Source organism: Brenneria nigrifluens DSM 30175 = ATCC 13028, from assembly GCF_005484965.1.
In the GTDB taxonomy this organism is placed as follows: domain Bacteria; phylum Pseudomonadota; class Gammaproteobacteria; order Enterobacterales; family Enterobacteriaceae; genus Brenneria; species Brenneria nigrifluens.
Genome location: NZ_CP034036.1, coordinates 3,155,299 through 3,212,969 on the forward strand (window position 1 = coordinate 3,155,299; position 57,671 = coordinate 3,212,969).

51 protein-coding genes and 1 pseudogene (2 of these 52 only partly in view) are annotated in these 57,671 nt (G+C 59.2%); 30 read left to right on the forward strand and 22 right to left on the reverse strand.

The window, feature by feature from the left end; translation table 11 throughout:
- A protein-coding gene (locus EH206_RS14705; protein ID WP_009113614.1) for a carboxylesterase family protein crosses the window boundary here: on the reverse strand, positions 1-577 show its start. Its footprint begins 788 nt before the window's first position; only the first 577 of its 1,365 coding nucleotides appear in the window; the start codon lies at positions 575-577; its stop codon lies beyond the left edge, outside the window.
- A gap of 306 nt (positions 578-883) precedes the next feature.
- On the opposite strand from EH206_RS14705, the gene EH206_RS14710 reads away from it, so the two are divergent.
- Together EH206_RS14710 and fhuE are read left to right on the forward strand one after the other, a co-directional pair.
- Positions 884-2,173 carry an O-acetylhomoserine aminocarboxypropyltransferase/cysteine synthase family protein gene (locus EH206_RS14710; protein WP_198008359.1) on the forward strand — a complete coding sequence of 430 codons (1,290 nt, stop codon included), beginning with the start codon at positions 884-886 and terminating at the stop codon, positions 2,171-2,173.
- 452 nt (positions 2,174-2,625) lie between these two features.
- Positions 2,626-4,833 (forward strand): ferric-rhodotorulic acid/ferric-coprogen receptor FhuE, encoded by a 2,208-nt coding sequence (fhuE, locus tag EH206_RS14715; protein WP_009113616.1) that lies wholly within the window; start codon positions 2,626-2,628, stop codon positions 4,831-4,833.
- 48 nt (positions 4,834-4,881) lie between these two features.
- On the opposite strand, the gene EH206_RS14720 is transcribed toward fhuE, so the two are convergent.
- Both EH206_RS14720 and EH206_RS14725 read right to left on the reverse strand, forming a co-directional pair.
- Positions 4,882-6,408: an MFS transporter gene (locus EH206_RS14720; protein ID WP_040343969.1), complete on the reverse strand. Its 1,527-nt coding sequence runs from the start codon at positions 6,406-6,408 to the stop codon at positions 4,882-4,884.
- Between the two features lie 29 nt (positions 6,409-6,437).
- Positions 6,438-7,646 (reverse strand): aspartate transaminase, encoded by a 1,209-nt coding sequence (locus EH206_RS14725; protein WP_009113618.1) that lies wholly within the window; start codon positions 7,644-7,646, stop codon positions 6,438-6,440.
- A 304-nt stretch (positions 7,647-7,950) separates the two neighbouring features.
- On the opposite strand from EH206_RS14725, the gene nac reads away from it, so the two are divergent.
- The 11 genes from nac (at position 7,951) to EH206_RS14780 (ending at position 17,477) form a co-directional block, all read left to right on the forward strand.
- Entirely contained in the window at positions 7,951-8,871 is a 921-nt protein-coding gene (gene nac / locus EH206_RS14730; RefSeq protein ID WP_009113619.1) for a nitrogen assimilation transcriptional regulator NAC, read from the forward strand.
- Between the two features lie 130 nt (positions 8,872-9,001).
- On the forward strand, positions 9,002-9,673 hold the full coding sequence (gene pxpB / locus EH206_RS14735; protein ID WP_009113620.1) for a 5-oxoprolinase subunit PxpB: 672 nt from the start codon (positions 9,002-9,004) through the stop codon (positions 9,671-9,673).
- The gene (locus tag EH206_RS14740) at positions 9,670-10,638 is read left to right on the forward strand and encodes a 5-oxoprolinase subunit C family protein (RefSeq protein ID WP_009113621.1); all 969 of its coding nucleotides are present in this window, start codon (positions 9,670-9,672) and stop codon (positions 10,636-10,638) included. The genes pxpB and EH206_RS14740 overlap by 4 nt, the downstream gene beginning before the upstream one ends.
- A 24-nt stretch (positions 10,639-10,662) precedes the next feature.
- Positions 10,663-11,061, forward strand: coding sequence for an acetyl-CoA carboxylase biotin carboxyl carrier protein (locus EH206_RS14745; protein WP_009113622.1), 399 nt, complete (start codon positions 10,663-10,665; stop codon positions 11,059-11,061).
- Positions 11,062-11,072: 11 nt separating this feature from the next.
- A complete protein-coding gene (locus EH206_RS14750) occupies positions 11,073-11,837 on the forward strand; it encodes a LamB/YcsF family protein (RefSeq protein ID WP_009113623.1) in 765 nt (254 codons plus the stop codon).
- A 141-nt stretch (positions 11,838-11,978) separates the two neighbouring features.
- Positions 11,979-12,731 (forward strand): SDR family oxidoreductase, encoded by a 753-nt coding sequence (locus EH206_RS14755; protein ID WP_009113624.1) that lies wholly within the window; start codon positions 11,979-11,981, stop codon positions 12,729-12,731.
- Positions 12,732-12,764: 33 nt separating this feature from the next.
- Positions 12,765-13,466, forward strand: a complete 702-nt coding sequence (locus tag EH206_RS14760) for an amino acid ABC transporter permease (protein ID WP_009113625.1) — start codon at positions 12,765-12,767, stop codon at positions 13,464-13,466.
- 4 nt (positions 13,467-13,470) lie between these two features.
- Positions 13,471-14,214 (forward strand): amino acid ABC transporter permease, encoded by a 744-nt coding sequence (locus EH206_RS14765; RefSeq protein WP_009113626.1) that lies wholly within the window; start codon positions 13,471-13,473, stop codon positions 14,212-14,214.
- A gap of 18 nt (positions 14,215-14,232) precedes the next feature.
- Positions 14,233-14,970, forward strand: coding sequence for an amino acid ABC transporter ATP-binding protein (locus tag EH206_RS14770; protein ID WP_009113627.1), 738 nt, complete (start codon positions 14,233-14,235; stop codon positions 14,968-14,970).
- A gap of 36 nt (positions 14,971-15,006) precedes the next feature.
- Positions 15,007-15,849, forward strand: coding sequence for an ABC transporter substrate-binding protein (locus tag EH206_RS14775; RefSeq protein ID WP_009113628.1), 843 nt, complete (start codon positions 15,007-15,009; stop codon positions 15,847-15,849).
- 398 nt (positions 15,850-16,247) lie between these two features.
- Positions 16,248-17,477 carry an anaerobic sulfatase maturase gene (locus tag EH206_RS14780; RefSeq protein WP_009113629.1) on the forward strand — a complete coding sequence of 410 codons (1,230 nt, stop codon included), beginning with the start codon at positions 16,248-16,250 and terminating at the stop codon, positions 17,475-17,477.
- 26 nt (positions 17,478-17,503) lie between these two features.
- Here the strand turns inward: EH206_RS14780 and EH206_RS14785 are convergent, their stop codons facing one another.
- From EH206_RS14785 to EH206_RS14800, 4 genes are all read right to left on the reverse strand, one after another.
- On the reverse strand, positions 17,504-18,763 hold the full coding sequence (locus EH206_RS14785; RefSeq protein ID WP_009113630.1) for an OmpP1/FadL family transporter: 1,260 nt from the start codon (positions 18,761-18,763) through the stop codon (positions 17,504-17,506).
- A gap of 132 nt (positions 18,764-18,895) precedes the next feature.
- Positions 18,896-19,732 (reverse strand): ABC transporter permease, encoded by an 837-nt coding sequence (locus tag EH206_RS14790; RefSeq protein WP_009113631.1) that lies wholly within the window; start codon positions 19,730-19,732, stop codon positions 18,896-18,898.
- Positions 19,725-20,615 (reverse strand): quaternary amine ABC transporter ATP-binding protein, encoded by an 891-nt coding sequence (locus EH206_RS14795; protein ID WP_009113632.1) that lies wholly within the window; start codon positions 20,613-20,615, stop codon positions 19,725-19,727. Before EH206_RS14795 ends, EH206_RS14790 begins: the two co-directional genes overlap by 8 nt.
- 141 nt (positions 20,616-20,756) lie before the next feature.
- Complete coding sequence (locus tag EH206_RS14800; protein ID WP_009113633.1) at positions 20,757-21,701, reverse strand: choline sulfate utilization transcriptional regulator; 945 nt, start codon at positions 21,699-21,701, stop codon at positions 20,757-20,759.
- 108 nt (positions 21,702-21,809) lie between these two features.
- On the opposite strand from EH206_RS14800, the gene betC reads away from it, so the two are divergent.
- Both betC and choX read left to right on the forward strand, forming a co-directional pair.
- Positions 21,810-23,345, forward strand: a complete 1,536-nt coding sequence (gene betC, locus EH206_RS14805; protein ID WP_009113634.1) for a choline-sulfatase — start codon at positions 21,810-21,812, stop codon at positions 23,343-23,345.
- Positions 23,346-23,359: 14 nt separating this feature from the next.
- The gene (choX, locus tag EH206_RS14810; RefSeq protein ID WP_009113635.1) at positions 23,360-24,310 is read left to right on the forward strand and encodes a choline ABC transporter substrate-binding protein; all 951 of its coding nucleotides are present in this window, start codon (positions 23,360-23,362) and stop codon (positions 24,308-24,310) included.
- A 78-nt stretch (positions 24,311-24,388) separates the two neighbouring features.
- Here the strand turns inward: choX and EH206_RS14815 are convergent, their stop codons facing one another.
- From EH206_RS14815 to EH206_RS14845, 7 genes are all read right to left on the reverse strand, one after another.
- The gene (locus tag EH206_RS14815) at positions 24,389-25,315 is read right to left on the reverse strand and encodes a thiamine pyrophosphate-dependent enzyme (protein ID WP_009113636.1); all 927 of its coding nucleotides are present in this window, start codon (positions 25,313-25,315) and stop codon (positions 24,389-24,391) included.
- Positions 25,299-26,645 (reverse strand): 2-ketoisovalerate ferredoxin oxidoreductase subunit alpha, encoded by a 1,347-nt coding sequence (gene porA, locus EH206_RS14820; RefSeq protein WP_009113637.1) that lies wholly within the window; start codon positions 26,643-26,645, stop codon positions 25,299-25,301. Before porA ends, EH206_RS14815 begins: the two co-directional genes overlap by 17 nt.
- Positions 26,642-27,094, reverse strand: coding sequence for a 4Fe-4S dicluster-binding protein (locus EH206_RS14825; RefSeq protein WP_009113638.1), 453 nt, complete (start codon positions 27,092-27,094; stop codon positions 26,642-26,644). Before EH206_RS14825 ends, porA begins: the two co-directional genes overlap by 4 nt.
- Positions 27,087-27,731, reverse strand: coding sequence for a 2-oxoacid:acceptor oxidoreductase family protein (locus tag EH206_RS14830; protein ID WP_009113639.1), 645 nt, complete (start codon positions 27,729-27,731; stop codon positions 27,087-27,089). Before EH206_RS14830 ends, EH206_RS14825 begins: the two co-directional genes overlap by 8 nt.
- A 125-nt stretch (positions 27,732-27,856) precedes the next feature.
- On the reverse strand, positions 27,857-29,185 hold the full coding sequence (locus EH206_RS14835; RefSeq protein WP_009113640.1) for a phenylacetate--CoA ligase family protein: 1,329 nt from the start codon (positions 29,183-29,185) through the stop codon (positions 27,857-27,859).
- 10 nt (positions 29,186-29,195) lie between these two features.
- Positions 29,196-29,978, reverse strand: coding sequence for a MetQ/NlpA family ABC transporter substrate-binding protein (locus EH206_RS14840; protein ID WP_050815655.1), 783 nt, complete (start codon positions 29,976-29,978; stop codon positions 29,196-29,198).
- Positions 29,979-30,544: 566 nt separating this feature from the next.
- Positions 30,545-31,447, reverse strand: coding sequence for a creatininase family protein (locus tag EH206_RS14845; protein WP_009113642.1), 903 nt, complete (start codon positions 31,445-31,447; stop codon positions 30,545-30,547).
- A gap of 552 nt (positions 31,448-31,999) precedes the next feature.
- On the opposite strand from EH206_RS14845, the gene EH206_RS14850 reads away from it, so the two are divergent.
- Genes EH206_RS14850 through EH206_RS14870 form a run of 5 tightly spaced genes read left to right on the forward strand, consistent with a single transcriptional unit; the run spans position 32,000 to position 38,485 of the window.
- Positions 32,000-33,682, forward strand: coding sequence for an ABC transporter ATP-binding protein (locus EH206_RS14850; protein WP_009113643.1), 1,683 nt, complete (start codon positions 32,000-32,002; stop codon positions 33,680-33,682).
- A gap of 45 nt (positions 33,683-33,727) precedes the next feature.
- Positions 33,728-35,428, forward strand: coding sequence for an ABC transporter substrate-binding protein (locus EH206_RS14855; protein WP_009113644.1), 1,701 nt, complete (start codon positions 33,728-33,730; stop codon positions 35,426-35,428).
- Positions 35,406-36,434 carry an ABC transporter permease gene (locus EH206_RS14860; RefSeq protein ID WP_211351708.1) on the forward strand — a complete coding sequence of 343 codons (1,029 nt, stop codon included), beginning with the start codon at positions 35,406-35,408 and terminating at the stop codon, positions 36,432-36,434. The genes EH206_RS14855 and EH206_RS14860 overlap by 23 nt, the downstream gene beginning before the upstream one ends.
- A gap of 14 nt (positions 36,435-36,448) precedes the next feature.
- Entirely contained in the window at positions 36,449-37,288 is an 840-nt protein-coding gene (locus EH206_RS14865) for an ABC transporter permease (RefSeq protein WP_009113646.1), read from the forward strand.
- A gap of 24 nt (positions 37,289-37,312) precedes the next feature.
- Positions 37,313-38,485, forward strand: coding sequence for a MalY/PatB family protein (locus EH206_RS14870; protein WP_009113647.1), 1,173 nt, complete (start codon positions 37,313-37,315; stop codon positions 38,483-38,485).
- A 234-nt stretch (positions 38,486-38,719) separates the two neighbouring features.
- Here EH206_RS14870 and EH206_RS14875 read toward each other — a convergent pair whose 3' ends face one another.
- The 8 genes from EH206_RS14875 to nhaA all read right to left on the reverse strand — a co-directional run bounded on the left by EH206_RS14875 (position 38,720) and on the right by nhaA (position 47,945).
- Complete coding sequence (locus tag EH206_RS14875; RefSeq protein ID WP_009113648.1) at positions 38,720-39,661, reverse strand: ATP-binding cassette domain-containing protein; 942 nt, start codon at positions 39,659-39,661, stop codon at positions 38,720-38,722.
- The gene (locus EH206_RS14880; protein ID WP_009113649.1) at positions 39,658-40,662 is read right to left on the reverse strand and encodes an ABC transporter ATP-binding protein; all 1,005 of its coding nucleotides are present in this window, start codon (positions 40,660-40,662) and stop codon (positions 39,658-39,660) included. The genes EH206_RS14875 and EH206_RS14880 overlap by 4 nt, the downstream gene beginning before the upstream one ends.
- A complete protein-coding gene (locus tag EH206_RS14885) occupies positions 40,659-41,522 on the reverse strand; it encodes an ABC transporter permease (protein ID WP_009113650.1) in 864 nt (287 codons plus the stop codon). Before EH206_RS14885 ends, EH206_RS14880 begins: the two co-directional genes overlap by 4 nt.
- Positions 41,519-42,478, reverse strand: a complete 960-nt coding sequence (locus tag EH206_RS14890) for an ABC transporter permease (RefSeq protein ID WP_232216510.1) — start codon at positions 42,476-42,478, stop codon at positions 41,519-41,521. The genes EH206_RS14885 and EH206_RS14890 overlap by 4 nt, the downstream gene beginning before the upstream one ends.
- 9 nt (positions 42,479-42,487) lie before the next feature.
- The gene (locus tag EH206_RS14895) at positions 42,488-44,053 is read right to left on the reverse strand and encodes an ABC transporter substrate-binding protein (RefSeq protein WP_009113652.1); all 1,566 of its coding nucleotides are present in this window, start codon (positions 44,051-44,053) and stop codon (positions 42,488-42,490) included.
- Positions 44,054-44,118: 65 nt separating this feature from the next.
- Positions 44,119-45,336, reverse strand: coding sequence for a M20 family metallopeptidase (locus EH206_RS14900; protein ID WP_009113653.1), 1,218 nt, complete (start codon positions 45,334-45,336; stop codon positions 44,119-44,121).
- A 136-nt stretch (positions 45,337-45,472) separates the two neighbouring features.
- The gene (locus EH206_RS14905) at positions 45,473-46,525 is read right to left on the reverse strand and encodes a serine hydrolase domain-containing protein (RefSeq protein WP_009113654.1); all 1,053 of its coding nucleotides are present in this window, start codon (positions 46,523-46,525) and stop codon (positions 45,473-45,475) included.
- Between the two features lie 58 nt (positions 46,526-46,583).
- The gene (nhaA, locus tag EH206_RS14910) at positions 46,584-47,945 is read right to left on the reverse strand and encodes a Na+/H+ antiporter NhaA (protein ID WP_009113655.1); all 1,362 of its coding nucleotides are present in this window, start codon (positions 47,943-47,945) and stop codon (positions 46,584-46,586) included.
- A 564-nt stretch (positions 47,946-48,509) separates the two neighbouring features.
- Between nhaA and EH206_RS14915 the strand changes: the two genes are divergently transcribed.
- From EH206_RS14915 to EH206_RS14960, 10 genes and pseudogenes are all read left to right on the forward strand, one after another.
- Positions 48,510-49,457 (forward strand): helix-turn-helix domain-containing protein, encoded by a 948-nt coding sequence (locus tag EH206_RS14915; RefSeq protein ID WP_009113656.1) that lies wholly within the window; start codon positions 48,510-48,512, stop codon positions 49,455-49,457.
- A gap of 290 nt (positions 49,458-49,747) precedes the next feature.
- Entirely contained in the window at positions 49,748-50,359 is a 612-nt protein-coding gene (gene nthA / locus EH206_RS14920) for a nitrile hydratase subunit alpha (RefSeq protein WP_009113657.1), read from the forward strand.
- A 21-nt stretch (positions 50,360-50,380) separates the two neighbouring features.
- Positions 50,381-51,039, forward strand: a pseudogene (gene nthB, locus EH206_RS14925) (nitrile hydratase subunit beta).
- A gap of 2 nt (positions 51,040-51,041) precedes the next feature.
- Complete coding sequence (locus EH206_RS14930) at positions 51,042-51,473, forward strand: nitrile hydratase accessory protein (RefSeq protein WP_009113658.1); 432 nt, start codon at positions 51,042-51,044, stop codon at positions 51,471-51,473.
- A 125-nt stretch (positions 51,474-51,598) separates the two neighbouring features.
- A complete protein-coding gene (locus EH206_RS14935) occupies positions 51,599-52,276 on the forward strand; it encodes an energy-coupling factor ABC transporter permease (RefSeq protein WP_009113659.1) in 678 nt (225 codons plus the stop codon).
- A gap of 276 nt (positions 52,277-52,552) precedes the next feature.
- On the forward strand, positions 52,553-53,953 hold the full coding sequence (locus EH206_RS14940; RefSeq protein WP_009113660.1) for an amidase: 1,401 nt from the start codon (positions 52,553-52,555) through the stop codon (positions 53,951-53,953).
- A 512-nt stretch (positions 53,954-54,465) separates the two neighbouring features.
- Positions 54,466-55,146: a GntR family transcriptional regulator gene (locus EH206_RS14945; RefSeq protein ID WP_009113661.1), complete on the forward strand. Its 681-nt coding sequence runs from the start codon at positions 54,466-54,468 to the stop codon at positions 55,144-55,146.
- Between the two features lie 296 nt (positions 55,147-55,442).
- The gene (locus EH206_RS14950; RefSeq protein WP_009113662.1) at positions 55,443-56,351 is read left to right on the forward strand and encodes a transporter substrate-binding domain-containing protein; all 909 of its coding nucleotides are present in this window, start codon (positions 55,443-55,445) and stop codon (positions 56,349-56,351) included.
- A gap of 146 nt (positions 56,352-56,497) precedes the next feature.
- Positions 56,498-57,244, forward strand: a complete 747-nt coding sequence (locus EH206_RS14955) for an amino acid ABC transporter permease (protein WP_009113663.1) — start codon at positions 56,498-56,500, stop codon at positions 57,242-57,244.
- A gap of 7 nt (positions 57,245-57,251) precedes the next feature.
- On the forward strand, positions 57,252-57,671 hold the 5' portion of the coding sequence (locus tag EH206_RS14960; RefSeq protein ID WP_198008363.1) for an amino acid ABC transporter permease. Its footprint extends 270 nt past the window's final position; the window shows 420 of its 690 coding nt (coding positions 1-420); its start codon is at positions 57,252-57,254; its stop codon lies off the right edge, out of view.

The following is a 57,671-nucleotide window of genomic DNA, read 5'->3' on the forward strand; positions in this document are numbered from 1 at the left end:
AATCATCGACGATGGGATTCTCGACCCGGGTCGTCGCCAGCGCCTTGCGGCTGGCGGGAATGACATCGCCGTTGGTCATCGCAACGGCTGCGGACTGAACGACGCTGGCCGCGGCGGTTTTGTAGACAGTGTCATAAGCCGGTATATCGCCCGCATGTCCGGGGCCGCCGCCTCTCTTTCCCGCGCCATTACCACCGGCGGGAGAAGACGCCGGTCCTCCGCCTTGCGCCTGCGCTTTGCCGGCGAGCGGAGCATTTTCATCCTCGGGCGATAGCGTAATGATGGCGAAGCGCCCCTCCGCCGCACGGTCGGCGGGATTAGCCGATGTGCTGGCAAAAACGCCGGTCACCGTCCGTCCCGCAACCTGGAAGCTGGTAGTAAGTAACTCGGCGCTCTTGATGGCGGCGTCGTACTCCACGGCGACCCCCGTCAGCCGGATGCCATCGCCAAAGACCTGCGTGATGGCGGTAGCCGCCGTTGCGCTCCGGGTGCCGCCTGCGGCAAAAACAGGAGCGCCGATCGCCATCAGTGCTCCGCTACAAACGCCCATGACCAGAAATTCCCGCCGTGATGGCATCTCCATTCTCCTCGGTTGTTGCTATCTTTCATTCGTTTCAGTTTATAACAACAGCGGTCGCCGCCGATACGCATCAGTAATTGGAAAGGAAGCCCGCCGAAAGTAGGGATCGTTCTCACCTACCCTGTCGCCAAACGGCATTACCGCGTTGCCGCCATGCTGTGTTGAAAACCACTGGATATCCAATGCCGAAGTAAGTACGAAAATAACAATAAATATTCTTTTTTGTCAGTTAACAAACACCTCTGCCTATGTTGTTCTGATTGCCTCACTCTTCCAGTTAACAGCGAACATTTTATGGCATCCTTGAAATTTGAAACCTTGCAACTTCATGCCGGGCAAGAGCCGGATCCCACTACCGGCGCACGGGCCGTGCCTATCTACCAGACGACGTCATATGCTTTTGAGAACGCCCAGCAGGGCGCGGATCGGTTTGCGCTACGGGAATTCGGCAATATCTATACGCGAATTCAAAATCCCACCACCGACGTTTTTGAAAAGCGCATCGCCGCACTGGAAGGCGGTGTTGCCGCACTGGCGGTGGCCTCCGGGCAGGCCGCGCAATTTATTGCGTTGAACAATATCCTGCAGGCCGGCGATAATTTCGTCACATCGCCTTCATTGTACGGCGGTACCTATGCCCAATTTAATCTATCATTCAAGCGATTAGGCATAGAAGCCCGCTTTGCCAAAGATGACGACGCGGAAAGTTTCGCCAGCCTGATTGATGAAAACACCAAAGCCCTTTACCTGGAAACCATAGGCAATCCGCGTCTGGGCTTTCCTGACTTCGACCAGTTCGCCGAGTTGGCGCAAAAATATGATTTACCTTTGGTGGTTGATAATACCTTTGCCGCCGGGGGGTATCTCTTTCGTCCGCTTGAGCATGGCGCGCACGTGGTGGTGGAATCGGCCACCAAATGGATCGGAGGACATGGCAACAGCATCGGCGGCGTGATCGTCGACGGCGGCAATTATCTCTGGGGTAATGGAAAACACCCGCAATTCTCAACGCCATCAGAGGCTTATCATGGTCTGGTGTATAACGACGCTTTCGGCCCGGCCAGCGAGTTCGGCAATATTCAGTTTATTATCCGCGCCAGGGTCGAGGGCTTGCGCGATTTCGGCCCCAGTCTGTCGCCCTTTAATGCCTTCCTGCTATTGCAAGGGCTGGAAACACTCTCACTGCGGGTAGAGCGCCATGTGGATAACGCACTGGAACTGGCCCGCTGGCTGGAAAAACATCCGGAAGTGGAAAGCGTGAATTATCCGGGATTGCCCTCCAGCCCGGCATACGACATTGCCCATAAATATCTGAAGAAGGGATTTGGCGGCGTACTGTCCTTTGAAATCAGCGGCGGCAAAGAGCGCGCCAGCCGTTTTATCAACAGCCTGCGGCTGATTACCCATCTGGCGAATGTGGGCGACGCCAAGACCTTGATTATCCAGCCTTCGGCCACGACCCATCAACAGTTGAGCGATGCACAGCAAATCTCCGCCGGCGTAACGCCCGCCGGGCTGCGGATCTCCGCTGGCATCGAGCATATCGATGATCTGAAGTCGGACATCGAACAGGCATTCAAGGCGAGCAAATAGCCAGGCCCGCCTGTAACGCGCCATCATTTCCATTCGGCCTCGCCCTTTCCCCTGAAGAACCGTTGGGTTCTCCAGGGAATCGATATCGCTTTTTACACCGGCGGAACGCTTAACGCGGATAAATCCAGTGTGGTATGGGTTTGTCATGCACTAACGGGGAAAACGCGCGGTTTCAACCGGTGCAGAAGCGTTTTACGATGACACAACGTAACGGCGAAGCGATAAAACAACTGGCACCCATCTCCCGCCCCTCCAATCCCCTTTGTGCTTTCAATCTAAAATACGATTTCAACATCACCCGAAACACCGGTTTACAGTCGTAAACTTAATACGTATATTTCTCATTTGTACTTGCAAACTCAATTATAAGTCAGGTAACCAAATCCCATGATTTCACTGTCGGCATCCCATCGGTACTGAAATCTCCCCAAGCTTTTGATAAAGGGTAAATGATGTCTTTCACCAAACGTCTTAAGGACAGGCAACGCCAGCCTGCCGCAGCGCCGTCATTGCCGGCCTCCTGCGTTTTTCTGGCATTACTGCCTGCCACCAGCTTCGCCGCAACCAATAATGCCGATGACACCCTGATTGTTGAAGGGACAACGGATGATGCCGTTGATAGTCAGGAGCAGGATTACAGCGTAAAGACCACCACCACCGGCACCAAGCTACTCTTGGTGCCGCGGGATATCCCGCAGTCGGTCAGCGTGATCAGCCAGCAGCGCATAGCGGATCAGCAACTGAACTCGTTTGGTGAAGTGCTGAGTAATACCACCGGTATTACAACTGCGATACTCGATAGCAATCGCACCAATTTTTACTCGCGCGGTTTCTTTATCAGCAACTACGCCTACGAAGACTTGCCGACGTTCATTGACAACCGATGGAACTTTGGCGATAACGCCTCGGATACGGCTATCTATGACAGTATTGAAGTGGTACGCGGCGCCGCCGGTCTGATGAACGGCACCGGCAACCCTTCCGCCTACGTTAATATGGTGCGTAAGCACGCGGACAGCCGCGAGTTTGTCGGCTCCGCTACCGCGACCTACGGCAGTTGGGACAAGCAACGCTATGTGCTGGATCTGCAATCGCCGTTGACAGCGTCGGGAAATGTCCGTGGCCGGGTGATCGCCGGCTATCAGGATAACGACACCTGGCTGGAGCGTAACCACTACCGCAAAAAATTCATCTACGGTATCGTCGATGCCGATCTGACTGATTCGACCACCTTATCCGTCGGTTACGATTATCAGGAAAGTGAGGAGGACAGCCCGACCTGGGGCGGAATCCCCACCTGGTTTAGCGATGGCACCCGTACCGACTTTAAACGCGAATACAATACCGCCGCCGATTGGGCCTACTCCAATATAGACTCCACCAAAGTCTTCGCGAACTTGGTACATCGCTTTAACAACGGCTGGGAAGCCCGCCTCAATGCCATGCATGCGGAAACCAATTTTGACAGCAAGCTGATGTATCTGGATGGCTATCCCGATAAAACCACCGGCGAATTCTCACAGGCTAATTATCATGGTGCATGGGGCGGCTGGAACCGCGGCGAACGCAAACAGGACTCGGTAGACGCCTTTGTGCGCGGCGGTTACGACCTGTTTGGCCGTCAGCATCAGTTAATGGTCGGCGGCAGCTATAGCCGTCAACGTAATAATTACGATAACTCATTCCCGGTCAACGACTTCTACGGCCTGATGGATGTAGGCAGCCTCTACAACTACGACGGATCATTGGCCGATCCAGAATGGTCGCCGTGGGCGTTGTATAGCCGCGACGTGATTCATCAGAAATCCGCCTACGCCGCTACCCGCATCTCGCTTGCCGATCCGCTGCACTTAATCCTCGGCGCCCGTTTTACCGAGTGGAGTGCCAAATATAACCTTGAGCGCAAACCGCAGGAAATCCGCAACGTCAAATTTGACGATATCACGCCGTATGCCGGTCTGGTGTATGACATTAACGATACGTGGTCCGCTTACGCCAGCTATACCTCCATCTTCTATCCTACCGGCCAGCGCGATAGCAACAGCGAGTTCCTCGATCCGACCACCGGCAAGAGCTATGAGACCGGGGTAAAAGCCGACTGGTTTAATACCCGCCTCACCTCCTCGCTGGCGGTATTCCGCATCGAACAGGACAACGTAGCCGTTTCGACAGGTCAATATATTCCAGACAGTGGTGGGCAGACCGCTTATAAGTCCGTTGACGGCACCGTCAGTAAAGGGATTGAATTTGAGCTGAATGGCGCATTGACCGACAACTGGCAGTTAACCTTCGGCGCCACCCGTTACGTTGCCGACGACGAAGAAAGCAAGGCGGTTAATCCCGATCAGCCTCGAACAACGGTCAAACTGTTCACCCGTTACCAGTTGCCGACGCTGCCCGAGTTGACCGTAGGCGGCGGGGTAAACTGGCAGACCAAAACCTGGCAGGACGTTACCGGTCCCAATAGCGAAGAGCGCCGCATTAAGCAGGGAAGCCGTGCCGTGATCGATCTGTTTAGCCGCTACCAGGTTACCAAGAACTTTGCCGTACAGGCCAACATCAATAACCTATTCGACAAAGAGTATTACAGCTACCTGGGTACCTATGGAGTTTACGGCGAACCGCGTAACTTCTCGCTAAGCGCGTCATATAACTTCTGATTTATCTGATAATGCCCCCAAGGCCGCCGCCGCGCCAGGCGGCGCGCGTCAGGCCGCCCGCGCACCCGGCGGCGAAACCAATACGATATTGGATAAGCGCCAGGTAATGCCCGCGGCAATCAACGCAATGAGCGCGCACACCGCCAGGCCGACGTCAACGGCGTTGATCAACGCATTGCGGGCCGCCATCATCTCCCCCGCGCGCTCCTGCGCCGTCGTCCCAAGCAGTTTTCCGGGGTCCGCCCAGTGCTGCCAGGCGCTTTCGCTCGTGGTACGCCGTAATAGCGCATGATAAAGCGTATTGAACAACAAACTGGTCGCCGCCGTGCCGAGCAGCCCGCCGACCAGACGAAATGATTGCAGCAGTGCGGTGGCGATCCCCAGATGCTCGCCCGGCGCCAGCGTTTGGGTAAAAATGGTCAGGTTAAGCAAAATAAAGCCCAGTCCCGCTCCGGCCATCAGCATCAGCAGCAGCAAGCGGCGGAAACCGCCCTCCGCGCCGCAGAGCGCCAGCCCCAGGCAGGCGGCGGCGAGCAGCAGGAACCCGCACGTCGGCAACAGCACCGGGTTGCGCAGCCGGGTGACGATGCGTCCGTTGATAATGGCGCCGAGAGTTATGCTTACCCCCATCGGGGTGAGCAATAAAGCCGCCTGCTGCGCGGAATAGCCATAGCCCCCCTGGAACAGCAGCGGCGTAAAGTAGAGCAAGGTGAACATCACGCCGCCCGCCAGCGTCGATAGGATAAACAGTTGCCGCAGCGTACCCGGGGCAAATAGGGCGGGAGGCAGCAACGGCGATACGGCGCGCTTTTGCTGTTCGATCAGCGCCGGCAGAGCAAGGGCCGAGGCCGACAGCAAGGCGATAACCCCCGGCGTATTCATCCGCGTCGACAAACCGGTGACGCCCAGTTGCAGACAGCCGAGCAGCGTCATGACCAACAGCGCCCCCAGCCAGTCAAGACGAATTCCCTGCCGTTGCAACGGCTTGAAATAAGGCAGATAGCGCCAGGAAATGGCCAACGCCGCCAGGCCGCAGGGCACGTTCAGATAGAATACCGCCCGCCAGCCGTAGTGTTCGGTCAGCACCCCGCCCAGCGTCGGCCCCAGCGCATTGACGATGCTGAACGCGGTACTGAGCAGAATTTGCCAGCGCAGCCGGCGGCGCATATCGGGGAAAAGTTCCGGGATACAGGCAAACGCCGTGCCGATCAGCATGCCGCCGCCGACGCCCTGCAAAGCCCGCCAGACCACCAGCATCAGCATGCTGCCGGCCTGGGCGCACAGCAGCGAGGAGAGGGTAAATAGCAGCGTGGCGGCCACCACGAAATATTTACGCCCGAAGTAATCCCCCAGCCGGCCGAAAATCGGCACCGTGACGATGGAGGTCAGTAAATAGCCGGTCGCCAGCCAGGCATAGAGATCGAAGCCGCCGAGATCGGCCACGATATAGGGCATGGTGTTGCCGATAACGGTCTGATCGAGCGCCGAGAGCATCAGCGTGAGCGACAGTCCCAGCATGGCCAGCAAAGCGCGGCGAAAACTTAACGGCGCGGGCGGCGATGTTTGGCCCGTCATCGCGCTCCCCGCGGTTTCCGTCGCCTGGTTCACCGCAGCTGCGCGACCGCGCGCGCCATACGTTTGGCGCCTTCAAGCAGCGTATCGATATCCGTGGCGATGGACAGGCGGAAGTACGGTGAAATGCCGTACGCCGCACCGGCCACCACGGCCACCCCTTCGCTCTCCAGCAGGTAGAGCACGACGTCGTTATCGCTGGTCAGGGTTTCGCCCTGCGGCGTCCGACGCCCCAGAATGCCCGCGCAGTTGACATAAAGATAAAAAGCGCCGTCCGGCAACCGGCAGCTCAGACCGGGAATGTCATTGACGGCCGCCGCCATCCGGTCGCGCCGCTGGCGATAGATTTCCCGGCTGCGCTCAATAAATTCGCTGCCGCTGGCCAGCGCCGCCAGCGCCGCCGCCTGGCTGACGGAACAGGCGTTGCTGGTCGACTGGGATTGCAGCGTTCCCATAGCGTTAATCAGCGCCTGCGGCCCCGCGGCGTAGCCGATGCGCCAGCCCGTCATGGCATAGGTTTTCGACACGCCGTTGACCACCAGCGTGCGGTCGGCCAGTGCGGGCTCCACCGCCAGCAGATGGGTGGGCGCGGCGCGGTCGAAACGGATGTGCTCGTAAATATCATCGGTCATGATCGCCAGCGTAGGGTGATCCAGTAACACGTCCGCCAGCGCCCGCAACTCGCCCTCGGAATAGCTCGCGCCGCTGGGATTGCCGGGCGAATTCAGCAACAGCCAGCGGCAATCGGGCGTAATGGCGGCGCGCAGTTGCTCCGCCGTCAGCTTAAAGCCATGTTCTTCCTGGCAGGGGACGATCAGCGGTTCGCCGTCACAGGCCAGCACCATATCGGGATAAGAGACCCAGAACGGGGCCGGAATCAATACCTTGTCGCCCGGTTCCAGCGTCGCGGCCAGCGCGTTGAAAATCGCGCTCTTGGCGCCGCAGGTGACGATAATATCGTCCGGCGCGAAATGCAGCCGGTTTTCCCGCCGGAACTTATCGGCAATCGCCTGACGCAGCGCCGGCGTGCCGTTATTCTGGGTATAGCGCGTCTCTCCCCGCTCTATCGCCGCACAGGCCGCCTGGCGGATAACTTCCGGCGTATCGAAATCCGGTTCGCCGGTCACCAGGTTGACGATGGACCTGCCCGCGCGGCGCAATGCGTTGGCGCGATCGGCCGCGGTGCTGCTGGGCGAGGTTTTTATGCGGGTAATACGTGAAGCGATGTGGATTGCACTCATAACGAGCTCCTGATGCCGTATGGATGAAAAATACGGTAATGGAGAGACTCGCCGCCACGCCAAGAGGAGTTTGTTCTGGTTCAATCGCGTTGGCTTATGGATAGGCATCAGCGATAGCATAAATGCATCATCACCGTGCACAAGGAGAGTCGGCCGGCGCCGCACGGCCGTTTATCCGGCTGTCGAAATAATTAATAACTATTTATTTACAATAGGTTAAATAAAACCATGACGCGGCGTAACAAAAATTGGCTTAAGGATTGCTTGAGCGTGGATAAGGTCTTTTATAACGAGGGCGATCACCATGAATCTCAGGCGACTTAAGTATTTTGTGAAAATTGTCGATATCGGCAGTTTAACTCAGGCTGCTGACATTCTGCATATTGCCCAGCCGGCGTTAAGCCAGCAGCTCGCCACGCTGGAAAGCGAAGTGAAGCAGCAGTTGCTGATCCGCACCAAACGCGGCGTCACGCCCACCGATGCCGGCAAGATCCTCTATACCCACGCCCAGGCGATCCTGCGGCAGTGCGAACGGGCGCAAAACGCCATCGACGGCTCCGCATTGCAGCTCTCCGGCACGGTGTCCGTGGGGCTGGCGCCCGGCACGGCGGCGACCAATCTGGCCCTGCCGCTGTTTGAGGCGGTCAGACAACAGCACCCCGGCATCCTGCTTTATTACAACGAAAACTTCGGCACCACGCTGAGCGAACTGATTATGAGCGGGCGCATGGATATGGCGGTGTTGTACGGCAACCGCGATATCCACGGTCTGTCGTTTATCCCGTTGATGAAAGAAGATCTCTATCTGGTCAGCAGCGGCCCTGAAATCCCCGCCGGCCATACCATCGAACTGGAACAGGTGGCGAAACAGGATCTGTTTCTGCCCCAGTCCTACAACTTTATGCGCAAAATCGTCAATGAGGCCTTTGCTTCGCGCGGCCTGGTGGGGCGGGTGGTGTGCGAAATCGAGTCCGCCACCACCCTGACGGCGGCGGTGGCCAGCGGCCATGGCGCCACCGTGCTGCCGGAATCCGCCGCGCGCGCCATGCTGGCGCCGGCCGGAGCCTGGATGGCGAAAATCATCAACCCGGATATTCAGGCGCCGCTATCATTCTGCTCGTCCGATCATCTGCCCCTTTCCCAGCCGGCGCAGGCGGTGAAAAACATACTGCTGTCGCTGATGGCGCAGCGTACGCCCGATAATCGCCCACTGGCCCTAGCCTAGCGATGAATAATAAGTCTCCCTTATTACCACACAAGGAAACCCTCTTAGTGGAGCGTTAAACGGCACGTTACAGTGCCGCTATCACTCAGCAAAAGCCCTGCATCCGCTATCAGGGCCATAAGAGGTAACGATGGATCTCGCACAACGGTGGGATAATCCGCAATTGAGCTTATTGGGTACAAGGACGCTGTTATTTGAAGCGCCGGGCCCTTTAGGGCTGGAAAACCAGCAGCGCATCTGGGCGCTGGCCGACTATGCCGACGATCTGCCGGAGGTCGCGGAGTCCGTTCCCGGCATGAATAATCTGATGCTGGTGCTGCGCCACTCGCCGGCGGAGCCGGAATCGCTGTTTACCCGGCTTCTCAAGCAGTGGCTGCGGGATGAACGCAAGGTCTTGCAGGGAAAAACCATCGAACTGCCGGTGGCGTACGGGGGGGAATTCGGCCCGCATCTGCATGACGTCGCCGAGCACACCGGGCTGAGCGTCAGTGAGGTGATCGCCCGCCATTGCGCCCCGCTGTACCCGGTCTATGCCCTCGGCAGCCATCCCGGCTACTGCTATCTCGGCAATATGGACCCCGCCATCGCCACGCCGCGCCGTCAGACGCCGTTACTGAGCATTCCCGGCGGCGCCGTGTCCATCGGCGGGCTGCAAACCGGCGTTTCCGCCTCGGCGGGCCCCAGCGGCTGGAACACCATCGGTCATACGGACTTCACCTTCTTTAACGCATACGCGCAGCCGCCGGTCGCTCTGTCGCCAGGCGACAACATCGCCTTTAAAGCCGTGAGGGTGCGCGCATGATCGTAATTGAAAAAACCACCCCGCTCAGCAGCGTGCAGGATCTGGGGCGCAGCGGCAGCCTGCACTACGGCGTCGGCGCCGCGGGAGCGATGGATCCGCTGGCCTTGCGGTTGGGCAACGCCCTGCTGGGCAACGACGCCAACGCCGCGGCGATTGAAATTCCGCTGTTCCCCTTCCAGGCGCGCTTTACCGACGACTGCCGTTTTGCCGTCACCGGCCATGACGGCCGGGTGATGCTGGACGACGCGGCGCTCCCTTTCTGGTGGAGCGCTCAGGCGCGCAAAGGGCAGCGCCTGACGCTGCACGCATCGAGCAATACCGCCCGCGCCTACCTGCATCTGCCCGGCGGCGTCGACGTGCCGGAAGTGCTGGGTTCGCGCAGCACGCAGCTACGCGGCGAATTCGGCGGTTTCAAGGGGCGCGGCCTGCAAAGCGGCGACCGGCTCGGCGCCGCGGCCCCGCAGCAGCGCGGACCGGTGGATTTCGGCATCGTCCCGCCGTGGCTGGCGCTGGGGGTGGCGGATACGCCGGAACCGATGATCCGCGTGCTGCCCGCCGCGGAATACGGCGCGTTCAGCGACGCGTCGCGGCAGGCGTTTTGGAGTCAGGCATGGCGCATCACCCCGCAGAGCAATCGTTACGGCTATCGTTTGGCGGGCGAGCCGCTGGTGGCGAAAGTCCCGCTGGAGATGCGCTCGCACGGCATTATTCCCGGCGTGATCCAGGTGCCCCACAACGGTCTGCCGATCGTTCAAATGCGCGATGCGCAGCCCAGCGGCGGTTATCCCAAATTCGGCACGGTGATTGACGCCGACATGTGGCTGCTGGGGCAAATTCCCGTCGGCGGCCGGATACGCTTTCTTCAGGTAGACCATCAGCAGGCGCGTGAGGCGGAACGGCAACAGCAGGCCTATCTGCAAAAAGCGATCGAGCAGATCGACTGCCACCGCCGCTACGCGGATTAATGCCCCATTTACCGAGGTGACGAGATGTTAGCCATCGCTGAACTACGCCAGATCGCCAGCAGGATGAGTCAGTCCGGGCTGCGCGATATTGAAATCGTCGACGGCCGCTGCCGGGTACGTATGCGCTGCGACGCGCCCCGGCCGGCCGAGGTCGCGCCAACGGCGGCGGCGCAGCCCGCTTGCACGACGATCGCCGCGCCAAGGCCGGGGATCGTCTGGTTTAGCCATCCGCTTAACGGGCAGGTCATCGCCGCACCGGGAGCAACCGTCGCCGCCGGCGAGCTGGTCGCGCTGCTCGGCGTCGGCCACCTGCTGCTGCCGGTGCGCAGCAGCGCCGGCGGGACGGTGCGGCAGCTCTGCGTCGCCGACGGCTGCGTGGTGGAGTACGGCACCGAACTCATGACCCTGTCTCAGGAACCATAAAGGAGCACACGATGACCATCATCGATCTGAACGCCGATCTTGGCGAAGGATTTGGCGATTACACCATGGCGGACGACCGCGCCCTGATGCCGTTAATCTCCTCCGCCAACGTGGCCTGCGGCTTTCATGCCGGCGACGCCGCCATCATGGCCGACAGCGTTCGCCTGGCCAAGGCGCACCAGGTTGATCTCGGCGCGCACGTCGGTTTCCCCGATCTGCTCGGTTTCGGCCGCCGCCGCATGCAGATTGATACGGATACGCTGGCGCACTACGTCACCTATCAACTGGGGGCGCTGGCGGGCTTCGCCCGCGCGGCCCATTACCCCATGACCCATATGAGCTTTCACGGCGCGCTGGGCAATATGGCCGCCGAAGATCCGCAGCTTGCCCTGCCGCTGTTGCAGGCGGTAAAAGCCTTCGACGCCGGCCTGATTATCAGCACCACCGCCGGCAACGCCGTTGAGCATAGCGCCCGCCAACTGGGCTTCAAGGTTGCCACCACCTTCCTGGCCGATCGCGCCTACGACCGCCACGGCATGCTGGTCAGGCGCGGCCTGCCCGGAGCGGTGATCCACGAGGTGGCGCAGGTTAGCCAACGGGTCATCCGTCTGCTGACGCAGGGAACGGTGGAAAGCATCGAGGGCGACATCCTGCCCATGTCCGTCACCTCTATCCTGCTGCACGGCGATACCGCCGGCGCCCTGGCGCTGGCGCGGCAACTGCGCCGCGACATAGAGGCGCTGGGGATAAAAATCGTACCGATTTCGCGCCATTAGCTATTACCGCGGGGAAACTATAAGACAGCCCTATTGCCACAAAAGCTTTATGTCTTATCCCCCCCTATCGATTACTGGTTACAGTCCATTTATGCGTATTGCCTCCGGGCAAACGGTTGTTAACGTCAGGGGAGTCACGCTATGCCATTTTCAGATTATAAAACCGCATTGGTCACCGGCGCATCCGCCGGTCTGGGCGAGGCCATTGTCGAACGTTTGTGCCGCGAAGGCATCAGGGTGCACGCGGTCGCCAGACGCCGGGAGCAGTTGGCGGCGCTGGCCGAACGCACCGGCTGCATTCCGCACGCGCTGGATATCGCCGACACCGCCGCCCTGACCCGGCTGTGCGCGGGGCTTGAAATTGATATTCTGGTCAATAACGCCGGCGTTTCCCATTCGGGTTCCCTGCTGGATTCCGCCGCGGACAACATCGATAGCCAGGTGGACGTCAACCTGCGCGCCGTGCTGCATTTAACCCGCCTGCTGGTGCCCGGCATGGTCGAACGCGATCGCGGCCACGTCATCAATATCTCCTCCATCGCCGGCGTGTATAACTTCAACGGCAATACCATTTACCACGCCACCAAAGCCGCGGTGCATATGCTGTCGCGCCAGCTGCGCATCGATGTCTACGGCAAACGGGTGCGCGTCACCGAAATTTGTCCCGGCCGGGTGGCCACCGACATCTTCGGCAATGTGCTGGGCGACGCCGAGGAGGCGCGTAAACGCTTTATCGACGGTTTTGAACTGCCGCAGGCCAGGGACGTCGCCGATGCGATCGCCTTCAGCATCGCCGCCCCCGTCGCCGTCAATATCGGACACATTGAACTGACCCCGACCCTACAGGTGCCCGGCGGACTGTCGACGATGCGCCCGGATGATGCGGCCTGCTGATGGGGCGCGGTAGCGAATGGAGAGGGAACGGCGATGAACAACACGCTTGATTTTGGCGTCATCCTGCACGGGCAATACGCCGAGATGCTGATACAGGGCATAAAGCTGACGCTGCAACTGGCGCTGGGCTCCTGGCTGCTGGCAATGGCGCTGGCGATGGTGCTGGTGGTGGTGCGCCTGGCGAACAAACGGTTGGCGACGGCATTGGTGGCCGCCTACGTCTCTTATCACCGCAATGTGCCGACGCTGGTCCAGCTGATGATGTGGTATTTCGCCATTCCGACCCTGTTGCCCGAGTCGCTGCAGATCTGGCTGAGCGATTTCAATACCGAGTTCGTTTTCTCGCTTATCGCCCTGGGACTGTGCCAGGCGGCCTATTTCTCCGAGGACATCCGCAGCGGATTGCGCGCCATTCCCGCCGGTCAAACCGAAGCCTCGCGCGCGCTGGGGATGGGGTATCTGCGCGCCATGCAGCTGGTGATCCTGCCGCAGGGCGTGCGCAATGCGCTGCCGGCGCTTATCAACCACACGGTATTGCTGTTTAAAAACACCAGCCTGGCGATGGTGATTGGCGTGGCGGAATTGACCTACGTCACGCGTGAAATTGAAAACTACACCTTCCGTACTTTTGAGGCGTACCTGCTCTCTTCCCTTGCCTACCTGGCATGCTCCCTGCTGCTGATGGGCGTCGGGGCGGTACTGGCCCAGCGCTATCAACGCGCCTTAGCGAGGTAACGCCATGCTCGATTTTTTCTCGATCATTCAGCAAAACTGGATGCTATTTCTGGTCGGCCAATATCCCAGCGGACCTTTAGGCGGCATTGTCTGCACCCTGCTGCTGTCGCTGCTGGCGATGCTGTTCGCCTTACCGCTCGGCGTCGTGCTGGGCGTGGCGCGTATCTCCCCGTTCCGCTGGCTGCGCTATCCAGCCACCGTCTGGGTGTACGTACTGCGCGGCGTTCCGCTGGTCATGGTGGTGTTCTGGACCTATTTTTGCGTTCCTCTGCTGCTGGGGCGCAACATCGACGGGTTTACCACCATGCTGTGCACCCTGGTGGTATATGAAAGCGCCTACATCGCCGAAATCGTGCGCGCCGGCATTCAGGCGCTGCCTTCCGGCCAGTATGAAGCCTCCCGCGCCATGGGCATGAGCTACCTTAAGGCCCTGCGCCTGATTCTTCTGCCCCAGGCGCTGTACAACATGCTGCCCAGCCTGCTCAGCCAGCTGGTGTCGATCATCAAAAACAGTACCCTGGGGTACGTCATCAACGTCCAGGAACTGACGTTCGCCGCCAACCAGGTCAATAACCAGCTGCTTACCAAGCCGTTTGAGGTGTTCGCCATCGTCGCGCTCAGCTACTACGTGATTTGCTTCAGCCTGACTCTGCTGGCGAATCGTCTGGAACAGCGTATTGCCCGCAAACGTCTGGGGCCGTCGCCAACCGGAGCGGCAAAAGCCGCCCTGTCGGCCGCAAAATCTTAATTCGAGAGGAGTATCCGCATGATTCCGATGATTATGTTTAACCGGGTCAATAAATGGTACGGCGACTATCAGGCATTGACGGACCTGAGCGCGGAAATAAACAGCGGCGAAGTGGTGGTGGTTTGCGGGCCGTCCGGCTCCGGAAAATCAACCCTTATTCGCACCGTTAACCGCCTGGAACCTATCGAAGAGGGCCAGATCCTGTTCGACGGCCACGATATCCACGGCTCCAGTACGCGCCTTAACCAACTACGTACCCGCATCGGCTTCGTTTTCCAAAGCTTCAACCTGTTTCCGCATATTACGGTGCTGGAGAACATCATGCTGTCGCCGGTAAAAGTGCTGGGGCTGAAGCGCGCGGAGGTACGCAAGCAGGCGCTGGAACTGCTGGAGCGCGTCGGTCTTGAGCATAAGGCCGACGCCTATCCGGCCCATCTCTCCGGCGGCCAGCAACAGCGCGTGGCCATCGCCAGAGCGCTGGCGATGAAGCCGCCGGTGATGCTGTTTGACGAACCGACCAGCGCGCTGGACCCGGAGATGGTCGGCGAAGTGTTAAGCGTGATGCGCGATCTGGCGCAAGACGGGATGACGATGATGTGCGTCACCCATGAAATGCACTTCGCCCGCGACGTCGCCGACACCGTCTGGTTTATGGATGCCGGGAAAATATTGGAAAAAGCGCCGCCGGAACAGTTCTTTACCCGGCCGCAACACCCCCGGGCGCAGCGTTTTCTGGCCGACCTGCGTCAACACTAACTCTACCGCCTGTTTTAGCTACCGGAGCAAAATGCTATGAAAAACGTCAATAAATTGAGTGTGGTCATGCTGGCAGTACCCTTGATGTTGGCCGCCCTGCCGTCGCGGGCCGATAGTCTGGCGGATATTCAAACCCGCGGCACGCTGAACTGCGGGGTTTACTCCGACGTACCGCCCTTTTCCGCACCCGATCCGCAAACCCGTCAGTTGGTGGGCATGGATGTGGATCTGTGCGGCGCGCTGGCCAAGCAGATGGGGCTGAAGCTCAACCTGATGCCGGTTTCCGTCGAAGCCCGCATCGCCGTCCTCACCACCGGCCGGGTCGACGTGCTGATCGCCAATCTGGCGTATACCAAGACGCGCGCGACGCAAATTCAGTTCAGCGACCCCTACTACATCGCCAAAGAGGTACTGGTGGTCAAAAGCCCCAACGCGGAAAAAACCCCGGCGGACTTTAAAGGCAAACGCATCAGCGCCACCAAGGGCTCGACGTCGGAGCAGTCCATCCGCATGGCGGACGCCAGACCGGTCACCTTTCAGGACACCGCCTCCGCCTATCTGGCCCTGCAACAGAATAAGTCCGTCGGCTTCGTCACCAACAATATGACCGCCGCCAAGCTGGTTATGCAGGCGAAAAAAGAGGGGATCGATCTGGCCATCGTCAAAGAACCGATGGCGCTGGAGCCGGTGGCCGTCGGTTTAAAACTGGGCGAGCCGGCGCTGCTGGCGCAGGTCAATAGCAGCCTTAAAACCATGGACGACTCCGGCGAAATCGATCAAATCTGGAACCGCTGGATTGGACCGGATACCGATTACAAGATGGTGCGTGAAGAGAAGGTGCAGCCGCTGTCCAGTCTGCAATTCGTGCCGCTGGAATAAGACGGTCGGCGCGCGTCGGCGCCGTCCCTCCCCTACTCTGACAGTCTCTTAGTCACTATTTATCAGAAGAGACGATCTCAGGGGGAGGGGACGGATCCGGCATCGTTACCCCCTCTGGCAATCCCACAGCCATACTATCTAATGCCGTTTTACGTGTTTGGATGACGCCGGGAAATTTTTTATATTACGCATCCGGCATGATTCGAGCAGAGCTCCCCCTTGCACGCAAAATCCCTACACCTTGAAGCCCTATCTCTGCCTGAAATCTGGAAGTCACGCATTCTCGGCGTCATCGGCCAGACCAATATCAAGCTTATCCGCATGGATAAAAGCGTTATTCCCGCAGAATGCCACGATGAGGTCCATTTACGATCCGCTTTCCCCAGGACGGCGCTAACATGAAGAAACCTTTTCACCTGATGGCCAAACCGACCAGCTTTCAGTGCAATCTGTCCTGCGAGTACTGTTTTTATCTGCCCAAAGGGAAAGATGTCCTGCAAAGCCCGTCCCCTAAACGGCATATGGATGACGCGGTGTTGCGCCAGTATATCAAGCAATATATCGAGAACTGGCCGACCGAAGAGGTCATGTTCGCCTGGCAGGGCGGCGAGCCCACTCTGGCGGGGCTGGACTTTTACCGCCGGGTTCTGGCTTTGCAGAACCAGTATGGCAAGGGCAAACGCATCCATAACAGTCTGCAAACCAACGGCGTGCTGCTTAATGACGCATGGGCGGCTTTTCTCGCCGAAAACCGCTTTCTGGTGGGGATATCCGTGGATGGTCCCCGGTCATTGCACGACCGGTTCCGCAAGAGCAACAGCGGCCAGTCCGTTTTCCGGCAAGTGATTGACGGTATCGAGCGTTTAAGGAAATATGAGGTCGAGTTCAATTTGCTCGCCGTGGTAAACAGCGAGACCGTCAAATATCCCCGCGAGGTATACCACTTTCTGACCCGCGAACTGGCATGCCCGCACGTGCAGTTTATTCCCATCGTCGAACCCGCGGCGGCGGCCGGCGCCGAGCGGCAATTCGGCGAACTGATATGCCGGCAAAACGGCCGGGGTGAAACCGTCACGCCCTGGTCGGTGAACGGGGACGCCTACGGTAAGTTTATGATTAGCGTGTTTGACCAATGGGTACGACAGGATGTCGGCCGGATATTCGTACAACTATTCGATAACACATTAGCGGCATGGGCCGGTGAAACGCCCAGCCTCTGCGTCATGCAACCCACCTGCGGCAGAGCATTAATCATTGAACAAAACGGCGATATTTATAGCTGCGATCATTTCGTCACCCCGGAACATTGTCTGGGTAACATTATGACCACGCCGTTATCGACGCTGGCCTACGGTAAACGGCAAAAAAAGTTCAGCCGCCGGAAAACGCCATCATCACCGAAGTGCCAGCGCTGCGAATATCGTTTCGTATGCCAGGGAGGATGTCCGAAGCACCGAATCATCCCTCTCGGTAACCAGCGGCAAAATTATTTGTGCAGCGGTTACAAGACCTTTTTTCAACACGTCGCGCCCTATATGACCTATATGGCCGAACAAATCGCGCAGCGCCGTTCCCCGGCAAACGTGATGAACGTCGCCGCATTTATCGCCGCCAACCAGGCAGGGTGATAGCTTGATTTTTTTTACCGCCGCCGCTAGAACTTCCAGGCGTAGGCGATGCCGAGAATATCCTGGCTCATCTTCACGTTGGCTTCGCCGCCGCCAAAGGCCGCCGGAATGGAACCATTACCGTTGACGGTCTCCTTGAAACCGTGGGTATAGGCCAGGCTCAACTCGCCGTCAGGCGAAGGCGCCCACGTCAGGCCGACGCTCAGGTGGTTGCGAATTACCCCCGGGGCAAGAACATTGAGAAAGGTCTGGCTCTTTTGCACCGGCTGATCGGCATGGCTGAAACCGCCGCGCAGCGTCAGTTGCGGACTCAGCGCATAGCTGACGGCCAGCTTATAGACCGTCACGTCCCGCCAGCCGAAACCGGGGCCGTTCTTCGAACCGAAATTATCGCCGGCGAATACCGACTGAACGTCGAACTCATTGGCGATGGAACGCACGCTGCCGTATTTGATCTCCTGCGCGTCGGCGGACACCGTCAGCGCCGGCGTCACCTTGTACGCCAGCCCCACGCCGTAGTTTTCCGGAATGTCGAAACTGCCGCCATCGGCAAACAGCCCGGCATAGCGGTCGAACTCCTCGGCCTTGATCTTCGAAGACCAGGTCAGCCCTAGCGTCAGGTCGTCGGTCAACCGGCCCTGCCAGCCCAGGCGCAGGCCCCAGCCGGTAGAGGTGTCGTTGCCGCGATGGTTGAAGTTGCCGCCATCGCTGGAAAAACCGGAAAACGCGTTCAATCCCTTGGCGGAGAAGCGCTGATAGACGTAATTCAGGCCGACGCCGAAAGAGTGCCGTTCGGTAAACTTGTAGGCCAGCGAGGGGGTAATAAACAGCTGGCTCAGATTAACGCCCGCGCTGCCGTTGCCGCCAAAGGCGGCGTAGGGATTCTCTTTATAGTCGGTATTCATGCCGCCGTTGCCGTACACGGCGACGCCGACGCCCAGGCGATCGTTCAGTTGCTTGCTATAGCCGATCTCCGGCAGCAGAAAATACTTTCTCTCGCTGCCGTCGTAGCGGCCGTTGGCGCCCGCCGCATTCCCTTCGATCTCGGCGCTGCGATCCGGGGCGAACAGGGTAGCGCCGATATCCAGACGATCGCCGATCCACACCGTGCCGGCCGGGTTGTTGGCCGCCGCCAGGGCATCCTGCGGCTGGGCGATGCTGACCCCCGCCTGCCCCTGAGCCTTGATGCCGTAGCCATGCATAAAATAGCCGTTGGTGGCGCCGGCCTGGGTGCTGACGACCCCGCCCAGCACCGCCAGAGAAGCCAGTCGTATTTTGGATCTCACTATAGTTTCTCCCTGAAGATACCGCAGGAACCGGCCGCCTTGGCGTCAACTATTAAACCAAATGCATAACGTTTAATAATAATATTGAATGCTATTTTTATATCTGAAGGAAATAACCAATCCGCACGGCGCTCACTCCCTGGTCGGCGGCTGGCGGCAAAGGCTGGCGGACAGGCGATCCAGCAGAATCGCCATCAGCACCACCACAAAACCGCTCTGCAATCCCTGCCCGACGTCCAGTTGCTGAATGCTGGTCAGGATATCGTTGCCCAGCCCCCCGGCGCCGACCATCGAGGCGATAATCACCATCGACATCGCCATCATGATGGTCTGGTTCACCCCCGCCATAATCGACGGCAACGCATTGGGCAACTGCACTTTCAGCAGCAGCTGACGCGGGGTACAGCCAAACGCCAGCCCGGCCTCTATCAGCATTTTATCCACCTGACGGATCCCCAGGTCGGTTAAGCGCACCACCGGCGGCATCGAAAACAGTACCGTGGCGAAAATGCCCGGTGGCCTGCCGAGGCCGAACAGAATGGTCGCCGGGATCAGGTACACAAACGCCGGCATGGTCTGCATAAAATCCAGCAGCGGCCGCACCACCATGCCGATGCGCCGATGGCGGGCGATCAGAATGCCCAGCGGAATACCGGCCAACAGGCTGAAAAACGTCGCCGACAGGGTCAGGCCCAGGGTTATCGCCGCGTGCTGCGCATAGCCGCTGTAGACGATATACAGCGTCGCGGCCGCGCTGAATAGCGCGAATCCCCAGCCCAGCCGCCACCAGCTTAACGCCACCGCCAGCAGCACCAGCCCCCAGGGGGAAAGCAGCAGCAACCCTTGTTCCAGTCCGCCGGCGACGCCGTCAAGCAGCGCGGCGATAAATTCGAATATCTCGCCGTGCTGGCTCAGCAGATAGCGCACCGCGTCGTCAATCTGACTGCTGAAATTTAGCGGTTCAGCCATGAGTAGATCCTCCCGGCGCGGGTGTTGCGGGGTAAATATCGGCATAGCTTTCCGCCAGCACATAGCGGGAGGTATCAATCCCGGAGAAAAAGCGTTGCACATAGGCGTTGGCCGGGGCATTAACCAGCTGTTCGGCGGTGCCTATCTGCACCAGACGCCCGTGTTCCATAATCGCAATCCGGTTGCCGATGCGCAGCGCTTCCTCGATATCATGGGTGACAAAGACGATGGTGCGCCGCTGCTCCGCCTGTAACCGCAGCAGCAGGCCCTGCATTTCCCGGCGGTTAATCGGGTCCAGCGCGGAAAAGGCTTCGTCCATGAGCAATAGGGTCGGATTAACCAGCAGCGCCCGCGCCAGCCCGACGCGCTGCTGCATGCCGCCGGAGAGTTGGTGCGGCATATGCCGGGCGACCTGCGCCAGCCCCACCTGTTCCAGCGCCGCCAGGGCCGCCTGATATCTGGCGACGGCCTTTACCCCCGACAGTTCCAGGCCGAACGCCACGTTATCCAGTACGTTGCGCCGCGGCAATAAGGCGAATGACTGAAAGACCATACTCATGGAACGACGGCGAAGATCGATTAATTCCGTCGCCGATAAAGCGGAAAGCGCGGTATCTTTAAAAAAGATCTCGCCCGCCGTCGGTTCGATTAACCGATTGAGCGTACGCAATAAGGTTGATTTACCCGACCCTGACAATCCGACGATAACGAATATTTCTCCCTGGGCGATATGCAGCGAAACATTATTTAACGCCACCGAACAACCGTGCGCGGATAATAATTCCTCGGCGTCCATTCCCGCCTGTAAATAAGGAATCGCTTTATATGCTCCGGAGCCAAAAACTTTATATAGCCCTTCAATTCGAATCAATTTTTCAGTCATTGATCACCTGACATTTATACTCGTCATACGTCGAGCATACACTTATAGAAGTGAGTAATCCGCGTAACGGAGCTCACTGTATAAGAAATAATACCGCGCCAATAAAACTTTATCGTCTGAGATATAACAAAATAATTTAACTCATCCCTGCGGCTGAAAATAACTCTCATGCCGGCTTTTGCAGGAGAATGATTCGTTAATCAGCCACTCTTTGACCCGGTGGTACAGCCGGGATTCGCTGTCGCGCTGCGACTGGATCAGATAATAGCCGCGTTCCGTTTTCACCTCCGGCCCGCAGGGGATAACCAGTTCGCCTTCATCCAGCAACTGCCCCACCAGCGGCATCCAGCCTAATGCCACGCCCTTGCCTTTCAGCGTCGCCTCAATAAGCAGGGAATAGGCGTTAAAGGTTAACGAAGCCACTGAATTATCAAGGATAATCCGCTGCGCGCCGAACCAGTCATACCAGGTCAGCCAGCGGCTCGGATTGGTCTCCGGTAAATTGAGCAACGGCACCTTGAGCAAGGATTGCGGCGTATCCAGCGGACCATACCGGCGGATAAACGCCGGAGTGCAGACCGGGACGACCAGTTCGTGAAACAGCTTTTCGCTATGGCATCCCGGCCAGTGGCCGTTGCCGAAAGTAATGGACAGATTGGCATGGCTGTCGCGCAGGTTGAAGTCATTGGGGGAAGTGGAAATCTGCACGTCCACGTCCGGCATCAGGCGCTGTAACTTATCCAGCCGGGGCAGCAGCCAGTAGCTGGCGAAGCCCATGTCGGTATCGATGCGCAGGGTGTCTCTGGTTTTCTTTTGCTTTATTTTTTCAATCTGTTGGCTGATATCCGTCAGGCTGCTGTAAACAATATGGTAAAGCCGATCGCCTTGCGGGGTTAATAATACGCCGCGATGGCGCCGCTCGAACAACGCCACGCCAAGTTCGCGTTCCAGTTGATTAATTCGCTGGCTGACCGCCGGCTGCGAGGTTCCCAGTTCTTCGGCCGCCGCGGTGAAATTAAGGTGACGGGCCGCCGCCTCGAAAAATATTAACGCCGGGAGCGACGGTAATCGATTAATTGCTGACATAATCCCCTCTTATTAAGGCATAAGTTTTTAACCCGTTCACAGCCTGTGGAGATTATGAGATAAAAAATTATATTAATGAAGTGTCATTCTTAAGGTGATTTAAGATATATGCTTAGCAGAAAACCGAATATCGTTATTTTAATGGCGGATCAATTAACCGCGGGCGCGCTCTCCGCCTACGGTAATAAAATAACCAAGACGCCCAACATTGATAAATTATCCCGACAGGGGGTGGTGTTTAAGTCGGCTTATTGCAATAGCCCATTATGCGCGCCGTCCCGCGCGACATTAATGACCGGGCTGTTGAATTCCGCGAATAACGTTTTTGATAATGCCGCCGAATTCAGCGCGGAGCAGCCCACTTTTTGTCATTATTTGCGCGTGCAGGGTTACCACACCATTCTGGCGGGCAAAATGCATTTTTGCGGCCCCGATCAGCTACACGGTTTTAATGAACGTCTGACCACCGATATCTACCCCGCCGATTTTGGCTGGACCCCCGACTGGCGAAATCCTGAAGTGCGGCTCGACTGGTATCACAATATGAGTTCGGTGATCGACGCCGGTACCTGCATTCGCACCAATCAGTTGGATTTCGACGACGAGGCGGTGTTCCTGACCCGGAAAAAGCTGTTTGATATCGCCCGTCAGGGCAATCAACAGCCGTTCCTGCTGCTGATGTCCCTGACCCACCCGCACGATCCTTTCGCCATACCGCAACCCTATCTCGACCGTTATTCGCCGCAGGATATTGATTTACCGCAGGTGAGCGCCGCGCAGGTTCCGTCGGATCCGCACTCCCGGCGGCTGCGCAAGATATACCAGCTGACCGACGACCTGCTGAGCGACGAACAGATCCGCCGCGCGCGCCACGCTTACTATGGCGCAGTCTCTTATGTCGACGATCAGTTCGGCGCCGTTCTCACTACCCTGGAAGAGACCGGATTGGCCGAGGACACCATCGTGCTGGTGATCTCCGATCATGGCGAAATGCTCGGCGAACGCGGGCTGTGGTATAAAATGGGCTTCTTCGAGGGCGCCGCGCGCATCCCGTTTATCGTCCATGCGCCGAACCGCTTTGCCGAGCATCGCGTCGACGCCAGCGTCTCGCTGGCCGACCTGCTGCCCACGCTGGCGGAGCTGGCGGGCGGCGAGCCGTCGTCGCTGCCCGCGACGCTGGCCGGGCACAGTCTGCTGCCCCATCTGCGCCGGGAAGCCGGGCACGACGGCGTTTACGCCGAGTATCTGGCGGAAGGCGCGCTGGCGCCCATCGTGATGATCCGTCGCGGCGACTGGAAATACGTGCATTCGCTCAGCGATCCCGAACTGTTGTTTAACCTGCGCGAAGACCCGCTTGAACTGAACAATCTGGCCGCGGACGCCGCTTGCCTGCCGGTGCTGTCGGCGCTGCGGGACGAGGTGGCGTCGCGCTGGGATCTGCCGGCGCTGCACCAGCGCGTATTACAAAGCCAGCAAAACCGCCTGTTCCTCAACCAGGCGCTGGCGCACGGCACGGCGCCGGCGTGGGACTATCAGCCGGTGCAGGACGCCAGCCGCCGCTATATTCGCAACAACCAGACACTGGATGAACAAGAGGCGGTGGCGCGTTTTCCACGTCCTCACTCTTCCTCCCATAACCAATAACACGGGAATTAATCATGCGCTTTCGCCATTCCGCCGTCACACTGCTTATCCCCTTACTGCTCGGCAGCGCTTTTTCGGCCCAGGCCGCCGTCGACGACGCCAGCTGCCGGTTAGTGAGAATGTCCGATCCGGGCTGGACCGACATCAACGCCACCAATGCGCTGGCCGGCGTGTTGCTGGAGGGGCTGGGCTATCGGCAGCAGGTGCAAAACCTGTCGGTCGCGCTGGGCTTTCAGGGGCTGAAATCCGCCCAGTTGGACGTTTTTCTGGGCAACTGGATGCCCGCCCAGCAGCCGGTAATTGAAAAATTTACCCGCGACGGTTCGGTTGAAGTATTAACCGCCAACCTGGCCAGCGCCAAATTCACCCTGGCGGTGCCGGATTACGTCGCCCAGGCCGGAGTTAAAGACTTTGCCGATCTGGCGAAATACGGCGATCGCTTCCAGCGTAAAATTTACGGCATCGCGCCGGGCGCGCCGGCCAACCAGAATATCAAACGCATGCTCGACCAGAAGGAGCTTGGCCTTGACGACTGGTCGCTGGTGGAATCCAGCGAAAGCGGCATGCTGGCGCAGGTTGAGCGGGCGGTGAATAAAAAAGAGTGGATCGTCTTCCTCGGCTGGGAACCTCACGCCATGAATAGCCGTTATCCCCTGACCTACCTTGGCGGCGGCGATGCCTGGTTCGGCCCGAATTACGGCAGCGCGACGGTCAATACCGTGGTGCGCAAAGGCTATGCGCAGGCTTGCCCCAACGTCGCCCGGCTGTTCAGCAATCTGCAATTCAGCGTCGACCTGGAAAACAAGGTGATCAAACGCCTGCAGGACGATAAGCAAACGCCGCGTGACGCCGCGCGCGCCGAAATCATCGCTAATCCGCAACGGTTGGAACAGTGGCTGGAAAACGTCACCACGCTGGACGGCAAACCGGGGCTTGCAGCCGTGCGCCACTCCTTGTCGCAGTGATTTTTTCAGTACGCTGGCTTATCCCCGGCGTTTGCAGGGGCGACTCCCGTCCCTGCAAACGGAAGATCGCCACCCGCCTCAGGATATTTTTGTGAGCACGCCGCTTTCCGCCGGCGCGGTGGCGTTTGCCCAGGCTCTGAGTTCGCGCCAGCGCTCATCCCGCGCGTCGGCCAGTTCGCTCAGCACTTCCGGCGTCAGCGACTTGAAGCGGCCCTGAGCGGAGAAATAGCTTTCCAGCGGCGCAAAACGGTTGGGATTGCGATTGATGGTCAGCACGCCGCGCTGGTATTCCAGCAGCGGCCACAGCCCGGTATCCACCACGCTTTTCCCCAGCGCTATCGTGCTGTCGCTGGCGCAGCCCCAGCCGGTGGGACAGGGGGCGAAGACGTGCAGAAACGCCGGTCCGTCGACGGACGCCGCTTTCTCCAGCTTTTTCAGCAGATCGGACGGCTGCCCCACGCTGGCGGTGGCGGCGTAGGGCACATGGTGGGCGGCGGCTATCTGCAGCAAATCTTTCTTGACGTTGAGACGGCGCGGCGTGAAACCGGTCGGCGAGGTGGTGGTTCTGGCTCCCCAGGGGGTCGCGCCGCTCTTCTGAATGCCGGTATTCATATAGGCTTCATTGTCGTAGCAGATATAGATAATGCGCTCCTGGCGATCGAACGCGCCGGACAGGGACTGCAGGCCGATATCCGCCGTGGCGCCGTCGCCGGCGAACCCCACCACCGGAATATCGCTGATGCCTTTGGCGCGCAACGCCGCCGCCAACCCCGAAAGCACCGCGCCGGTGGCGGCGAACGGCGCGATCATCGCATTCACCCCCACCGCCATTTGCGGATAGATAAAGCCGACCGCCGACATACAGCCCGCCGGGATCACCACATGGGTTTTCGGCCCGAAAACCTTCAGCGCCAAACGTACCACCAGACTGCCGCCGCAGCCGGCGCAGGCTTTATGGCCGATAAAGTACTCTTCCGGCGGCAGGTTTTTAATCGATATGGACATGGGCGTCCTCCCGTTGAGCGGCAACCGCTGACGAAGGCCGATCGGGCTCCGGCGGGTCAATGCCAAGAAAACGCAAATCCGGTTCCTGCGCCGAGCGCCCGGCCGGCCGGGTTAATTCATCATACAGCCGCACCACGTCCTCCAGCCCGATCTCCTGCCCGCCCAGCCCGGCGATCTGGTTGAGCAAGCGCGGCACCCGCCCGCCGGTCACGCTGGCGTAATCGAACAGCGCGGATTTGATCTCCACCGCCACCGCGCCCTGCTGACCAAAGGAAATGTCCTTCTCCAGCACGGCGACGGCCTGTATCCTGCGGGTGCGATGGGCGCCAAACAGCGCGTCGAGCAATGCGCCCTGCGGGAAGGGGCGCAGGTAACGCAAACGCAGCAGCCCGACCGCCTCGCCCCGCGCGCGCAGCGCATCCACGGCGGCGCGCACCGTACCGGCCACGCTGCCGAGCGTAATCACCACCCGTTCGGCGTCGTCCAGTTGATAACTTTCGATAACGCCATCGGTAATCCCCTCTTCGCCGCGGCCGAAATGGGCGCGGAAACGCCGGCCGATGGCGGCGATTTCATCTAACGCGCCGCGCATCGCCTGGTGTTGCAGATATTTGAACTCGGTGTACTCCCCCGGCCCGGCGGTGATCGCCAGGCTTTGCGGATGCTCAAGGCTGAAGGTTCCCGGCGTCCCCTCGGCAAAAAAGCGGTTCGCAAGGAACGAATCCACCAACGCCTGTTCCGGCAACTGCACCGGCTCGTAAGTATGGGTCAGCACAAAACCGTCCAGATTGATCAGCACCGGCGTACGCACCGCGGGGTGTTCGGCCAGCGCATAGGCCTGAATAATCAGGTCCAGACTTTCCTGCGCGGTTTCGGCGTAAACCTGGATCCAGCCGCTGGAGAGCTGGGAAAGGGAATCGCTTTGATCGCCATAGATATTCCACGGCAGCGCCAGCGCCCGGTTGGCGTTCATCATCACCAGCGGGAAACGCCCGCCGGCGCTGTAAGGCAAACATTCGGCCATATACAGCAGCCCCTGCGAGGAGGTGGCGGTAAAGGTACGCACGCCCATCGCCGCGCTGCCCATCACCAGCGACAGCGCCGAATGTTCCGATTCCACATGGACGAATTCGGCGTCAAGCTCGCCCTCCTCCACCATTTCCGCCAGCCGCTCCACCACCACCGTTTGCGGTGTGATGGGATAAGCGGCAATCACCGCGGGGCGGCACAGGCGCACGCCGTGGGCCACCGCTTCATTGCCGCACAGGAACAGGCGCTCGCCCTTATGGCGGGTATTCAACCCGCCGCTACCGGCTGAAGATTGACTCATCGCGGTTCTCCCGTAACGGCATTGTGTTGGCTATCCGTTAATAGCGCGTCGGACTCGCTTACCATTGTGATGGCGTCTTTAGGACATTCCAGCGCACAGATGCCGCAGCCTTTGCACCACTCCGCCAGCAGGCGGGGATAGTTGTCCCGGGTATTGGCCAGCGCCCCGTCGGGGCAGAGCAATACGCACAGGTTGCAGCAGATACAGGCGCTGTCTTCGATTTTCGGCCGCGAGGTGCGCCAGCCGCTGTTTTCCGCCACCAGATAGCCGGAGGAAAGCTGGGGCGAAGCGGGCCAGCGCGCCAGATCGGGTTTTTGGTGTTCGCGCCGTCGGCAGGGGCCGGATAAGGCCACCGGCAGCGGGTCCTGGCTGGTGCCGCCGCGTCGGGCGCGGCGCGGACGCTCTGCCTCGTCGCCGTTCACGTCGGGGGCTTTGGTCGAATCAGCCATGCGCCGCCTCCTGAATCGCCGCCGCTTGATGATGCTCGGCCAGCCACTGCGCCAGCGGAGCGGCGATGTTTTCCTCCGTCCGGGCAAACCGGCCGGCGGCGGCGAACGCCGCCAGATTACGGCGCACCCGCTCCGGCAGGGGAGCGGGCGCCTGCCAGTGCGGCGCGAATTCGGAAATAATCGCTTTCTCAAGCGCCGCGGGCGGCAGCAGGGAGAGCACGCCGTTGAGTATGCCGAGCAGCACGGTGTTGGCATGCGGGCTTCCCAGATGATGCTCCGCCAGCGCACGCGCCGGCACTCGCCACCCCAGCCCGATGGGCAGGCGCTGAACCCCCTGCTCCTGTTTTGCGTCGATAAGAATCAACGCGCCGGCGGAAAGCTGCTCTGCGCGCAGCTGCGGCAGCAGGGTTTCATCCATCACCACCGCCACCTGAGCCTGGCGCACCGGGCTGCGATCGCGGATCGGCGAACGGGACAAACGGGTATAGGCATAAACCGGGGCGCCCCGGCGTTCCGGGCCGAAAGAGGGAAAGGCCATCGCTTCCAGATCGGCAAAACGCACCGCCGCCAGCCCCAGCAGCCGGGCGGCGGTAAACGCCCCCTGACCGCCCCGCCCCAGCCAGAGAATATCAAGCATGGCTGCGATCCCGGATATGGTTAAAAGAAGGAGGGTTATCCCCTAACGAAAGGTGCTGACTGAATCCGGACATGACGCCTTCTTGCCCCTGAAATCTATTGGGCATGATAGTGGGTAAATAAAATCTACAGCGCGCAGGCGCTGCGGGTATCAATCACGCGTTTCGCTTTATGGGTGTGGCGCGGCAGGATTTCCGGCGCCAGCAGCAGCACCCGTTTGGGACGTACGCCAAGCCGGGTTTTAATCTCCTGACGCAGGTACTCTTCCAGTCGGCTTGCGTCTTCCGGGTTGCCGTTATGTTCGACTTCAATGTCGAAACGCGTCAGGTGCTCTTCTTCATATAGCGTAATGCGGTATTCGCCATTAAGTTCCGGCGTGGCGCGCACAATCGCTTCCAGATCGCCGGGGAAAACATTCACCCCGGAGACGATAAACATATCGTCTTTACGTCCGGTGACCGTAATGCGCACATGGGTTCGGCCGCAGGCGCAGGGGGAATGGTCGGCGACGATGATATCCCCGGTGCGGAAACGGATCATCGGGCGCGCCTGTTTGGTCAGCGAGGTCAGCACCATTTCGCCGGGCTGGCCGTCCGCGACCGGCTCATCGGTGGCCGGGTCCAGCACTTCCAGCAGGATATCGTCTTCCACCAGATGCAGCCCGTCCTTCTCCTCGCAGGAACCGGCGCAGGCGCCGTAAATATCGGATATGCCGTAAAAATCATACACCTGAGCGCCCCACCGCTCTTCAATGGCCTGACGGGTCGCTGGAATCGAGCCGCCGGGCTCGCCGCAGACGATAATGCGCTTCATCGCCAGATCCCGGTGCAGATCGATCCCCTGGGCGACCGCGGTTTCCCCCAGATGCCAGGCATAGGAGGGCGTGGTCCAGGTCACGGTGGGCTGGAAGGTTTTCATAATATACAGCAGGCGATCGGAGGGAATGGTGCCGGCCCAGAAACAGAGCGCTCCCAGCTTCTGGGCGCCGATAACATCCGGCCCGCCGACAAACAGCGTGAAATTGAGCGCGTGCACGTAACGATCGTGCGGGCGCATGCCCACCGCCCAGAACAGCCGCGCCTGAATATCCTGATAGCGTTCGAAGTCGTCCGCGCTGAACGGACTCAGCGTCGGCACGCCGGTGCTGCCCGACGAGGCGGAGACAAACACCACCTGCTCTTCCGGCACGGCCAGAATATCCCCCAGCAAGGGGGCGGCGTCCTGCCGCTCTCTTTCAATCTGCTTGTCGATAAAAGGGTAACGGCGCAGATCGTCCAGCCGGTGTAAATCATCAGGATGGACGCCCGCCCGCTCAAACGCCTCCCGGTAGTAAGGAGAATGGGCATAGGCATGGGCGACGGTGTTTTGTAACCGTTGCAATTGCAGCGCCTCAAGTTCATGACGGGGTAATATTTCCACCTCATCCCAGTAACGCCGATAGCTCGTTTTCGTCATCACACTACCCTTATTTCTGTCCCAGTTTCGTTTGCAGCCACTGCGGTTTCTGGAAGTCGCGGAAGATATATTGCGGATCCTGTATCACCGCGGCGAATTCCGGGGATTCGATAACCGCCTTGATATCGGCGGCGAACGGCTTGTTTAAATCTTCGGTACGCACCGCCACCAGGTTTTTAAGCTCTTCATCAAGCTGTTCCAGCGCAATGGCCTCCGACAGTTTCAGGCCCGAGGCAATGGCGAAATTGCCGTTCACCAGCGAGGCGGCGGAACTCTCCAGCGTTCTTGGCAATTGCGCCGCCTCCAGAGGTCTGAACTCCAGCCCTCTGGGATTACCGCCGATATCTCTTATCGTGGCTTTGGTCGGGTCGATATCCCCTTTCAGGGTGACCAGATCCAGCGTCTCCAGAAAGCGGATGCCGCGCGCCAGATTGGTGGGGTCGTTCGACAAGGTCACCACATCGCCGCGCTTGAGTTCATCCAGGCTTTTAATCCGTTTTGAATACAGGCCCAGCCCGGCGGTGGGCACATTAATCAGCGGCGACAGCTTCAGTCCCTTGTCGGCGGAAAACTTTATCAGATAAGGACGATGCTGAAATAAATTGGCGTCGATGCTGCCGTTCGCCAGCGCCAGGTTGGGCTGCACATAATCGCTGAATTCGGTGACCCTGACTTTATAACCTTTCTGCTCCAGCCCCGGTCGGATGGCGAATTTAATCATATCGCCGTAAGGGCCGGGCGCCACGCCGAACACAATCGTCTGCTGTTGCGCCCGCGCCGTATGGGAATGCATAAAAATAACGCCGGCCAATAAGGACAGCAGCAAATATAAATATCGGGTGTACTTTCCTGAAATCATTTAATTACTTCCCAAATCAAATAAATTAAACAGATACCCGCTTTACGGAGTAGGCGTCACAAAATAGATAACCGAAAAAAAACGCTATCAATAAACGCGGGGAAAAATAAATCACTTGATCAACTATCATTATATAAAAAATGGAATTAGATATTGTCGTTACTCCTTTGTTAAAAAACACCGTTTTTATACTCGTTGTTATCAAAGAAACGCTCTTATCGGATTTTTTATCCAACAAAATATTATAGGATATAAAAACTTACCTGAAATAATCCCCCGCCGATGATTTACCCTATCTGATAACCAATCTTATTACCTTAGATGAAAATTGATCGGCATCATATTTTCCAGCGCGGCGCGCCTATGAGGTCTTACTGGGAACGGATTATTCCGTACCAGTCATTTCTGACTGGCGGGAATAATAACCAATAAAAATGCTAAGCTGGCAAGGCGTTGTTGCGTTTTGCCTCGCCAACGACGCTGATGATTGATTATCGCGGCTAATAGTCAACGCTGAAGCGCGGTTTCTCGGGGCGGGTTTTGACATCCACTCCCGGGACTTCCGCCGGCGCGTAGTGGGTTTCCAAATCGCGGATCAGCGCCAGATAGCGGTCCGCCGCCTTGCTTAATATCTTGCGCCCTTTTTCGGCGCTGGCGGTGAGGATATCCTCGGTGCGCCCCAGCCCGCCGAGACTTTTATGGCCCGCGGCGGGAATCGGGATCCAGGTGGCGATATCCATTACGCCGAATGTCTCGGTTTCATCGTGGGTGACGGAGCGCTTGAGCAAATCACGATCGAGCAGCGGTTTCAATTCATGCCCGGTCACCGTATCCAGTTTCACCAGTTCGGGCCGCACAAACAGCACGTTGCTGGTTTCCTCTTCCCCGGCGTGATAGAACGGCGTATTCAGTTCGTCGCGCAGCGTTTGCGCCGCCAGCTCCCAATAGGTGGCGCCGCCGATAAAGATCGCCTTCCCCTCCCGGCGCAGTTCGGTCGCCACCTCATGGGCGATAACCTGGAAATTCGGCTGTTGTCCGTGTCCTTGAATAATAATGACTTTACGGAAACCGGTCGCCCACAGTCCGCGCACGATATCCTTAATCAGCGCATGCATGGTGGCGTGGCCGATGGCCAGCGTGCCGGGGATCGGATCGCCGTTGACGTCGTAATGGAAGGTGGGCGACGCCCCGGCTCTTATCGGCGTCGGCAGCAACGCCGGCAGACCCGTTTTACGGCTTAATTCCGCCGCAATCCATTCGGCGGTAAAGATATCCGTTCCCAGCGGCAGATGGGTGCCGTGCGCTTCGGTGGTCGCCACCGGAAGAATGATTATTCCGCGCGTCTCGGCGCTTTCAATCGCCTGATCCAATGAAAGTTCATCAAAATGAATCGCATCCGTCATAAATACCTCGTTAAAATTGGCAAATTTTTATTATTTACGGTATAGGCGGCCGGTTGCATTCAGTGATAATTATTTCCCCAACCGTTAAAGACTTATTTAACCACCGGCGGCCTGAATTTATTCTCTCGACCGCGCTTACTATGGCAGAAATATTATCCACCCTATAAATAACAATATTTCATGACCTAATGAGAAAAATCATTTTTGATTGCAAAATTTATTTAATTACCAACCAACGGCGATTTTTATAAAAATTATTTTATGACGATATATTCTGATTTTAATTTAAACGACAAAATTGATCGGTATCATATTTTTATATAATCACGATTTAAAATATAATGCGAAAAATCAAACTTTATAAACGGGATAAAAGCATTGACTCCCCCACCGTTTCGCCTGCTGGAAGGGTTCGCCCGCACCGTCAATTAAGATAACCGCCATATAATTACGCAATATAACTAATATCAAACTGTCCTAAAGAACCGGCGGCCAAAGCGATTAAAGTATCGAATAATTTGGCGGCCAACGACCTGCAACCAAGGTATCTGGATGACGGCATTACTCGACATAAAAGGACTGAGCGTTCATTTCGGCGCGCATACGGCGGTGGATAATCTTGACCTGCAAATAGCCGCGGGAGAGATGCTGGCACTGGTGGGGGAATCCGGCTGCGGCAAGTCCACCACCGCACTGAGCATTATGCGGCTGTTGCCCAAACAGGCTTCGCTGAGCGGCGCCATTCTGCTGGGGGAAACCGCGCTGCTGCGCCAGAGCGAAAAACAGCTCGCCGCGCTGCGCGGCAACGATATCTCGATGATTTTTCAGGAGCCGATGACCTCGCTGAACCCGGTGTTGACCATCGGCCAGCAGGTCGCCGAGGCGCTGACCCTGCACCAGCCGCTAAGCCGGGCGCAGGCGCGGGAACGGGCGATTGCGCTGCTGGAGCAGGTCAGGCTGCCCGACCCCGCGCGGCGTTTTAACGATTATCCGCACAGCCTGTCCGGCGGCCAGCGCCAGCGGGTGATGATCGCCATCGCCATCGCCTGCCAGCCGCGCCTGCTGATCGCCGATGAGCCGACCACCGCGCTGGATGTCACCATCCAGGCGCAAATCCTGGCGCTGCTGGACGAACTGCGCCGCGAATTAAATATGGCGGTGCTGCTGATCACCCACGATTTAGGCCTCGTCGCCCAATGGGCCGATCGGGTGGCGGTGATGCACAACGGACGCAAACTGGAACAGGGCACGGTGGATGAGGTGCTGGGCAACCCGCAGCATACCTATACGCAAGGCCTGCTGCGCGCTTCGCTGCATATGGAGCAGGATCGGCACTATCGCCACTCGCGGCTGGCGGAAATCCATTACAGCGATAAGGACGGGTTTACGCTCGCGCCGCCTCCGCCGCGTCCGCGCCAATTTCCCAGCGCGCAACCGGATGCCGCGCCGATGCTGTCGGTCAGAAACCTCACCGTCAGATACCAGGGCGACGGAACCGAGGCTGCGGCGGTTAACGACGTTTCGCTGCATATTCAGGCCGGCGAAACGCTGGGTCTGGTGGGAGAATCCGGCTGCGGCAAATCGACGCTGTCGCGCGCCATTATGCAACTGGAGACGGCGCAGCAGGGACAGGTGCTGTTTAACGGGCAGGATTTGCTGCCGTTATCCCGCAAGGCGCTGCTGCCGTGGCGCAAACGGATACAGATGATTTTCCAGGATCCGTACAGTTCGCTCAATCCGCGTCAGCGCGTTGAGGAGATTCTGGGTTACGCGCTGGCTATCCACGGCCTTAAGGACAAGCGCGAGCGGGAACGGCGCATCCTGCGCATCCTCGATGACGTCGGCCTGCCCCGTACGGCGCGCAGCCGCTACGCCCACGAATTTTCCGGCGGCCAGCGCCAGCGCATCGGCATCGCCCGGGCGCTGGTGCTGCGCCCGGAATTGCTGATTTGCGATGAGCCGGTTTCCGCCCTGGATGTCTCCGTGCAGGCTCAGGTGCTGAATTTGCTGGTGGATTTAAAGGCGGAGCTGGGGCTGACCTATCTGTTTATTTCGCACGATCTGGCGGTGGTTCGCTATATCGCCGATCGCGTGCTGGTGATGAACGGCGGGCGCATTGTGGAAGAAGGCGACCACCAGCGCATCTGGCAGCAGCCGCAGCACCCTTATACCCGTACGCTGCTGGATGCCGTGCCGGGCAGAAGAAATCCCCAGACGCCGGCGGTACTTTTCTAAAACCAACCTCAAACCGATTAACGACAGACACAGGGAATACACACTATGCCAACTCATCCGACCGACCAGCAGCATCCCTCCGACAGCGCCGCGGATGCGCTTATCGACTACGAAATCAATCGTCGAAAATTTCTCGGCATCTCCGGCGCCATCCTGGTTTCCGGGGTATTTGGCGGCGTATGGCCGAGCGAGAGCGCGGCGGAAGTCGGCAGCCTGCCTAATACCCTGAGCGGCGCGGTGCGCGGCGGCACGCTGGAAGCGGTGGTGCACCCGGAACCGCCGACGCTGGCTTTCTTTATCAATACCTCCACCCCCGGACGGGCGGTGGTCAGTAAAATTTTCGACGGTTTATTTGATTACGCGCCGGATCTGTCGCCCCGCCCGCAGCTGGCGGAAAAGGTGGCGCTCTCCGACGACGGCCTCAAGGTGACGCTCTATTTGCGTAAAAACGTCTTCTGGCACGACGGCCGGCCGTTCACCTCGGCGGATGTGAAGTTCTCGGCGGAAAATGTCTGGCTGCAATACTCCCCCGTCGCCCGCCGGGTATTTCAGTATCTGACCGCCACGGAAACCCCCGACGAGCATACGGTGATCCTCACGCTGTCCAAACCGACGCCGGTGGTGCTCAACGCGCTGGACGTGGTGGCGACGCCGATCCTGCCCAAACATTTATATGAAGGCACCGACATTCCCAATAACCCGTATAACAACAAACCCGTCGGCACCGGTCCGTTCGTATTCAAGGAGTGGCAGCGCGGCAGCCATATCGCGCTGGAGCGCTTCGATAAATACTGGCAGCCCGACAGGCCTTTCCTCGACAAGCTGCTATTCAAAATCATTCCCGACGTTTCCGGCCGCGCCACCGCCTTTGAAACCGGCGCGATCCAATACGGCGAGCGCAACCCCGTTACCTTCGCCGATGCGGACCGGCTGGCGAAACTGCCGAGTCTGACGCTGGATACCGCCGGCTATAACGGCTTCGCCACCTCGTTCTGGCTGCTGCCCAACCTGCGCGATCCGATTCTCGGCAATCTGAAGGTGCGCCAGGCCATCGCCCATGCCGTCAATAAAGATCTGCTGGTCAAAACCGTGTGGGGCGGCTACGCCAAACCCGCCACCGGGCCGGTCTCCTCGCAGCTAAACACCTTTTATACCGCCGATACCCAGCAGTATCCTTTCGATCCGAAAAAGGCGCAGGCGCTGCTGGATGAAGCGGGATTTACGAAAAAGGCCGACGGCTGGCGCTTTAAACTCAATCATGACTTTATCCCCTTCGGCGACGACTATCGCCGCAGCGGCGAATTCGTGCGTCAGGCGCTGCGCGCCATCGGCATCGATGTAACGCTGCGCGCGCTCGATCTGGCCACCTGGAGCAAAAACGTCTTCAAGGATTACGACTATCAGCTGGCCAGCTCCTGGGGGGTAAACTGGACCGATCCGCAACTGGGCGTGGAACAGCTGTACTGGTCGAAATCGGAAAGTAAAGGCACCCCGTGGACCAACGCCTCGGGCTATGCCAGCCCGGAGGCCGATCGCATTATCGAAGCGGCGCAAATCGAGGTGGATCCGCAAAAGCGCGTGGCGCTCTATCATGAGTTGCAGCAAATTGTGCAGCGCGATCTGCCGCAGATTAATATTTTTGAATTCCAATGGTTCGGCATCTGGGCCAGAAATCTGCGCAATGTGACGGATACCTTTAACCACAGTCAAAATAATTTCGCTCATGTCTGGTTTGACAAAAAATGAGGATCGGCAGCGGGAAAATGGCGCCATGACCAAACGAATGGTTTTCAGATTGCTTCAGCTGGCCGGCGTGGTGATTGCCGTCGCCACGCTGAACTTCTTCTTGCTGAAAGCGCTGCCGGGCGATCTGGTGGACGTTATCGCCAGCGAAAGCGGCAGCGCCACGGCGGAGCAAATCCAGCATCTACGCGAACTGTTCGGACTGGATCGCAACCTGTTCGCCCAGCTGTTCGCCTATCTGGGGACGCTGGCGCAGGGAGATCTGGGGTTCTCGTTCCGTTTCGGCGAACCGGTGCTGGATCTGATCCTCGACAGAATGCCGGCCACTATCCTGCTGGTGGGGGTCGCCCTGATCCTGTCGGTGACCGGCGGCGTGCTGCTGGGCGTCGCTTCGGCGCGGCGGCCGCACGGCGCGGCCGATACGGTGATATCCATGCTCTCCACCATCGGCTATTCGGCCCCCATGTTCTGGGTCGCCCTGATGCTGATTGTGCTGTTCGCCGTTAAGCTGCCCTGGCTGCCGGCCAGCGGCTGGCAGGATATCAACGCCGGCTACGCCGGTTGGCGCCGGCTGGGGGATATTGCGGCACATCTGGTGCTGCCGGTGCTGACGCTGGCGATCTATTACATGGCGGTATATGCCCGGCTGTCCCGCGCCTCGATGATCGAAACCCTGTCCGAAGATTTTATCCGCACCGCGTGGGCCAAGGGCGCGCGCGAAAAACGGGTGATTTTCGCCCACGCGCTGCGCCATGCCGTACTGCCGGTGATCACCATGCTGGGCCTGCAGAGCAGCGCCCTGCTGGGGGGCTCGATCGTGGTGGAAACCGTCTTCGCCTGGCCGGGACTGGGGCAGCTGTCGTTCGACGCCATCCGCAGCCGGGATATTCCCGTTCTGCTGGGCGTCTTGCTGTTCAGCAGCGTACTGGTGGTGCTGTCGAATCTGCTGGTGGACGTGGCGCACGCCTGGCTCGATCCACGGGTACGCGTTATTAATCGCGGGCGTTAAGCCCTGGAGGTAAAATGCGCTGGTTACTACAACCTTCCGCCGCCGTCGGTCTCACCATTCTGCTGGCGGTGCTGGCCGCCGCCGGCGCGGCGACCTGGTTTTTCCCCGACGACCCGATGAATATGGTGGGCGTTCCCTATCTGTGGCCGGGGCAGGATCCCCAGTTTCCGCTCGGCACCGACCTGATGGGGCGGGATATTCTGGCCGGCCTGTTGCACGGCGCCCGCGTCTCGCTGCTGGTGGGCGTCGCCTCGACGGTCATCGCCCTGCTTATCGGCATCGCCGTCGGCGTGGCGTCCGGCTTTTACCGCGGGCGGGTGGATAGCGTGCTGACCGCCGTCACCACGCTGTTTCAAACCATCCCGGCCTTTCTGCTGGCGATTATTCTGGTGGCGGTATTGCAGCCTTCCATCAACACCATTATTTTCGCCCTCGGCATCACCTCCTGGACCAGCATCGCCCGGCTGGTGCGCACGGAATTTCTGGCGCTGCGCGAGCGGGAATTCGTCCGCGCCAGCATATCGCTGGGGGCCAGCGATATGCATCTGATTTTTCGTGAAATACTCCCCAACGCCTGGACGCCGGTGGTGGTGTCCACCGCCCTGCTGATCGCCAACGCCATTCTGTCCGAAGCCGGTCTGTCGTTCCTCGGGCTGGGCGATCCCAACGTGGTGAGCTGGGGGTCGATGATCGGCACCGGGCGGGACGCGCTGCGCACCGGCTGGTATATGACCGCCCTGCCCGGCGTGGCGATTATGTTGACGGTAATGACGCTGAACCTGCTGAGCGACGCGCTGCATACCGCCCTCAATCCGCGCCTGCGCCGCCGGGGCGCGGCGCTGCCGGTGCTGTAGGCTTATCCGCTGAGGAACAAGACGTTGTCTTATGACTTTGACCGTATCATTGATCGGCGAACCAGGAACTCCACCAAATGGCTGGCGGCGGAAAACCAGGCGACCTCCGCCGGGCAGCCGCCGCTCCCCTTATCGATCGCCGATATGGACTTCTCATCGCCGCCGGCGGTGGCGCACGCGCTGCAAGACCTGGTCACCCACGGCGTATTTGGCTATACCGAGTACGCCGGTATGGTTATCGACCCGCTCTGCGACTGGCTGGCGGCCAGACATCGCTGGCAAATTAAACCGGAGTGGGTGGTTCCCTGCTGCTCGGTCGAAAGCGCCATGGATGCGGTTATCCACACCCTGACCGAACCACAGGATGATATTGTTATCCTCTCGCCGGGCTTTGGCGCCTTCGCCCAGGTCATCGAGCAGACCGGCAGGAATATCATCGAGGTGGCGCTGGACGAGGGGGAGAGAAACTATACGCTGGATTTCAGGCGGCTTGAAAGCCGGCTTAGCGCCAAAACCCGCCTGATGATCCTGTGCAATCCGCATAACCCTATCGGTAAGGTCTGGCGGGCGGATGAACTGACGGCGATCGGCGAGATCTGCCAGCGGCATAACCTGCTGTTGCTCTCCGATGACGTCCATCAGGACCTGATCCTGGGGGACGTGCCCTATACGCCGCTGGCCGGGCTGAACGATCAATTCGCCGATCTCGCCGTCACCTTTACCTCGCCGGAAAAAACCTTTAATCTCGCCGGCCTGCAAATTGCCAACCTGATTATCAGCAACGCGTCCATCAGGGAAAAGATCGCCCATGCCCTGCGGCAACGCATGGTGCACAAGCCGAATATGTTTGCGCTGTACGGCGGCGATGCCGCCTACCGCTACGGCGCGCAGTGGCTGGATGCCCTGATTAATTACCTAAAGATGAATTACATCCTGTTGCAGCAAGGGGTGGATAGCATCGCCGACGTCGAGTTGTTCGAAAATCAGGGCAGCTACCTTGCCTGGCTGGATTTCAGAAAAAGCGGATTATCCCAGCCTGAACTGGCGCGCCGCTTGCGCCATGAGGCGGGATTACTACTTGAAAGCGGTCTCCATTTCGGCAGCCAGGGCGCGGGATTTATGCGCTTAAACTTCGCCTTGCCCCGCGCGCAGCTGGCCGTGGCTATCCGTAATTTGCAGCGCTGCTTCGCCCGGTAAAAGCGGATTGCCGTTTATGGTCCGCTCCCTGATTGTCGGCCTGCGCTGACAAACGAAAGCATCAAATAATTAAAGTTCAGTTACGTCAATAACCTGGGAGCATTCGCCGGAAAGCGCGCCGCTGCGCGTCACTGGCTTTCGCGGCTTCCCTGCCGCTCACCCGGCGGCCACAAACACCTCAGCGCGATTTTTTACGCGCAGTAAAAACCATCTCCTGCTATCTAAGGTGTTTTTTTAAATAACGCTTCCCGGCGCAGCCGAACAGCACCGCACCCGATGGGTATCCGTTAACCAGTAATATTGTTCCGGGTGGCGGATACAGCGCTCGCCGTCGCGGAAGTCGCACCCCGGGTCATGGCTGGCGGTCTGTGATTCCCGCGTCTGATTTTTCAGCCGTGGATGCGCCGGCGGGATGGCCTGAAGCAGATAGCGGGTATAGGGATGCCGGGGATGGGCGAACAGCTCCGGGACGGTGGCCTCTTCCACAATCACGCCGCGCGACATCACCCCGACGCGGTCGGCGATATGGTGCACCACGCTGAGATCGTGAGCGATAAACAGGTACGCCAGCCCCTGTTCGCGCTGCAGCCGCATCAGCAAATTGAGGATCTGCGACTGGATGGAGACATCCAGCGCCGACACCGGCTCATCGCAGATTATCAGCTTCGGCTCCAGGATTAGCGCGCGGGCGATGCCGATTCGCTGGCGCTGACCGCCGGAAAACTCGTGCGGGTAGCGCCGCGCATCCGCCGGGGTGAAGCCGACGCGCGTCAATATTTCCTCCACCTGCCGCCGGCGCCGACGGGCGTCGCGCACGCCGTGGATAATCAGCGGCTCTTCGATGCTGTAACCGACGCTGCGCTGCGGATCGAGCGAGGAGAGCGGGTCCTGGAAAATCATCTGAATATCTTTGCGCGCCTGGCGCCACTGCCAGGCGTTAAGCGTCAACAGCGATTGGCCGGCGAACAGCACTTCCCCGCCGGACGCGGCGGTCAGCCCCAGCAGGCTGCGCCCGGTGGTGCTTTTGCCGCTGCCCGACTCCCCCACCAGCGCGTAGGTCTCGCCCGGCATAATATAAAAGCTAACGTCCTGTACCGCGGTAAAACGCTTACCGCGCCAGCCCTTGCTCTGGAAGGTTTTGCTTAAGTGACGCACGGTCAGCAACGGCGCGCTCATGGCAGACCGCCTATCTCTTCGGCGCGCCAGCAGCGCACCCGGTGAGTCGGATCCGCCAGGGCGCGCAGGACGGGAGGCTGTTCGCGACAGCGGGCCTGGGCGTAAGGGCAGCGATCGGCGAAACCGCAGCCGGGTATGAAAACCGACAGCGCCGGCACCGTGCCGCGGATCTCCGGCAGGTCGGTTTTGCGCGCGCCGTCCAGCCGGGGTACGGCCTGCAGCAGCGCGCGGGTATAGGGATGCAGCGGGTCGTCAAACAGGCTGACCACCTCCGCTTCCTCCACCACCTCGCCAAGGTACATCACCAGTACGCGCTGACACAGTTGCGCCACCACCGACAGATCGTGGCTAATCAGGATGATCCCCATCCCGCTATCCGCCTTTACCTTTTCCAGCAACGCCAGTATCTGCGCCTGAATGGTGACGTCCAGCGCGGTGGTGGGCTCATCGGCGATCAGCAGCGCCGGACGGCTGGCGATAGCCATGGCGATCATCACCCGCTGGCGCATGCCGCCGGAAATTTCATGGGGATAGGCCGCCGCGCAGCGGCGGGCATCGTCAATGCCCACCTGATGCAGCAACGAGAGCACCTCCGCCCGGCGCTGCCTGCGGGTCAGCGCGGTGTGCAGCCTCAGGCTCTCCTCAATTTGAAACGCCACGCTAAACACCGGGTTGAGACTGGAGAGCGGATCCTGAAAAATCATCGCCAGCCGGCTGCCGCGCCAGCGCTGTAACGCCGCGGGCGTCAGGCTGCGCAGCACCTGGCCGTTAAAGGTCATTGCTCCGCTTACGCGACTGTAGCGCGGCGGCAATAGTCCCATCAGCGCCTGCGCCGTCACGCTTTTGCCGCAGCCGGACTCGCCGATAATGCCCAGGGTTTCATGACGCTTTAGCGTAAACGACACATCGCGCACCGGCGACACCACGCCTTGTTCGGTGGCGAACTTCACCTGTAATCCATCCACCGTCAGCAGCGTATCTGACTGTACAAGCTCGCTCATCGCCCTGCGGCCTCGTTTTTCAACTGGCGAAACAGACGGCGCGTCTGGGGCTTCAACCCGCGATCGGACCCGTCGCGCAGCGCGTCGCCGACGATATTCAGCGCCAGAATCAGCAGCACGATGGCGACGCCGGGAAAAAAGGTCATCCACCAGGCGGTGAAAATCACCTTCTTCCCTTCCAGCAGCAGATTACCCAGGCTGGGCATCGGCGCCGGAATGCCGGAGCCGAGAAAGCTCAGCGCCGCCTCGGTGAGAATGGCCACCGAGAAGATCCAACTGACCTGCACGATCAGCGGGGAGACGACGTTCGGCAACAGGTGCAGCCAGATAATGCGCGCGCCGGTGGCCCCCTGGGCGCGCAAGGCTTCAATATAATTTTTTTCCTTGATCACCAGCGCGGCGGAGCGGATCACCCGCGCCACCGAGGGAACGTACACCAGCGACAGCGCCAGCACCACGTTTGATACGTTCGGCCCCAGAATGCCGACGATGGCGATCGCCAGCAGCAGCGAGGGAAAGGCGAACAATCCGTCGCAGATGCGCATCAGGATCAGATCCAGCCAGCGATACCAGGCGCACAGCAGCCCGATCGCCATCCCGATAATCCCCGCCGTCACCGCCACCGCCACGCCGACGGAGAGCGAAATGCGCACCGCCAGCGCCACGCGGACAAACAGGTCGCGGCCGAAGTTATCGGTGCCGAACCAGTGGGTGGCGTCGGGCGGTTTTAGCCGGCTCAGCGGACTGATGGAGTAAGCATCGAACGGGCTTGCCAGGGCGCCGAGCAGGGAGAACAGCACGATGATCAACAGCAATGCGCCGCCCGCCGCCAGCTGTGGCTGGCTCAGTAATTTTTTCATGACGACTTACCGCTGACGGAAAGGCGGGGATCGAGCAGATAGCTGAAGATATCCACCGCCAGATTGATCAGCACATAGCTGACGGTGATCAGCAGCACCGCGCCCTGGATCACGGTGAAATCGCGCCGTTCGATGGAGTCGACCACCAGCGAACCCACTCCCGGAATGCCGAACACGCTTTCAATCACAATGGCGCCGGTGACCAGCGAGCCGAACGATTCGCCGCAGATGGTCAGCACCGGCAGCAGTCCGTTTCTCAGCGTGTGGCGCAGCAGCACCAGCGCTTCCGGCACCCCTTTGGCGCGGGCGGTGGTAATAAAGTTTTCCTGCAGCACGTCCAGCATCACCGCGCGGGTCATACGCGCAATCAGCGCCGATATGCGAAACCCCAGCGCCAGCGCCGGCAGGGTTAAATACCACAGGTTCAGCAGCGTATCGCCGCGGGTGGAGCTGTACCCCACCACCGGAAACCAGCGCAACTGCACGGCGAAAAAGAAGATCAGAAACAGGCCGAGTAAAAAGCCGGGGATCGACATCCCCAGCGTCGCCAGCCCCATAATCAGCCGATCCGCCAGCCGGTCGTGGCGCCAGGCGCTGATAATGCCGCCGCCCAGTCCGAGCAGCAGCGCAATGCCCTGCGCGTAAACGGCCAGCGCCAGCGTGGGCTGCAGGTGTTGCAAAAACAGCGACAGCACGCTGGCGTTCATAAATAGCGAGTGGCCGAGATCGCCGCGCAGCACTGCGCCGAACCAGGCAAAAAACTGCACCGGCAGCGGTTTGTCCAGCCCCATTTGCCGCCGCAGCGCGGCGATATCATCCGGGTTGGCGTCATTTCCCAGGATCACCAGCACCGGGTCGCCCGGCGCCAGATGTACCAGGCAGAACACCACCACCGCGACCACGAACAGTACCGGCAGCAGCGCCAGCAGCCGATGGAATATATACCAGCCCATCATCTTCTCCGCTTAGCGCGCCGCGATGCTGACATTCCACAATACCGGCCCGATCAGGTCGTAATAGCCGTGAATATTATGTTTGATCGCCACCGCGTCCGGGGTGGTGCGTCCCAGCACGATCACCGGCAGATAGTTCCAGGTCTCGACGTGCAGTTTATCCACCAGCGGTCTGGCTTCCTGCAGCGACGGCGCCTGTTTGATGGCGTCCAGCGTGGCGTCAAGCTCCGGGCTGTTGCTCAGTCCGGGGAATTTGGCCCGCGAGTCGAGGAAAGGATACTGGTGCAATACCTGACGCATCGAGAACTCCAGCGCGCAAAGATCGAAATTCTTCGGATCCTGCCGGCGTTGCAGCACCGTCGCCCAGTCATAGACGTCAAGACGGGATTTCACCCCGATCTGCTTCAGCACCTGCTGCGCCACAATCGCCAGGTTATACAGCTCGGCGTACTCCTTAGTGGCGATAATCACCACCTCTTCGCCGTTGTAGCCGGACTCCTTCACCAGCCGGCGCGCTTCGTCCAGCTTATGCTGATTCCAGTACGGCTTGCCGGCCTCGCTGTACCAGTCCACCTGTTCGGGAAAGCCCAGCGAGGAATCCTCCCTGAAAAAGCGCTCATCGCTGTAACCCGCCAGCAGCACCTGATGCACGTCCAGCGCCAGATTGAACGCCTGACGCAGTTTCAAGTCGGCGAACGGCCCGCGGTTCTTGTTAAACAGATAGGTAATCAGCGATCCGCCCGCCTCCGGCCGGTAGAGTCGCACGTCGCGCGCATTGTTGAGCGCATCGATATTGTCTTTCGGCAGGTCGAAAATCACGTCGTATTCGCCGGTCAGCGCCCCGGCGAGGCGGGTGGACTCATCGGTGATATAGCGGAACCAGATATCCTTGACGTCCGCTTTTTTCTGCCCCGACAGGCCGTTGGCCGGTTCACTGCGCGAGACATAGCCGTCGTAGCGGGTGAGATGCAGGTATTCGCCCTGTTTAAACTCCGCCAGCTTATAGGGGCCGGTGCCGATAAGCCGGCTGACCGGTTTCTTGCCGGCGTTGGCTTCCTCTATCAGCCGTTTGGGCATGATGGCGGCGAGATTCTTCAAGTCGGCGAGCACGTTCAGGGTAATCAGCGACGGCGTCTGCACCGTCAGCCGCACGGCGCCGTCGTCCACTTTGGCGAACTGCGCGCCGGGCAGATTGGCTTTCCCCTGGGTGGAGACCGCCAGCCAGCGGTTCATCGACGCCACCACATCATCCGCCGTCAGCGGTTGACCGTCGTGAAAGCGGATCCCCTCGCGCAGGGTAAAGGTGTAGGTTTTGCGGTCGTCGCTGAGAGTATAGCTTTTCACCAGCTCCGGCACCGGTTCGAACTTGTCGTTGATGGTGAACAATTGTTCAAAGATATGGCGCACCACATCGGTGGTGGCGCTGTTGGTGGTCAGGTAGGGATCGAGGGTGCCCGGCCGCTTGCCGTAGGCAATATTCAGCGTCGCGTTGCGGTCGGCGGTTTCCGCCTGCGCGAATCCCCAGGGCAAACTGGCCGCCAGCAACAGCGCGGCGAGCGAAAAGGTAAACAATTTCATCGACGGGAAACTCCCTTATTGTTGTAATCGGCGTTATCTAATGATGCAGGCGCTAATGTCCGGGGTCAGGCGGCGTCCGTTACGCCGCGCCGGCCGGCGAACTCGTCTTTGACTTCCTGCAACAGCCGGGCGTCCGTCAACAGGCGCAGCCCGCTGCGCGCCAGCACTTTCGCCCCGGCGATCAGCGCCGTGTAGCCCAGCGGCGAGTCGGCCGCTTCACGGAACGGCACGGTATGGCCGATCAGGTCGTCCGGGCCGATTTTGATGGTGGGATGTGCGGTGGGCACCGCGTGGCTGATATCGCCGGCGTCCGTCGAGCCGATACCCTGTTTGTCCGCCAGATCGACGCTTTCCCCCACCGCGGTAAACTCCTCCAGCAGTAACCCGTTCAGCCGATGGTTGATATTAAAATCACGCGGCCCGACCTGATGCTCGATCTTTACCATCGCCCCGGTCGCCAGCGCCACGCCCTCGGCAATGGCGCGAATGCGCGGTTCCAGCGCGATCACTTCCTCTCGGGTTTTGGCGCGAATGTAGTAATGGGCCGAGGCGTACTCCGGAATAACGTTCGGCGCCTGGCCGCCGTTGGTGATAATGCCGTGCACCCGCACGCCGTCGGGCAGTTGCTGGCGCAGCACGCTGATGCCGTTATACAGCAGCACCAGCGCATCCAGCGCGTTCACGCCTTTATGCGGCGCGCTGCCGGCGTGGGACGGCCTGCCGTAAAAATGGAAATAGAGATGATTGTTGGCCAGCGACGGGCCGGTGAGCCGCGTTTTGCCGGACGGATGCACCATCAGCGCGACGTCCACGTCCCGCAGAAAACCGTGCTCGACGAAGCGCGCCTTCACATTGCCGTTCGGCCCGCCCTGGCCGCGCAGCCCGCCCTCTTCGGCCGGCGTGCCCAGCACCACCACGCGTCCGCCGGTCTCCTGGATAACCTCGGCGAGGGCCACCGCCGCCGCCACGCTGGTCACCCCGATAATGTTGTGGCCGCAGGCGTGGCCGATATCGATCAGCGCGTCGTATTCCGCCAGGAAGGCAATGGTCGGCCCCGGTTTACCGCTCTCCTTTAGCGCATAAAAGGCGGTTTCATGCCCCGCTACGTTGGAGGTGACCTGAAACTGATTTTTCGCCAGCAGCGTGGTGAGCAGCTTATTGGCGTAATATTCGTTATTGCCGGTTTCCGGATGGGCGTGAATATCCCTGGAGACGGTAATATACTCCTCGCTGTGTTTTTCGATGCTCTCTTCCAGTTGCGATAATAGTCTTGCCGCGCCCATGTTTTTGTCACCACATTGTTAAAACAGTGGCTGATAGTTAACGCGGAGCGGGTGGGAAATAAAAACATCGATTTTTGCTTTCTATATGCTTTTTTTAATTAACGTGTCGCCGTCGTTATGCCCGCGGGCCGCGCACTCAGGCAACGCTTTTCAATTCACGGATTATATCGCCCAACAGCCGGTGCAGCCGCTCCCGATGACCGGAGCGCGCCGCGGGCGAACCGGCGTCCGAGGTCATGACCACGGTCAGCGCCAGCCGGGGCACGATATAGAGCATCTGGCCGCCATAGCCCCAGGCGTACTCCACCGCTTCATCCGCGATGCGCGTCTGGAACCAGCCATAGCCATAACCGTCGCCGGTATAAGGCGATTGCGTGCGTGAGCGCCAGGACTCGGTAATCCACGCCGGCGATATTAATCGGTTGCCTGCCGGCGTAACGCCCCCGGCGCGGTAGAGCTCGCCAAAGGCCAGCAGCGAACGCGGGCTCATCGCCATCTCGTTGCCGCCCAGATAAATTCCCTGCGGATCGCGCGACCAGCCGGCGATGGCGAAACCGTCCAGCGGCCCAAGCCAGTCGCGCGCCAGTTGCAAGGTGGTGCGTCCGGTTTGGCGGGTAAGGATTGCCGACAGCAAATGCGTTGAACCGGTGGAATAAATCATCCGTCCGCCGGGATCGTCGTCAAAGGGGCGGGCCAGCGCCGCGCGAACCCAGTTACGGCTGTTGGCCCAGGCTCCGTACCCCGCCCCCGAGGTAGACGCCAATCCGGCCTGCATGGACAGCAGATGACCGATGGTTATGCGGTTTATGCGGGGATCGGGATTGGCGGGAAGATCGTCGGCAAGCAGCGGCGCCACCGCTTGATCGGTTCCCGCAAGAATGCCTTTGTCGATAGCGATGCCGACCAGCGCCGATATCACCGACTTCGAGGCTGATTTGATATTGGTGACCGCCGTCGTGGTGTGTCCGCGGTAGCCCCGCTCGGCCAGGATTTGGCCGTCTCTGGCGATAATCACCGTTTCAAGGGGCGTAATCGCCTCCGCCTCATCGAGAAGCCGGGTGACGGACTCAGCCGGCTGCGCCGCATAGGCGCCGAGCGATAAAAAAAGCAGGGCGATAGCGGACGCGGCAACCCCGCGCATCCTGTCGGAACATAATCGAGTGCGGCACTGTTGCCTATGCCTGCGCATCCGCTTCCCCTCTGTAACAGAGCCGATAGTGTATTGCCCCAGAATGCCTAATTATGGGCTAACCACCAATCGGTTCGCCGCTGGCGATCCGCATCCGTCCCGCATAGATTTTCCCCCAGGCAAGACCCAGAATAGCCGCGGTCAACGAACCCAACAGCACGCCCAGTTTGGCGGCGCCCAGTTGATTGTCGCTGGAGAACGCCAGCATGGCGATAAAAATCGACATGGTAAATCCGATCCCGCCCAGCAGCCCGATCAGCGCCACCCCGCCCCACGACACATCGGGAGGCAGTTTGCATAATCCCAGCCGTACCGTCAGCCAGCTTACGGCGATAATGCCCAGAGGTTTGCCCAGCACCAGCCCCGCCATCACGCCGATCATCACCCAGTGGGCGCCTTCGGCGGAGAGATTGACGCCATCGACGCTTACCCCGGCGTTGGCGAGCGCAAACAGCGGCATAATGAAAAAGGCGACCCAGGGGTGAAGCGCCATCTGCACGCTCATCACCGGCGGAAGCAGTTCGCGCCGGGCCACGCGCAGCTGTTTGAAAGGCCGCGACAGACTGTCCGCCGGTTTATCCGGGTCCGTCAACTCATGGGTGATGCGTAAAATGTTGTCGCGCACGGACAGATGGCTGCGCGCGGGCAGCACCGGCGTAATAAGCCCCAGCACCACGCCCGCTATCGTCGGATGTATGCCCGTCATCCACAAGCCGCTCCAGATGACGACGCCCGGAATAAGATAGAGCGGAGCGGAGCGAATGCCGATTAACTGCATACCGGCGACCAGCAGCACGCCGGCGCCGGCAATCGCCAACCCGCTATAGTCGAGCTGCGCGGAATAAAAGAGGGCGATCAGCACAATAGCGATAATGTCGTCGATGATCGCCAGCGTCAGCAAAAACACCCGGATGTTTCCGGGGATGGAGCGTCCCAGCAGCGCGAGAACGCCCACGGCAAAGGCGATATCGGTGGCGGTGGGCACCGCCCAGCCATGTTGCCGCGCCGGATCCTGGTTAAACAGGATATAGATGAACGCCGGGACGGCCACGCCGCCGAAAGCGGCAATGATAGGCAGCGCGGCCTGCCGGATATTGCTCAGCGCCCCGGCGTGAATTTCATATCTGATTTCCATGCCGACCACCAGAAAGAAGATCGTCATCAGCCCGTCGTTGATCCAGAAATGGAGGGACTGGGAAAAGGCGAACGATCCGACGGCGAAGGAAAGCGGCGTATGCCATAACTGATGGTAGCTGGCGGCGAAGGGGGAATTGGCCCAGATTAAGGCGATGGCCGCGGCGGCCAATAATATGATGCCGCTGACGGATTCAATATGGGCAAAACGTTCTAATGTGGCGAAAGCGCGTTCGGCCAAAAGACGGACGGGCGGAATTTTACGCGGTGCAAAGTCGCGCTTCATAATATAAAAACTCCGCGTGGCGGCCCGACCGACGCATAATCATAACCTGCCTAACTGCGCTATACAGCCGACACCCGGTTGAAAATCTATCATGCTCCGGCATAGAAGGACAAGATCAGCCTTATCGCTGGTCAGGTCACAGTCCTCCTTTAAGCAATTCCCGAATGCCCTTAGATACTGCTCTATTCCTTAAGCTCTCCGGATGAGTACCGGTTAAACGTACCGACCTGTCAACGGATCGCCCAGCTTTGCACCAATCCGGAACAACGCTGCTCCCAAGTGGCGCGTAAAGACCTCAGCGAAAATCCGCGGATTCGCTTTTTTCCTGGCGAACATCCTGGCGCGAATAGCAAGAATACCTCCAGAAATCAGCAACAAAAACATAACATCACAACAACACTAAATGCGATTGGCGTGAATATTGCTTACTTATCCCTTTAGCGGTTCCTGCATCGGAAATCCGTAGACGGTGATGTCTATCCCCATGTTCGGAACGTATGGTGTGTCCCTTTAAACCTTCAGCCGACACAGATTACGTGTCTCATAGTCGCCAGGAGCGCTGTCATGAAATTCCAATATTCTACCCACGACATTGAAGCGCCACGGCGTTTCGAATACTGGAATGAGGTTGTCTGTCAGCACTGCATCCCAGCGGCCAGCGAATGTCTGGATCGCGCGCCGTTTGACGGTGAACTGGACGTGAGCCTTGTCGGCGCGGTCAGCATCAGCATGATGACTTCGCCCTGGCACCAATGGCGGCGAAGTTCGCAACACATCCGCACCGGTCCGGACGACGATCTGTGGCTCGGCTATATGAAGCATGGCGATGCCTACATCAGCCAGGGAGAACGGCGGGTACATCTCCGCAGCGGCGATATCACGCTCTACGACGCCGCACGTCCCTTTGAATTCAGGCTGGCGCCGGAACAAATCTATCTGGTGCGGCTGCCGCGCCGCTCATTGCTTAGCCGTAGTCCGCATGCCGAACAGATGACGGCACGCATTATTGATCGGCAACGCCCCGGCGCGCAGGCCTTACGTTCAATGATCGAAGAAGCGGCGTTCACCAACTTCTCCGATCCGGACACCGCCGCACGCTACGGCAGCGCGATACTGGATGTTCTGTCGTTGACCATCGACGACTATCCGGACAAGCACAGCTCGGCGGGGGAACGCGATCTCTATACGCGCCTGCTTTCCTACATCCGCGAGAATTTTTCCGATACCGAACTGAATCTGCATTCCCTGGCGCTGGCCCACCATGTCTCCGAGCGGACGGTGACGCGAGCCTTCGCCCGCCACAACCAGACGCCGATGGACGTAGTACGCATGACGCGTCTTCAGGCCAGCCATCGTGAGTTGGCGGAAGGGATGGCCGACAGCGTCACCCGCACCGCGCTGAACTGCGGATTTACCGACCTCTCGCATTTCAGCCGCGTCTTTCGCGCCACCTATGGCTACACGCCGCAAAGCCTGTTGTTACAAGCCCCACACGCCCATTCAGCACGTTGATGCTCACTAACGTAACGACCTCCGCCCGGTTCGCAACTGATCCACCGGCGCAGCCGTCTTCAGGCGGTCTGCGCGACATCCTGATGTTACAATCGCCCGGCGATTGTCCATCCCGGCATAACGGATGTCCGGTTCAGCAAAGCAGCGGCGACGTAGCGGCTCTATGGTTTTCCTAAGACCAACGATGTCCCGGAAGGAGTGAAATATGACGACACGAGCATGTCAGATCCCCGGTTTGTTCGGCACAAACCGCTCAGTTCTATCCCATGAAGATATTTTTGAGGTGCGGCATGGCGCATGATCATGAACACACTGAACCGCCATCGGCTATCGCCCTGCGCGTCAAAGCGCTCGAATCACTGTTGACGGAAAAAGGATTAGTCGACCCCACAGCTCTGGATGAGTTGATCGACACCTATGAAAATCGGATTGGCCCCCGCAACGGCGCCCAGGTAGTGGCTAAAGCGTGGGCGGATCCGGATTACAAGGCGCGTTTACTGTCCGACGGCACCGCGGCGATTGCGGAACTGGGATTTTCCGGCGTACAGGGTGAAGACATGCTGGTGGTCGAGAACACCCCGACGGTGCATAACGTCACCGTCTGTACCCTGTGCTCCTGCTATCCCTGGCCGACTCTCGGACTGCCGCCCATTTGGTATAAGTCCGCGCCTTATCGTTCCCGTATCGTTATCGATCCGCGCAGCGTGCTGGCGGAGTTCGGTCTGAATGTTCCCGCCAGTAAAGAAGTACGCGTCTGGGACAGCAGCGCGGAACTCCGCTATCTGGTTCTGCCCGAACGTCCGCGGGGCACCGATGGCTGGAGTGAAGCGCAATTGGCCGAACTCGTCACTCGGGATTCCATGATCGGCACAGGACTGGCCAAAACCCCGGATGGCGTCTAACCACAAGCGGAGAAAAACCAAATGAACGGAATACACGATCTCGGCGGGATGCATGGGCACGGACCTGTGTTAACCGAAGCCGACGAGCCCTATTTTCACCACGAATGGGAGCGCAGAATATTCGCGCTGTTCATTGCCGCTTTCGGCGGAGGACACTTCAATGTCGATGAGTTCCGCCACGCCATGGAGCGCATGGAGCCGGCGCACTATCTGCTCGCCAGCTATTACGAGCACTGGCTGCACGCCATTGAAACCCTGCTGACCGAAAAAGGCGTGATCACCCGCGCCGAACTCGAACACAGCCTGAACCAACTCAAAGGAGTCCGCTGATGCCGGTATTAACCAAAGACATGGTGCCGCTGGTCGTCAAAACCGGCGCGTCCGCCCGCGTGGATCAGGTGGTCGAAGCCAGTTTCAAAGCCGGCGACCAGGTCCGGGCAAAGAACGTCAACCCGACGACGCACATCAGGCTGCCTCGCTACGTGCGCGGCAAAGTGGGAACCATCGAGTGCGATCATGGCGTCTTTGCCACGCCGGACGCCATGGCTCACGGGTTGGGGGAAAAACCGCAACACGTCTATAGCGTGAGCTTCACAGCCGCCTCGCTATGGGGCGCCGACGTATCGCAGAACGATAAGGTTTATATCGATCTCTGGGATAGCTATCTGGAGGAGGCGTGAACATGACGACCCGCATTGACTATGATACCGTTAGCCTGCCGCGCGATGAAGAAGGGCCGGTCTTTGAGCATCCCTGGCAGGCGCAGGTTTTTTCCCTCACGCTGCATCTGCATCAATCCGGTCTGTTCGCCTGGAGTGATTGGGTACAGATATTCAGCGACGAGATCAAAGCGTCGCCCGCGTTACCCGATGAAAGCGTGAATGAGGCCTACTACCGCCAATGGACGGCGGCGTTGGAAAAAATGGTCGCTTCTCTCGATCTGGCCGGCGCGGCGGACGTGGCCCACAGGACTGAAACGTGGCGACAGGCCTATCTCAATACGCCTCACGGACAGCCGGTGACCTTGCTCAACGCGGATTGTCCGCCAGCGCACGCCCACGACCATGCGCCAACTCGTGCGCCGGTGACCATCAGCCCGGCCTTCGCAGACTGACCATTAGCTGGACGCCGTCGTTTGAGACTGAATACTATTTGACGCTGAATACGGAGCTCCCTTCGCAGACGTCAGGCATAACACGCTAACTTAATCTTGCCGGAACACGGCACAGGAGAAATCACATGCATATTGAACCCGGACTGGTAGAAGCCGGAAAGCTGTGGCTAAGTTATGCCACCGCGGCAGGCGTAGGCGCCTATACCTTGCGGCTGGCCGGTCAGGAACTGCGGGAACGGGGACCGACCTCGCTGCTGGCGCGTATTGTCGCCACCACCGCCCTGGTGTTCTGCTTCTTTGAAGTCATGCCGCACTACCCGATTGGCGTCTCAGAGGTACACTTCATTCTCGGCTCGACGCTATTTCTGATATTCGGCGCCGCGCCGGCGGCGTTTGGCCTGGCGTTGGGCCTGCTGATTCAAGGACTGCTGTTTGCGCCTTTCGACCTGCCGCAATACGGAATGAACGTCACGACATTACTGGTTCCGCTGTTCGCTTTGTCGGCGCTCGCCCGCCGCATCATCACGCCGGATACGCCGTATGTCGCCCTGCGCTATCGCCAGGCGTTGGCGCTCTCCACCGCCTATCAGGCCGGCATTGTAGTCTGGGTCGCTTTCTGGGCCTGTTACGGCCAGGGCTTTTCAGCCGCCAATCTGTCAGGCATCCTCGCCTTCGGCGGCGCCTATATGTCCGTTATCATCGTCGAACCGCTGGTGGATCTCGCCGTGCTTGCTATAGCGAAAACCTTCAGCCGTCTGCAAGGCAGCAAGCTGCTCGAACGACGCCTCTATCAAACGGCATAAAAGCCCCCCACCATCACCCGCCGCGCCATGCGCGGCGGTTTCACTATGTAAAACACGCATCCAAACCAGGCTAGCCGCCAAAACGCCATTCCGGGGAATGGTCGAGACTGTCGCCGTTGTCCTTCCTCGCACAACGAATGTCCCTCCAGGCAAAGCGACCGGAAAGCCGTCGTCTTATCTTTCCCTATAGGACGCCGCCATAGCCTGGTCGTGTCGCTGCAATTTTTACCGATGATGGTTAATCACAGGGGACTATCCCCGCGCAAGGAGTTATTCATGGCAAAACCAGCGTTGCACTATCTTGACCTGCTTGAAGCGGGTCGGTTGATCCAATCCCGGGAGCTGTCGTCCGAAGAGCTGACGCAGCACATGCTCGACCGTATCGACAACGTCGACGGCAAATTGGGCAGCTATCTGACGATTATGTCAGAACAGGCGATCCGCGATGCGCAAACCGCCGATCGGGAAATCGCCGCGGGGAAATCCCGCGGGCCGTTGCACGGCGTACCCATAGCGGTGAAAGATCTGCTGTGGACGGCGGGCGTGGCCACCACGCACGGTATGCCGATTAACCAGAACTATATTCCCACGGAGGATGCCACCGTCATCCGCCGCCTGCGTGAAGCGGGTGCGGTGTTAATGGGCAAACTCAAACAGACCGAGGGCGCCTTTGCCGACCATCACCCGGATATCGCTCCGCCGATCAATCCATGGGGAGCGTCGCTCTGGTCTGGCGCCTCCTCCAGCGGTTCAGGCGTCGCGACGGCGGCCGGCCTGTGCTTCGGCGCCATCGGCACCGATACCGGCGGTTCAATCCGTTTCCCTTCCGCCGCCAATGGCATTACCGGCCTCAAGCCCACCTGGGGACGCGTCAGCCGTTTCGGCGTATTTGAACTGGCGGCGTCGCTGGACCACGTTGGACCAATGGCGCGCAGTGCGGCCGACGCCGCGGCCATGCTGTCGGCGATCGCCGGGGCCGATATCAACGATCCGACCGCCAGTCAGGAGCCGGTGCCGGACTATCTGACGTTGATGACGCGGGGAATAGAAGGCCTGCGCGTGGGGATTGACCCCGCCTGGACGCTCGATCGCGTGGATGCCCCGACCAAAGCGGTTTTACAGTCCGTTATCGGGCTTATCGATACCCTGGGCGGCAGCGTAAGGGAAATCAACTTCCCGGATGCCGAACAGGCGCTACAGGACTGGGTGCCGCTGTGTGCGGTTGAAACCGCCGTCGCGCATGAGTCCACCTTCCCGTCCCGCCGCAATGAGTATGGCCCCAGCCTGGCAAGCATCATCGATCTGGGTCTCGAGCTCAGCGCCACGACGTACCAGAAACTGTGGCTGGCGCGAGCCGATTTCCGCGGCCGCGTCAATGCCCTGTTCCGGGATGTCGATCTCCTGTTGGTGCCGGCCACCGCGGTAGCCGGCGCCAGCGTTGAGCTGATGTCCAAATTCGGCGAGGACGCAGAGCTGTTCTCCGGCATGCTGCGCTACACCAGCCCCTTCGATCTTAGCGGACACCCCACCATAACGCTGCCGGGCGGCCGTACGCCGGGAAATGCCCCGGTGGCGTTTCAGTTCGTCGCCCCGCATTTCGGCGAAGCGCTGCTGGCGCGGGCGGGCTGGGCCTACCAACGGGTTACGGACTGGCATAAACGCCATCCCGGCCTGTAAATCCGCCGCCCGGCGGGCGCTCGCGGCCAGTTGGGGGGCTTTCCCGCCAGATCTGAAACGTTGCCTCCACGGCCTGTCGCGGAGGCACGTTTACGTCACGATGTAGTGCCGGGGTCACAAGGGCTGGCGAACATTATCGTCGCCAGCCGTGTGACTTGTATTCCGGCACGGGTTAAAAAACCTGCATCAGCCGGAAGTTAATGCGCGCTTGTAGAGGTTTTAATCCCTCTCTATCGTCAAAAATAGAGGGCCCGGAGCCGGACCGCTTTGCTGCGAAGGACATTCGTTGTTTCGGGAGGGACATCTAACAATGGAGAGCGGCACGGCAACTCGGGTGAAATAGCGGCGCTGGCACTCAGGCAACGGCTGGTCCGCGGACAAAACTGTATACAGCCCTTGTCTGGTCTACAGTTGAAGTCTGAAAGCGCTATGCACTATGATATTGTTAGCTTGCTAGCATAATTTCCCTTTTCGTTACGCCACGCCGTCATTCATCGAAAGAAGGTTCCCCAATGCTCAAAGGAATGTCCATCTCGCGCAAAACGCTCCATAGTGAGATTGCCGATCTTATTCGAGAAATGATCGTCCGCGGCGAACTGGAACCCGGTAGCCGCATCCCCGAAAAAACGCTGTGCGAACAGTTTGAGATATCCCGCACGCCACTGCGCGAAGCGCTTAAGGTCCTTGCCACCGAAGGGATGATCGTCCTGCTGCCTCAACGCGGCGCCCGCGTAGCCACGCTGACCGATGACGAGCTGTTCGAAATTTTTCCCATTATCGCCAGCCTGGAAGGGCTGGCCGGCGAGATAGCCTGCCAGCATATTACCGACGACGAGTTAGCTAATATTGAGCAACTGCATAACGCCATGTTACAGGCGTATCAACAGCTCGACAGACTGGAGTATTCCAGGTTGAATCGGGAAATCCATTTAGCCCTATTTGCCGCGGCGCGTAACCAGTCGTTGATTGCGCTGTACCACAACCTTGAGCTGCGTATCAGAAATATTCGGCATACCATCCGCCAGTTGCCCCAGGATTGGCAATTGGCCGTACAGGAACATGAAGAGATCCTACGGTGGCTGCGGGAAAAAAATGCCGGGCAACTGGCAATGACGCTGCGTAAGCATGTGATGAGCACGGCGAACGCCGTGCGCAACGCGGTCAACGCCCCCGCGGCCGGCCATCGCCAATAGCATAAGATTTATTTATATCTCCCTTTCTTGACCACTCCGCGCCAACAAAACATAAAACTTTGAATTTAAAATAAAAAATGGCAATAAAACGCCAAAAATCGAGTGATTTATTTTACCTTTGATAAATGAATTAATTATACATTATTATTTTTCATTGACCGCTTTCGCCTAATTGATCGATTATCGACCAACCACACTCCTGTTGCGTTTCTCTTTGCGGGCCGCAATCCGCCACGAAGCGCAGACTGGTCATCAGTACGCAAGAGCAATTAACGACGGCATTCCGTGGAGAAACCATGAAACGACAGATATTGGCTACATCTCTGTGCACGCTCATCCTGACGACTGCATCGGCCGGCGCCGAGGAGTTGGAAGGAACATTAAAAAAAATCGCCGACAGCGGCCAGATAACCGTGGGGCACCGCGACGGCGCGGTGCCTTTTTCCTACTACGACGATAATCAGAAACCCATCGGCTATGCGATGGATATCTGCGCCGCGGTGGTCGATGCGGTAAAAACCAGGCTGAATAAACCCGACCTGGCGGTCAGCACCTTGGCGGTCACCGGCACCACGCGGATCCCGCTGCTGGCCAACGGCACCATTGATATGGAATGCGGCACCACCACCAACAACGCCGAACGCCAGAAACAGGTGACCTTCTCCACCACTTATTTTGTCGCCGCGGTCCGAATTCTGTCCAAAAAATCCGCGCCGGTGGCGTCAATGGCGGATTTGAAAGGAAAAACGGTGGTAACGCTGGCGGGCACCACCAGCGTCAGAATTATCAATGACGCCAATAACGCTCAGAAGTTGGACCTGACGATTCTCTCCGCCAAGGATCTGGCCGAAGGCATGCTGACGCTGGAAACCGGCCGGGCCGCCGCCTTTATTTTCGATGACGTTTCCCTGGCCGGCGCGCGGGCAACGGCCAAGAATCCCGACGATTATCAGATTTCAACGGAACCGCTGTCGGTGGAGCCGTACGGCGTCATGCTGCGCCGTAACGACGCGCAGTTTAAGGCGCTGGTCAATGCCACCATTGAAGGGTTGTACGGCAGCGGCGCCATTACCGCGATCTACGACAAATGGTTCACGCAGCCGATCCCGCCGAAAAACGTCAATATGAATTTCCCGATGTCGGCGCAGTTGCAGAAAGTGATCGCCCAGCCCACCGACGATCCTAACCCCGAGCTTTACCGCTAAGACTCGCTCGTTGATCTGCTATCGACAAGACGTCTACCCGGAAAATGCAATATCGCGAGTAACGCCATAGCCAGGGATTAAAGTCGGCGACATGCATCAGCGTATGCCGGCAAACAGCACAATAAGAAAACTTAGTTTGAGAAACGATGAACTATAACTGGAACTGGGGCATATTTTTCGATATGTCGCTTGATGGCACCCATACCTACTGGCAAACGCTGGTGATGGGTCTTGGCTGGACGGCCGCCACGGCCGTCTGCGCCTTTGCCATCGCGCTATTGCTGGGGTCTTTGGCCGGTATCGCCCGCAATACGCCGATCGCCATGCTGAACCGCTGCGGCAGCGCGTTCGTCGAACTGTTTCGTAATATTCCGTTGTTGATGCAAATGTTTCTCTGGTATTTCGTCCTGCCGGAGGCGCTGCCTGAATCGGCGGGCGACTGGCTGAAACAGTTGCCTGACGCGCAGTTTTATACCGCCACGCTCTGTCTGGGCTGCTATCACGGCGCGCGTATGGCGGAAGTGGTGCGCGCCGGGCTGGAAAGCCTGTCCAAAGGTCAGCGCATGGCCGCTCAGGCGTTGGGATTAACGCTGCCGCAAACCTATCGGTTCGTGTTACTGCCGGTGGCGTTTCGCATCGTGACGCCGGCAATCACCTCGGAATTTCTCAGCTGCACCAAAAATACCTCGGTCGCGCTGGCCATCGGGCTGATGGAACTCACCGGCGGCGCCCGCGCCATGCAGGAAAACAGTTTCCAGGTGTTTGAGGCCTTTACCGCCGCCACCCTGCTTTATCTGCTGCTTAACCTGATTATCGTCTTCGTCATGCGCGGCATGGAAAAAAGAGCGGCGCTGCCGGGTTTCGGCGTCGCTCAGCACAGGAAGAAGGGCTGAAACAATGCTGACAGGATTCGATTTTCAAACCATCGTCAACGCCCTGCCCTACCTGTTTCTGACCGGCATGAGCTTTACGCTGAAGCTCACTTTCTGCGCCACGCTGCTGGGGATTATTTTCGGCACGCTGCTGGCGATCATGCGCCTGTCGCGCTTCCGGGCGTTGGCCGTGCTGGCCGCCGGTTATGTCAACCTCTTGCGTTCGCTGCCGCTGGTGCTGGTGATCTTCTGGTTCTATTTTCTGGTGCCCTATCTCTTGCAATGGATAACCGGCGCCTCTTTCCCGGTCAGGGTCGATCCGTTCTGGTCGTCGGTCATTACCTTTACGCTGTTCGAAGCCTGCTATTTTTGTGAAATCGTCCGATCCGGCATTCAGTCGCTGCCCGGCGGCCAGTCACAGGCCTCGCTGGCTTTGGGGCTGAACGGC

Bases quoted from the DNA above. Each gene is read 5' to 3' on its own strand.
- fhuE (WP_009113616.1), top strand. From the start codon at position 2,626: ATGTCTTTCACCAAACGTCTTAAGGACAGGCAACGCCAGCCTGCCGCA.
- EH206_RS14720 (WP_040343969.1), bottom strand. From the start codon at position 6,408: ATGACGGGCCAAACATCGCCGCCCGCGCCGTTAAGTTTTCGCCGCGCT.
- EH206_RS14725 (WP_009113618.1), bottom strand. From the start codon at position 7,646: ATGAGTGCAATCCACATCGCTTCACGTATTACCCGCATAAAAACCTCG.
- nac (WP_009113619.1), top strand. From the start codon at position 7,951: ATGAATCTCAGGCGACTTAAGTATTTTGTGAAAATTGTCGATATCGGC.
- pxpB (WP_009113620.1), top strand. From the start codon at position 9,002: ATGGATCTCGCACAACGGTGGGATAATCCGCAATTGAGCTTATTGGGT.
- EH206_RS14740 (WP_009113621.1), top strand. From the start codon at position 9,670: ATGATCGTAATTGAAAAAACCACCCCGCTCAGCAGCGTGCAGGATCTG.
- EH206_RS14745 (WP_009113622.1), top strand. From the start codon at position 10,663: ATGTTAGCCATCGCTGAACTACGCCAGATCGCCAGCAGGATGAGTCAG.
- EH206_RS14750 (WP_009113623.1), top strand. From the start codon at position 11,073: ATGACCATCATCGATCTGAACGCCGATCTTGGCGAAGGATTTGGCGAT.
- EH206_RS14755 (WP_009113624.1), top strand. From the start codon at position 11,979: ATGCCATTTTCAGATTATAAAACCGCATTGGTCACCGGCGCATCCGCC.
- EH206_RS14760 (WP_009113625.1), top strand. From the start codon at position 12,765: ATGAACAACACGCTTGATTTTGGCGTCATCCTGCACGGGCAATACGCC.
- EH206_RS14765 (WP_009113626.1), top strand. From the start codon at position 13,471: ATGCTCGATTTTTTCTCGATCATTCAGCAAAACTGGATGCTATTTCTG.
- EH206_RS14770 (WP_009113627.1), top strand. From the start codon at position 14,233: ATGATTCCGATGATTATGTTTAACCGGGTCAATAAATGGTACGGCGAC.
- EH206_RS14775 (WP_009113628.1), top strand. From the start codon at position 15,007: ATGAAAAACGTCAATAAATTGAGTGTGGTCATGCTGGCAGTACCCTTG.
- EH206_RS14780 (WP_009113629.1), top strand. From the start codon at position 16,248: ATGAAGAAACCTTTTCACCTGATGGCCAAACCGACCAGCTTTCAGTGC.
- EH206_RS14790 (WP_009113631.1), bottom strand. From the start codon at position 19,732: ATGGCTGAACCGCTAAATTTCAGCAGTCAGATTGACGACGCGGTGCGC.
- EH206_RS14795 (WP_009113632.1), bottom strand. From the start codon at position 20,615: ATGACTGAAAAATTGATTCGAATTGAAGGGCTATATAAAGTTTTTGGC.
- EH206_RS14800 (WP_009113633.1), bottom strand. From the start codon at position 21,701: ATGTCAGCAATTAATCGATTACCGTCGCTCCCGGCGTTAATATTTTTC.
- betC (WP_009113634.1), top strand. From the start codon at position 21,810: ATGCTTAGCAGAAAACCGAATATCGTTATTTTAATGGCGGATCAATTA.
- choX (WP_009113635.1), top strand. From the start codon at position 23,360: ATGCGCTTTCGCCATTCCGCCGTCACACTGCTTATCCCCTTACTGCTC.
- EH206_RS14815 (WP_009113636.1), bottom strand. From the start codon at position 25,315: ATGTCCATATCGATTAAAAACCTGCCGCCGGAAGAGTACTTTATCGGC.
- porA (WP_009113637.1), bottom strand. From the start codon at position 26,645: ATGAGTCAATCTTCAGCCGGTAGCGGCGGGTTGAATACCCGCCATAAG.
- EH206_RS14825 (WP_009113638.1), bottom strand. From the start codon at position 27,094: ATGGCTGATTCGACCAAAGCCCCCGACGTGAACGGCGACGAGGCAGAG.
- EH206_RS14830 (WP_009113639.1), bottom strand. From the start codon at position 27,731: ATGCTTGATATTCTCTGGCTGGGGCGGGGCGGTCAGGGGGCGTTTACC.
- EH206_RS14835 (WP_009113640.1), bottom strand. From the start codon at position 29,185: ATGACGAAAACGAGCTATCGGCGTTACTGGGATGAGGTGGAAATATTA.
- EH206_RS14840 (WP_050815655.1), bottom strand. From the start codon at position 29,978: ATGCATTCCCATACGGCGCGGGCGCAACAGCAGACGATTGTGTTCGGC.
- EH206_RS14845 (WP_009113642.1), bottom strand. From the start codon at position 31,447: ATGACGGATGCGATTCATTTTGATGAACTTTCATTGGATCAGGCGATT.
- EH206_RS14850 (WP_009113643.1), top strand. From the start codon at position 32,000: ATGACGGCATTACTCGACATAAAAGGACTGAGCGTTCATTTCGGCGCG.
- EH206_RS14855 (WP_009113644.1), top strand. From the start codon at position 33,728: ATGCCAACTCATCCGACCGACCAGCAGCATCCCTCCGACAGCGCCGCG.
- EH206_RS14860 (WP_211351708.1), top strand. From the start codon at position 35,406: ATGTCTGGTTTGACAAAAAATGAGGATCGGCAGCGGGAAAATGGCGCC.
- EH206_RS14865 (WP_009113646.1), top strand. From the start codon at position 36,449: ATGCGCTGGTTACTACAACCTTCCGCCGCCGTCGGTCTCACCATTCTG.
- EH206_RS14875 (WP_009113648.1), bottom strand. From the start codon at position 39,661: ATGAGCGCGCCGTTGCTGACCGTGCGTCACTTAAGCAAAACCTTCCAG.
- EH206_RS14880 (WP_009113649.1), bottom strand. From the start codon at position 40,662: ATGAGCGAGCTTGTACAGTCAGATACGCTGCTGACGGTGGATGGATTA.
- EH206_RS14885 (WP_009113650.1), bottom strand. From the start codon at position 41,522: ATGAAAAAATTACTGAGCCAGCCACAGCTGGCGGCGGGCGGCGCATTG.
- EH206_RS14890 (WP_232216510.1), bottom strand. From the start codon at position 42,478: ATGATGGGCTGGTATATATTCCATCGGCTGCTGGCGCTGCTGCCGGTA.
- EH206_RS14895 (WP_009113652.1), bottom strand. From the start codon at position 44,053: ATGAAATTGTTTACCTTTTCGCTCGCCGCGCTGTTGCTGGCGGCCAGT.
- EH206_RS14900 (WP_009113653.1), bottom strand. From the start codon at position 45,336: ATGGGCGCGGCAAGACTATTATCGCAACTGGAAGAGAGCATCGAAAAA.
- EH206_RS14905 (WP_009113654.1), bottom strand. From the start codon at position 46,525: ATGCGCAGGCATAGGCAACAGTGCCGCACTCGATTATGTTCCGACAGG.
- nhaA (WP_009113655.1), bottom strand. From the start codon at position 47,945: ATGAAGCGCGACTTTGCACCGCGTAAAATTCCGCCCGTCCGTCTTTTG.
- EH206_RS14915 (WP_009113656.1), top strand. From the start codon at position 48,510: ATGAAATTCCAATATTCTACCCACGACATTGAAGCGCCACGGCGTTTC.
- nthA (WP_009113657.1), top strand. From the start codon at position 49,748: ATGGCGCATGATCATGAACACACTGAACCGCCATCGGCTATCGCCCTG.
- EH206_RS14930 (WP_009113658.1), top strand. From the start codon at position 51,042: ATGACGACCCGCATTGACTATGATACCGTTAGCCTGCCGCGCGATGAA.
- EH206_RS14935 (WP_009113659.1), top strand. From the start codon at position 51,599: ATGCATATTGAACCCGGACTGGTAGAAGCCGGAAAGCTGTGGCTAAGT.
- EH206_RS14940 (WP_009113660.1), top strand. From the start codon at position 52,553: ATGGCAAAACCAGCGTTGCACTATCTTGACCTGCTTGAAGCGGGTCGG.
- EH206_RS14945 (WP_009113661.1), top strand. From the start codon at position 54,466: ATGCTCAAAGGAATGTCCATCTCGCGCAAAACGCTCCATAGTGAGATT.
- EH206_RS14950 (WP_009113662.1), top strand. From the start codon at position 55,443: ATGAAACGACAGATATTGGCTACATCTCTGTGCACGCTCATCCTGACG.
- EH206_RS14955 (WP_009113663.1), top strand. From the start codon at position 56,498: ATGAACTATAACTGGAACTGGGGCATATTTTTCGATATGTCGCTTGAT.